Consider the following 57,671-nt stretch of genomic DNA (forward strand, 5'->3'; position numbering starts at 1 on the left):
GGACGCGCTCACCCCAAGCTTCCGCTGCCGAGAATGGCACAGCATCGGCCATGCCTTCTTTGCTGTAGACTTGGCTCAGTGCAATGGAGCGAATGCCTGCCAGTGCCCCTTCCATCGCGGCGGAGACTGTGCCTGAATAGGTAACATCATCGCCCAAATTCGCACCACGGTTGACGCCGGATAGGATCAGGTCAGGCTTTGCCTCCTTCATGATCACACCAATGCCAAGCATAACAGAATCTGTGGGCGTGCCTGAAACCGAATAATGCTTATCCCCATGCTGGTAAATGCGCACAGGCTTCGTCAGGGTAAGTGAATGGCCAGCGCCCGAGTTTTCCTCCGCAGGCGCAACGATCCAGATATCATCACTGATCGTGCGGGCGATTGCCTCCAATACCTTAAGACCTGGGGCGTTTACGCCGTCATCATTGGTCAATAATATACGCATTAGGTTGCAAGCTCCAATTTTGTGAGGCCGCCCATATAGCCCAATAAAGCAGCGGGAATAATGACACTGCCATCGGCTTGCTGATGATTTTCGAGGACAGCGACAAGTGTGCGGCCAACCGCGAGGCCGGAGCCATTCAGCGTATGGACGAATATATTGCCTTTGCCTTCGGCGGGGCGGTAGCGGGTGTTCATGCGCCGTGCCTGCCAGTCGCCGCAGTTCGAACAGCTTGAAATTTCACGATATAGCCCTTGGCCTGGCAACCAGACCTCAAGATCATAAGTACGTTGCGCGCTGGCACTCATATCGCCTGTGCATAGCAACATCTTGCGATACGGTAATTCAAGCGCTTGCAATATACCTTCGGCGCTTTCCACCATGCGTTCATGCTCTGCCGCGCTGTCTTCGGGCCGGACGATGGATACCAACTCCACCTTTTCAAACTGGTGTTGGCGAATAAGGCCCTTGGTATCGCGCCCTGCTGCGCCAGCTTCGGAACGGAAGCATGGGGTCAACGCGGTCAACCGGATCGGCAGTGCGCTTTCGTCTAAAATTTGTTCCCGTACGCTGTTGGTCAATGACACTTCCGCAGTGGGAATAAGCCAGCGGCCATCGGTTGTCTGAAAATTGTCTTCGGCAAATTTGGGAAGCTGCCCTGTTCCAAACAGAGATTCCTGTCGCACCAAATAAGGCGTAGCGCACTCGGTATAGCCGCGCTGTGCCGTTTGATGGTCGAGCATGAATTGACCAAGCGCGCGGTTCAAGCGCGCCATCTGTCCGCGCATGAAGGTAAACCGCGCACCCGAAATGGCAACACCGGTTTCAAAGTCGAGGCCAAGGGCGGGACCGATATCCGCATGGTCGCGGGGTTCGAAATCAAAATCGCGTGGTTTGCCCCAGCGGGCAATTTCGACATTCTCGGTCTCATCTGCGCCATCGGGTGTATCAGCCGCTGGCAAATTCGGTAAGCCCGCAAGCAAGGCGTCGAGCTCCGTCCCCGCCGCACGTTCGCGTTCTTCCAACTGCGGTAAAATGTCTTTCAACTGCGCAACTTCGGCCTTTAAGACCTCGGCCGTTGCGGTATCGCCCTTGCCCATGGCTGCGCCAATAGATTTTGACGCTTCGTTGCGGCGGGCCTGCGCATTTTGCATCTCAGTCAAGATAGCGCGCCGGTTTTCGTCTAAAGCAAGGATGGTCGCGGCAACGGGTTCAGAGCCCCGGCGCGTTAATGCAGCATCAAAGTCGTTGGGATTTTCACGGATATATTTTAGGTCATGCATGACGGCAGGCTATGCCCCGCGAGTGGCGGTTTCGCAATGAAAAAGGGTGACGAAAAGTTGGCGGCGTTTGCACGGCACTTACACAATGTGGCTTGCCATAGCTTTCTTGGCGGGACGACTGCCAGCATGTGGAAACAACGCTATTTTCCCTAGCTAACTCCGCCAGTGAGCGCAAAATTGTCCATGCCTAAAACGCGAACTGCCCCGCGCTTGAACCTCTTCCACAGCCTTTGCGCAATTGAAGACACCACGTAACATTTGGCTTGTGCCGCATTTGGCCCGAGTCTATAGCGCCGCCAAGAGTGGATTGGACGCAGACTACTTCGTTCTGGAGGGCCTGCCCCGGGGGTGGAGAATTACGATGGGCGTAAGCGCCAAGCCTCAAGATACGACCAGCGAAACAAGCGCCGCTGACTTCGGCCTCGACGATTCATACGTACCTGGCGACGACGAGCCATTTATGAACGATCGGCAGTTACGATATTTTGAAAAGCAGCTCGTTGACTGGAAAAATAGCATCTTGGTGGAGGCCCAAGGAACGCTGAACCAGCTTCAAGACGGTCCCATGCGTGAGCCAGATCTGAACGACCGCGCTTCAAGCGAGACCGATTGGGGTATCGAACTTCGTACCCGCGACCGCCAACGTAAGCTTATCGGCAAAATCGAGTCCGCATTGCGTCGCATCACCGAGGGCGAATATGGTTACTGCCAAGTGACCGGCGAGCCCATTTCGCTCGCACGCCTCCGCGCCCGACCGATTGCAACAATGACACTCGAAGCGCAAGAACGCCACGAACGTCAGGAACGGGTGTCGCGCGACGACTGATGCTTCTGCTGAGAGACGTAAGAGCAAATCCCCAGCAAAATGCGCGCGCCTAATCAGTCATCAAGGCAGTAAATGTCGACAGGCACAACAATCTTGTCAAGCACGCGGCCAATCGGATAGGTTGATTTTCCGCCCTGTTCGATGGCTGCTGCAAGTACCTTGCGCTTTTCTGCACCATTGATCACCAAAATCGCCGTCCGCGCCGCGCCGATGGCGACACCTGTTAAGGTCACCCGATTAAAGGGCGCTTCGGGCGGTAACGGATCGGGCGCAACGCCCACGGCCCGCACATCTTTGCCGCTGTCCATCGCCGAATCAAAATCAGGGCCGGGGAAGATCGATGCTGTATGGCCATCTGTGCCCATGCCGAGCCAAACCAAATCCGGCGGCCAATGAAGGTCCGCCAACCGGGCATTTGCCGCGCCACCCGCCAGCTTATAGTCGGCGGCATCGCTTGCGATTGGCAGCACCCGCGCACCCTTTGGAATGAAGATTTTGGCAATCATCGCCACATTGGACAAGGGGTTGTCGACGGGTACCAATCGGTCATCGGTTGGAATAATCGTAACATTTTTCCAACGAATATTGGCTTGCGCAAGCTTTTCCAAAATCGGTTTGGGCGTTGCGCCACCAGGAAATGCTACCAGCGCCTGACCACGCGCATCCAACGCGCTTTCGATGATGAAGCTGACATCGCCTACGACTGCGTCGATTAAATCTTCCGCAGCATCAAAATCCCACCATTCGATTTCTTCGGCCATACGCCTTGTGTCTCCATTATTTCCGTAATGCCGATGCGGCACGCGCTGCCGATTCAATCGCGGCAACATCGGGAACGCCTTTACCAACAAGCCAGCTACCGCCAACACATAAAATTTCCGGTGCGGCCAACCAATCTGCTGCTGTATCCTGTTTTATGCCACCCGTTGGGCAAAATTGGCACTGGCCGAATGGGCCAATGAGGGCCTTGAGCGCAGGAAGGCCACCATTAGCCTCCGCCGGGAAAAATTTGAAATGCCTCAGTCCCAAATCCAGCCCGCGCATGATGTCGCTTGCGCTGGCGATGCCGGGCAAGAATGCTATGCCTTTGGCGATGGCTGCCTTACCCAAATTGTCGGTAAGGCCGGGCGAGACAATAAACTCAGCGCCAGCGGCGATCGCGCATTCGAGACCCGGAATGTCGACGATAGTACCAGCGCCAACAATCGCGCCGGGGACCTTTCTCATCTCGGCAATCGCGTCCAAGGCCGCTGCTGTGCGCAACGTGACCTCAAGCACGGGAAGTCCGCCCGCAACTAATGCCTCCGCTATACCACGCGCATGGGTGGCATCTTCGATAACCAGCACCGGAATAACGGGCGCGGTGCGCATGATTTTTTCGATTGCTACCATATACTATGCATCCTCAAATATGTTGCTGAGCATACGCTGCCGCCGCGCCAAAAAGGCCTGGCTGCGGATGCGTAATCAGTTTTACGGGGATGGCAGACATCAGCCCTTCAAAGCGGCCCTTTGCGCGAAACCGTTCGGCAAATCCCGAACGAATGAGGCTATCTTTGATCCGTAAACCAAGCCCACCGGCAATCACTACGCCGGCAAACCCTCCCTGCGCCAGCGTAATGTCGCCCGCCACACTGCCAAGCGATAGACAGAAGCGGTCCACCGCTGCCGCGGCAAGACTGTCCTCGCCTGACATGCCCATTTGCCACAAAGTCTTGTCGTCATATTGCGGGGCCGCACGCCCCTCAATCGCGGCAAGCGTTTCGTAGAGGTCGATAAGGCCTGGCCCAGACACGACCCGTTCCACAGACACCCGACGGTAACGTTTACGCAACCGCGCCAACACGGCGTCCTCAATCGCGTCGAGCGGCGCAAAATCCATATGCCCGCCTTCGGTCGATTGCACATGATAGGCAGCGCCCTTGCGCCACACATGCGCCACGCCAAGGCCTGTTCCCGGCCCGATAATGCTCAACGTGCCATCCGTAGCAAAGTCCTGATCCGGCCCTGTCAGATGCTGAAAATACTCTGGCCCCGCTTGCGCTACGGCATGCCCAACGGCGCCAAAGTCATTCACGATGACAAAATCATCCACCTGCAATGCATGGCACATCATGGAACGACGGATGATCCAAGGATTGTTGGTTAGCTGGATGATATCGGCGCCCACGGGTCCCGCAATGGCAATCGCCGCCGCGCGCGGGAGGGGCGCACCATTGAGCCGTTCAAATTCCTGCCACGCCGTCTGGAAACTTGCATGCTCAGCCGTCTTGAGCGTTATCGCCTCGCCAAGCGCCAGCACGCGACCGTCCTGAACCTCGGCTATGGCAAAGCGGGCATGGGTTCCGCCAATATCGACAGCGACAATAGCCGTCATAGTCCCGCAACCGCCAACATCGCCGACCCGCCTTTCTCCGCCTCATCCGCGCCTGCCTGCATCAATGCAAACAACTCGCGCCCCGTGCCTATATGCCGTGCGGGCGTCGGCGCTGGCACGCGCGCCGCCCAGATATCTGCATCGACCAACACCGACAATGTTCCAGTGTTCGCGCAGAGCCGGACGATGTCACCATCCTGAAGCTTGGCGATAGCCCCGCCACGTGCCCCTTCCGGACTTAAGTGGATAGCAGCAGGCACTTTGCCCGACGCACCGGACATGCGGCCATCGGTCACGAGCGCTACATGAAAGCCCTTATCCTGCAACACACCCAAAGGCGGGGTCAGCTTGTGCAATTCGGGCATGCCATTGGCTACCGGCCCTTGGAAACGGATAACGACGATGACATCGCGGTCCAATTCGCCCGCTTTGAATGCCGCCAATGCGTCATTCTGGTCATGAAACACGCGGACGGGCGCTTCTATGGTCCAGCGGGCAGGATCGACGGCGCTGGTCTTAAATGTTGCACGACCCAAATTGCCCGTCACCAGACGCATTCCGCCATCGGGGCTGAACGGCGCAGATGGGGGACGCAGCATAGTATCGTCGGCAGTGACGGCTGGTGCATCCCGCCAGACAAGCTGGTCATCCTGCAAAATTGGTTCACGCCCATAATCGGCCAAGTCATCGCCCGCGACCGTCAGGATATCGCAGTGCAGCAGGCCCGCATGGATCAGTTCGCGAATAACATAACCCATGCCGCCCGCCGCGTGGAAATGGTTCACATCGCCCGACCCATTTGGATAGACCCGCGCAATGAGCGGTACAGCCGAGGACAGTTGGTCCAAATCTTCCCAATCGATTATGATCCCCGCTGCCCGCGCAATGGCCGGAATATGCAGCGCATGGTTGGTTGAACCACCCGTTGCGAGCAAGCCAACACAGGCGTTCACAATCGCCTTTTCATCAACACAAAGGCCCAAGGGCCGATAATCATGGCCATCCCAGCCAATTTTGCTCAGGCGGTGGACGGCGGCACGGGTCAATTCGGTCCGCAATTTCGTGCCGGGGTTAATGAAGGCGGAACCGGGTATATGCAGCCCCATGACCTCCATCATCATCTGGTTTGAATTTGCGGTGCCATAAAAGGTGCAGGTGCCCGCGCTATGATAAGACGCGGCCTCCGCCTCTAACAATTCGGCACGGCCCACTTTACCCTCAGCATACAGTTGCCGAACGCGTTGTTTTTCTGTGTTGGCAAGACCAGATGGCATGGGCCCGGCGGGCACAAATATGGTCGGCAAATGGCCGAAGCGCAAAGCGCCGATCAACAGGCCGGGAACAATCTTGTCGCAAATGCCAAGCATCGCAACACTTTCGAACATACCATGGCTCAGCCCCACCGCCGTTGCCATCGCGATCACGTCGCGGCTGAACAAGGACAGTTCCATCGAATCCTGCCCCTGTGTCACGCCATCGCACATGGCAGGTGTGGAACCGGCCACTTGCGCGGTTGCGCCAACCTCCCGTGCAAAAATCTTCATCTGCTCTGGGTAACGGCCATAAGGCTGATGCGCGGACAGCATGTCGTTATAGGCGCTGACGATGCCAATATTCATAGCCTTGCCATCCCGGATCGCCGCCTTGTCCGAACCACTGGCGGCAAAGCCATGCGCCAAGTTACCGCAGCTTAAAGTCGGGCGGTTAACGCCGGCGTCGCGTTGCTTGGCAATCAGGTCGAGATAGGCCTGACGCTGCGGCTTGGAACGTTCAATAATCCGTGCGGTGACGGCTTCGATTGTCACGTGCAATTTACGCATGCCAGCTCACTCCATCGCGTTCCGTCAGGGCAATCGCCACATTCGGCCCCCAGCTTCCCGCGCCATAGGTTTTTGGCTTTAGCGCCATGACTTTCCACAAGGCCCGTATGGCATCAATCCATACCCACTGCGCCTCAACCTCATCCCGGCGGACGAATAGCGTCTGGTCGCCTTCTATGAGGTCAAGAAGCAGTCTTTCATAGGCAATCCTGCGGCGCGACCCCGCGAACGCGGCAGTGAGCGACAAATCCAGCGGTACTTCACGCAAGATAACTCCGCCCCGGTCCAGCCCCGGCTCCTTTGCCATCACCAGCAACCGCACATATTCCTCAGGTTGCAAACGGATGATTAGCGTGTTTGCCTCAAGTTTACCGCCACGGTCGCGGAACACATTGTGCGGGACTGGTTTGAATTGAATGACAATTTCGCTGCGCCGTTCGGGCAGGCGTTTACCCGTGCGCAGGAAAAATGGCACCCCCTGCCAGCGCCAATTGTCGACATAGGCCTTTATCGCAACAAATGTTTCGGTGTCGGACGCTTTGCCCAAGGCGCCTTCATAGCTTTTTACCGCATCGCCATGGACCGCGCCTTCGGTATATTTACCCGTCACAACGTCGCCTTCAGCCACAGGACGGAGCGCGCGCAGAACCTTTACCTTTTCGTCGCGAATGGCGGTGGCATCAAGGCTGGCGGGCGGCTCCATCGCGATTAACGCAAGCAATTGCAGCATATGGTTCTGCACCATATCGCGCAGCGCGCCTGTATCATCGTAAAAACCTGCGCGCCCCTCAAGCCCGACTGTCTCGCTGACGGTGATCTGCACATGCGCGATGGCATTGGCGTTCCACAGCGGTTCGAACAACATATTGGCAAAGCGCAATGCCATGAGGTTCTGGACCGTTTCCTTGCCCAGATAATGGTCAATGCGAAAGGTGCGTTTTTCGGGGAATACGGCGTTGACGGCGTCGTTGATATGTCGCGAGGAAGCCAGGTCATTGCCCAAGGGTTTTTCGAGACCAATACGCACATTGTCCCCCGATAGTCCGGCACCATGCAGGCCCTTGATCGTCGCTTCGAACAAAGACGGCGCCGTAGACAGGAAAATCGACAAGCCCCCCGATATATCCCCAATCGTCGCCGCCAGTTCGGTAAAGCCATCTGGATTGGACGCATCAAGCGCGACATAATGCAAATGTTGCAGAAAAGCGTCGATCAACCCTTCGGCCTTACGATCATCGGGCAAAAATTCGCACAATGCGGCGCGCGCCATGTCACGGAAAGCGTCGTCGGTTAGCGCGCTGCGGGCGGTGCCGAAAATGCGTAAATTGGGGTCGATCAACCCATCAGCATGCAATGCATATAAGGACGGCAGCAGCATCCGGCGCGCAAGGTCACCCGTCGCCCCGAACAGCAGCAAGGTTGAGCTATGGTCGCGCATTCCGTCAATCTCCTGGCAAGGCAGCAGACAATTACCCCGCAATTCGACCTCCCTTTATCCGGAAGCGAGGGGGCGTCTAGCGTTTATTCGTATGCAGTGATTAGCTTAACACCCAAGCGCGCTGTTCGGCCATGCCCATGGAAATGAGCATCGGCTCATCCTGCTGCCGCGCCTGAAAGTCCGCCTTGCCTGAGAGACCGCGCCAGCCTGAGGCAATCAACGCCTGAACCGTAGGCGCGCCCAAGGTCGTGCCGGGGCCCAAGACAATGATTGTTTCGGGCGCAAATTCTGCCGCCGCAACCTGAACCGCACGCGTGAAATTATAGCTTTCGGTCAGTTGCGCGCCGAATGTGTAGTCATAAATAGCCTCACGGCTGAACGCGCGGGGGGACCAAATCCGGCCCTGCCCGTCAATCGCCGGAATTTCACCAGTCCCGAAATCGCCAACAGGATTGCCCGCCCGCGCCATCGGAATGACATGGTTCAGCAAAGGACTATGGAATGCAGCATGGTGCATAAGTTTTAACGGAAAACGGTCATCTTTAGGCAGCCGTTCCGTCAACCATTTGAGCCCCGCCTCGTCTGCCGCAAAAACAATCATGCCGCCAAGCCGGATGGAAATATCTACGTATATTGCAGAATTTATACGCGCCTCGGCCAATAGATTCTGAACAAATAATATTTTATCTGGCCGCATATTCCAATTGTCATCAACGACTGACCAGACAATTTGTCCGCCGGTTCCGTCCTGATGCATTATTCCGCCCATATTGTTAACAAGCCGCGCACCGTCCGCGAGATCGACTATGCCTGCGCAAGCCAATGCGAGATACCAGCCCATGGAATTGCCAGTCACGGCAACAATCTCATATCGTTCGCGGTCAATCGCGGCGAAGTCGGCCATGGCGCAGGCATAGATCAACGCCGATGCATTATCGCCCGTCATATGAACCGATGGCGCATATTTGGCGGCATTATCAAGTTGCGAGACAGTCACCTGCCCCAACTCGGTCCGGATGGCATCAACCGTGGCGATAACGTCCTGACGCGCCGCATGATGCGTTTTCACATAGCCAAGCTCTGCCGCATTATAAGTGCCGCGCCCCGGGCAAATGACTAAAGCCCGTTTTTTCATGCTACCGCCGCCCGTGCCGCTTCGATGATTGAGGCTTTGCTCGGCAAAACCAGTTCCGCCGCAGGGCCCAACGGAATGAAGCAATCCTCAGCTGTAATCCGGCTGACAGCATCGCCGCGTCCTGCTTCGGTCAAAATGGTCATCAACTTCTCGCTAAGGCTTCCCGATTTTCGGCATTCATCAACAATCAAAATTTTCCCGCAATCGGCCACAGCCGCAACAATTGCCTCAGCATTTAACGGGTGCAGCCAGCGGAGATCGATAATCCGCAGATCAATTCCCCCCGCCTTCAATTCATCAGCCGCTTGCCGCGAAAGAAAATAACCATTTCCATATGTTATAATTGCAAGTTCAGTGCCCTTACCAAATTGACCGAGCGCACCAAGGGCAACAACCTTGTCCTGATCTGGCGCAACATAAGGCGCGGTCCAACCGCCGTCGTCCGCCTGTTGCAGGTCGGTCATATGATATAAAGCGATTGGTTCAATAAAGACCACCACCCGCCCGTCCTCATGCGCCAGACGAACACATTCCCGCAACATCGCTGGCGCATCAGCGGCGCTGGACGGACAAGCAACGATAATGCCGGGAATATCGGTAAGAACGGCCAGGCTATTGTCATTATGGAAATGTCCGCCAAAGCCCTTTTGATAAGGTAGGCCAGCAATGCGGATCACCATCGGGTTGCGATATTGCTGGTTCGAAAAGAAGGATAAGGTCGCCGCTTCGCCGCGGATCTGATCCTCAGCATTATGCAGATAGGCCAGAAACTGAATTTCCGGGATCGGCACAAAGCCGTTATGCGCCATGCCAATGGCAAGGCCCAAGATCGTTTGTTCGTCCAGCAATGTGTCGAACACACGCACGGGGCCGAATTTCTCTTGCAACCCCTGTGTCACGCCATAAACGCCACCCTTGCGCGCGACATCTTCGCCAAACACCGCGACATTGGGATATTGCAGCATGATATCCGCCAAAGCAAAATTGATGCTTTTGGCTAAAGTCGCTGGTTTGGCAAGGTTACGCACGTCTTTGATGAACAAGGCATCACGCGCCGCCGCATTGGGCAAGGGCCGCCGGGGCTTTGCCGATTTTGCAGGTTCAATCGACGCCATCACCTCTGTCGCCGTCAATAGTCTTGGCTTCGATAGCGCCTCGCGCGCCACCCAGTCGACCCGCGCACGCATATCTTCATAACGCGCAACAATCTCTGCGCCTGACATGCCTGCGTGTTCATGCAATATCCGCGCGCTGTGCAGCAATGGGTCCTGCGCCTCTGCTGCCTCAATCTGCGCGATGGAGGCGTAACTTAATTCAACATCCGCACCGGCATGCCCCATCAGTCGGATCGTCTGCATGTGCAGGAAAACTGGTTTACGCCGAGCGCGGGCATAGGTCACCGCCTCTGCGCATCCGCGCAGCGCGTCATGCATGTCCGCACCGTCGCAGCTAATATAATGCAGCGCCGGCCTATGCGCGAAATTGGCGGCGATCCACCCGCCCGGCGTGCGCACGGAAATCCCGATGCCATTATCCTCACACAGAAAGACAATAGGCATCGGTAAATGCTGATACGCGGCCCAGCACGCGGCGTTGAACGCCCCTTGAGAGGTTGAATGGTTTGCAGACGCATCACCGAAGGAACATAGGATTACCGCATCATGCGGCAGCACAGCATCGGCAAGCTGCAAGCGTTGCGCCATACCCAATGAATGCGCCGCACCAACGGCCTTAGGCAGATGGGACGCAATCGTGCTCGTCTGCGGCGGGACAAAAGTGTGCGCGCATCCCAATACCTTGTGCCGCCCGCCCGAGATCGGGTCATCAGCTGACGCAGCGAAGGACAAGGCCATGTCATGCAAAGGCGTCAGGCCGCCCGCTTGCTTCTTACGCTGGATCAGGAACGCAGCATCGCGGTAATGCAGGAATGACATATCCGTCGCGCGCGTTGCCGCCGCCATTGCGGCTGTGCCCTCATGCCCCGAACTGCCAATGGAATAGAAAGTTTTGCCCTTGGAACGCCGCGCCCACAGGTCGAGATGGCGGCTCATAATCTGACTATCGAACAGATCCACAAGCACGTGCGGCGCAACCATTTCGACAATGTGGCTGGTACGCGAATGTGGAAAGTCATGCGCAGCGACGCGGCGGGAAAATGCCTCGTCCAAGATCGTGGGGCGGTCAAACATAGCCCAGCATGATTACTGCCAAAAGGCACAAAAGCCACAGTAAAATCATATTTTCAATCGCGTGATTAAATTGCTGGATTTGTGAAAATTCGGCGATAGGATGATGAGTGCATAGAGTTTCTTCCCGGAATTTTCCCATCCGGGAAGCGTTAAGAATGCCGCCAACCATATATGAGCAGCAAATGCCAATGGGTTGTCGGTTACATGGAGGAGAGAGAGAAATGCGTCGATTTAATCGTGTGATTACCGCTGCTTTGTGCAGCACCATCTGCAGCGCGATGTTAGTGCCTGCAGCTTACGCCCAAACAGCCCAAGCCGAAGAAGATAGTGGTGATGAACCCATTATCGTGACCGCGACATTGCGTGCGATGGATGTGCAGGACATTCCGTTGGCCGTGACCGCTGTCGCGCCAGAGGCGCTGGAGCGCGAAGGCGTATCGGATATCAAGACGCTGTCATCGATTTCGCCAAGCTTCAACATTCAGTCATCGCAAACTGAAACGCAAGGCACGTCGATAAAAATTCGTGGCGTCGGCACCACCGGTAACAACACTGGTCTCGAAAGCTCGGTTGGCGTCTTCATTGACGGCGTATATCAGTCACGTCCCGGCGTTGCGTTGGGCGACCTTGTCGACCTGGAGCGTCTCGAAATCTTGCGTGGCCCGCAAGGTACGTTGTTCGGCCGCAACACTTCGGCTGGTGCGTTGAATATCACGACAAAACGTCCTAACCTGGCTCAGGTCGAAGGCTTTGCCAACGCATCTTACGGCAATTACAACTTCATGAATGCGCAGGGCGGCGTGAGCGTTCCTGTGGTACAAGATGTAGCCGCTTTTCGCCTGTCGGGCACATGGCGCAAGCGTGACGGTTACTTGAAAAGCTCAACCGGCGCTGAAAGCAACAACCGCGACCGTTACCTCATTCGTGGCCAATTATATGTAGAGCCCAATGCCGATGTTAGCATCCGCATTGTCGGCGACTATTCCAAGGTAGACGAAAATTGCTGTGACGCGGTTATCGTGCGTGAAACCGAACTCGCGCCTTTCTCGGCATTCCATGGATTGGCCAATGACGGCGTTGTCGAATCTGGCACGTCAGCGCTTAAAAATCTGGCCGTCAACAGCCAGACGTTTTTCAATGGCGCTGAACAATGGGGCATTTCCGGTGAACTCAAATGGGACTTTGGCGGCGCAAAGCTGACGTACATTGGGTCCTATCGTGACTTTAAATCCAGTTCGACGGCTGAGTCCGATTTCACGAGCTTGAAAATTTTCACCACAGGTGTCGGCGGCTCGATTCAGGCTCCGGGTGTTCTGCCCAATGGTGACCGGATTAAAACGTTCACGCAGGAACTCCGGTTACAAGGGACCGCGCTGAACGATTCTCTAGATTGGTTGATCGGTGGTTTTTACTCGCAGGAAGATATTGCTGCACAGCAAACTATGTCCTTCGGTGCCGACTATCAAGCCGCGAACAGCGCATTTAACTTTGCAAATGCGGCAGGCGTAAATCCATTGTTTGCGCTCACTGCTTTGGGTTCTGGCGGAACAGCGGCGGCTCCTACGATCGGTGCGCCAGTCAATTCGAACAATTCTTTTGGGAACAACCTGTTTTCGCAAGACGCCGAAAGCTATTCAATTTTTACGCACAATGTCTTCAACGTAACGGATAAATTGAGCCTAACAGTTGGCGCGCGCTATGTCTCTGAAACGAAGGATGCATCCTTCGGTCAAATCAGCGCAAGCAACGCAGCATGCCAAGCAAGCGTCAACGGTGTACTGACAGGTCGCGTTCCCGGTGCGCTTGCCTCCGGTTTGGTAGGCCTCAACTGCTTTCCCTTTGCCGTTCCGGTCAACCTGACTGCACCGGCTGCTGCCGGAGGTGGTTTGGCCAGCTCGAAATTGCCTTTGCCGCGCGCATGGTCAAACCAATTTGAAGATGACGAAATCACCTACACGGGTCAGATTGGTTATAAGGCAAATGAAGATTTGCTGCTCTATGCCAGCTATAGCCACGGGTTTAAGTCTGGCGGGTTCAACCTCGACCCGACCGCAGCCAACCTAACGAACTCTACTGCAGTTCTGACGACTGGCGCAGCGCCGGTTTATGCCGACCCACGGTTCAAATCGGAAAAGGTCGACCAGATTGAACTCGGCGTGAAAGCTACCTTTGGTCCGATCAAGGCCAACCTTGCCTTGTTCGACATGAAGATGAGCGATTTCCAAGTTCTGGAATTCACTGGCATCCAGTTCCTCACCTTCAACGTTAATTCAGCACGTTCGACAGGGGCAGAACTTGAGCTGTTCGGAGACTTTGGCAATTATATGCGGGGCAATCTTGCGGTGACATATGCAAATGCCCGCTATCCAAGTGATTGCGCCGACGGTGTTGCCGCAAGCGCTCTTGGCTCTGTAGTGCGACTCTGTGGACAAGACCTCACCAATGCGCCGAAGCTAACGGGTGTGGCGGGCCTGACCTATGACGGTCCGCTCAACAGCTCTGGCTGGGGTCTGCTCGTCAATGGCAGCATGAACTATTCCGATAGCCGCACGACCCGTACGATTAATCTTGATACCAACAAGCTGCCGATCCCACTGGCGCTGCAGGAAAATTATTTCAAGATGAACGCACGCATCGGTCTTACCACGCCGGATGAGCGTTACACCTTTGAAATATGGGGTACAAACCTGACCAACGAAATCACGCGAGGAGTTACGGCCAATACGCCGCTGCGTGGCGCAGCTGGCACCCGCTCGTTGATTGGTTTCGTGGAAGAGCCACGCATGTACGGCATGACCGTCCGCGCGAAGTTCTAAACCAACATTACACACAAAAAGGGCGGCCTCCGCGTGGAGGTCGCCCTTTTTTGTGTCTGTCGTTCTGGTTTTACGCAGCGGCTTTGTACAAAGTCTCGCCTTTGTCCGCCATTTCGCGGAAGCTTATCGGTGGCGCAAAACGGTTCCCGAAACGCTGGGCCAGATTGTCAGCGGTACGGACGAAGTTCTCAAGGCCAACGGTATCGATATAGCTCATAGGACCGCCCGTATAAGGTGCAAAACCCCAACCAAAAATCGCGCCCAAATCCGCGCTTTGCGGGTCTTTGACGACATCTTCTTCAAAGCACTGCGCCGTCGCAATCAGCTGAATATACAATAAACGCTGCTTCACCTCTTCGACCGACGGCTGTTCCTCGGCGAGCGGATAATGCTCGGCCATGCCCTGCCATAGGCTCAGGCGCTCGCCCTTGGCGTCATAGTCATAAAAGCCAGAGCCAAAACGGCGCCCCTTGCGGTCAAGCGTGACCACCATCAACTCCATAAAGTCTTCAGTGCCGCTGGGTTGATAGGCGTCGCCCAATTCCTTCTTGGTCGATTGCATAACGTCATAGCCCAGTTGCAACGTGGTCTCGTCCAGCAACGCCAGCGGGCCGATGGGCATGCCAAGTGCCTTGGCTGCATTTTCGATCAAAGCGGGCTTCACGCCCTCCGTCACCAGCTTCATCGCCTCCCCCATATAAGGCGGGAACACGCGGTTGGTGAAAAATCCGCGTACATCCTTAACCACAATCGGCGTCTTCTTAATCTTGGCGTTATAATCAAACGCCGCTGCCAAGGCACGATCACCCGTTAACGCGCCCGGAATAATCTCCAACAACGGCATCTTTTCAACAGGCGAGAAGAAGTGCAGCCCGACAAACAATTCGGGACGTGACGAATTTTTCGCCAAACCGGAAATCGGCAGCGTCGACGTATTGGATGCGAAAACGACATCCGGACGAATGACCGCTTCTGCCTTTTTGATAACATCGGCCTTTACATCGGGGCGTTCAAAAACAGCTTCGATGATGAGGTCTACGTCTTTCAGATCATCATAATTGTCCGTTGGCGTAATCCGCGCCATGAAGGCGTCACCGGCTTCTTTGGTCATCTTGCCACGGCTGACGGCCTTGTCGATGATCTTGCGGCTGTAATCGACTGCCTTGTTGGCGTCTTCTAGGCTACGGTCCAGAACAACGACATCCATGCCACCCTTCACGGTAACATGCGTGATGCCCGACCCCATAAGGCCGCCGCCCAAAACGCCAACCTTCTTGATCTCAACCGGCGGCACGCCTGCGGGACGGCCAGCGCCCTTTTCGGCGGCCTGCTTGTTAATGAACAAGGTACGGATCATGTTTTTGGCTTGGCTGCCCGAAAGCAACTTCGTGAAATATTTCGATTCCACACGCAGCGCGGTGTCGAATGGCAGGATCGAGCCTTCATACAGACAGGACAATATCGCCTTTATGGCATCGAAATTGCCTTTGCTTTCCTTGTGCGCCATGGCGTTGAGGCCAACGAATAACTGCACGGCGCGAGGGTCCATTGCCCCTGCCCCACCCGGGAATTTGAAATCCTTCTTATCCCACGGTGCCGTAACCTTCGGATTGGCCTTCACCCATGCCTTGGCATTGGCAACCAAGTCAGCCGCAGGCGCGACGTCGTGCACCAACCCTTGTGCCTTAGCCGTGGCGGGGTCGAGCGCCTTGCCTTGAATGATCATCATCGCGGCATTCTGCAGGCCGATCAGGCGCGGCGTGCGCTGCGTACCGCCGCCACCGGGCAGCAAGCCCACCATGACTTCTGGCATGCCCAGCTGGATCTTCGGATGATCAGCAACGACGCGATAATGGCATGCCAAAGCCAGCTCAAGCCCGCCGCCCAAGGCAAGGCCATTCAGTGCGCAAGCCACTGGCTTGGCCGAAGCTTTGCCGCTGCTCAGGTCCTTGGCAGACTGCCCGCCCGTTTCCATTTTGCGCAGCAATACGTTCAGGGCAAACGCCTGATCGAAAGCTTCTTTGGTGCTGTTCGCCTTCGCGCCGCCCAGCATGGTCAAGTCAGCGCCGGCCAAGAAACTGGATTTTTTGCCGGATGTAATCACAGCGCCCTTAACGGCTTCGTTGGTGGTGAAATCATCAACCCATTTGCCGAATTCTTCAATCAACGCGCCGTTCCACACATTCATAGAGGCGTCGGGCAGATCGATTGTCAAAAGTGCGATGCCATCGGCGTCGATATCGACGGAGAAAGTTTTGTAAGTCATATCTTCGTTCCTTGTTCGCGCGTTTTCGCACCAATCTAAAACTTTGTCACCCCCGGCTTGATCGGAGGTCCATGGCCATATCCGTCGGTTTACGCTGACGTGCCGGACCATGGATCCCCGCGTTCGCGCGGATGACAAAACTAGGTTAATTCACGCGTTCGATGATGGTTGCGGTGCCCATGCCTGCGCCGATGCACAAGGTGGTGAGCGCAGTCGACTTGCCGGACCGCTCCAGCTCATCCAATACCGTCCCGAGGATCATCGCACCCGTTGCACCCAAAGGATGGCCCATGGCGATTGCGCCGCCGTTCACGTTGATGTTGGAATGATCGATGTGCATCGCTTCCATGAAACGCAGGACAACCGAAGCAAACGCTTCGTTCAATTCCCACACGTCAATGTCGTTTTTGTCCATCCCTGCACACGCCAGCGCCTTCTGCGCCGCAAATTCGGGGCCAGTGAGCATGATGGCAGGTTCCGAACCGACAGAAGCCATCGACACGATCCGCGCCCGCGCCTTCAGGCCGTATTTTTCGCCAGCTTCCTTCGTACCGATCAGCACGGCGGCAGAACCATCGACGATACCCGAACTGTTGCCAGCATGGTGGACATGATTGATCTTTTCGACGTCGGGATAGCGCATGATGGCAATGTCATCAAAGCCAGGCATCATCGTGCCCATCATCTGGAATGCAGGTGCCAATGCGCCCAAGGACTGCATATCGGTTTGGGGGCGCATCAATTCATCATGGTCAAGCACAACCTCCCCAATGACATCCTTGATCGGCAGGATCGAGCGCGCAAAGCGCTTCTCGGCCCATGCGCGGCCAGCGCGCTTCTGGCTTTCAACGGCATAAGCGTCGACATCGTCGCGGCTGTACCCATATTTGGTGGCGATAAGGTCAGCCGAGATACCTTGCGGAATGAAATAATTGGCAATCGCCGAACGGGGGTCGATCGGCCATGCGCCGCCGTCTGAACCCATGGGCACGCGGCTCATCGATTCAATGCCGCCGCCAACCGCCAGATCGCACTCGCCGGATTTCACCTTAGCAGCAGCGATGTTCGACGCTTCAAGGCCAGAACCACAAAAACGGTTCACTTGAATACCCGAAGTCGTGTGCGGATAGCCAGCGGCGAGGATCGCGGTACGCGTAATGACTGCGCCTTGTTCCCCCACGGGCGAAACGCAACCAAAGGCCACATCCTCAATCTCTTCGCCCGACAGGCCGTTACGATCGCGAATTGCGGCCAAGACCTGCGCTGCCAGATCGATGGGCGTAATTTCATGTAGCGCGCCATCAGGGCGGCCCTTGCCACGCGGGCTGCGCACAGCGTCATAAATATAGGCTTCAGTCATATTTAATCCTTATTTGTGACCACGGCGCCCGCCGCGATCAATTGGGAGATTTCCTGTTCACCAAGGCCAGCCTCGGTCAATATATCGGCATAATCGCCGCCTTTTGTTGCAATATCGAAATGGGTAGCCAATGGCTGCGTTGCAAGTCGCGGCGCAACTTGCGGATGCAACCAATGACCATCCTGCACAAAGGCCTGCCGCGCGGCGTTTGCGGGATGGGATGCGGCCTCAACATAATCCAGCACGGGCGTAACGCAGGCGTCGGTTCCGGCAAAAATCGCTTCCCATTCGTCGCGGGTTTTGGTCGCGAACACATCTTCCAGCAGTTCATGCTGCTTAGCCCACGCCGAGCGGTCATGCTGATCGCCATATACATCCTTGTCGACAGGCAAACGCTCCATCATCGCGGCAAAAAACTGCGGTTCAATGCAGCCAACGGCCGTAAACTTACCGTCGGACGTCATATAACAACGGTAGAACGGCATCGCCCCATCGAGCAAATTTGCCTCACGCTGCGTGCGCCATTGGCCAAGCCCTGTCATGCCATGCACAAAGCTCATCAGGCTGTTGGTGCCATCGACAATCGCCGCATCCACTATATTGCCCTTACCTGTGCGTGCGCGCTCGACCAAAGCGGCAAGGATACCGTTGACGAGAAACATTGACCCGCCGCCAAAATCGCCGATCATGTTGAGCGGCGGAACCGGCGGCTGCCCATGCTTGCCAATCGCGTTCAAAACACCCGTCATGCCGATATAATTAATGTCATGCCCGGCCATTTGGTTCCACGGACCCTTCTGGCCCCAGCCAGTCATCCGGCCATAAATAAGACGAGGGTTAATCGCGTGGCAAACATCGGGGGCAACCCCCATCCGTTCCGTCACACCCGGCCGCAGTCCTTCGATCAAGACATCCGCAGATTCAACCAGCTTCAACAATGCGGCAACCGCCTCGGGTTTCTTCAAATCAAGAATTATTGATTTTTTACCGCGCGCATCAATGGCCTTGGGCACGATTGAGCCACCTGGCCTGTCGATGACAATCACATCCGCACCCATGTCCGCCAGCAACTGTCCCGCATAAGGCCCGGGGCCAATGCCAGCAAGTTCGACAATCTTTATGCCGCTTAACGGACCGGATTTGGCGGGAGAATCGGTCATGAAGTGGTTTCCGTTACGGTAGGCGTTTAATCGCCTGATTAAGCCGCCTCTTTTAAGGTGCCCACGCACTTGACGCAAGCGTCAACTAAGTTTTTTAGCGTGGAGCAATTGCCGCGCGGAGCTTATTGAAACAAATGCCGCCTGACGGCCAAAAGACGGAAATCAATCCACGTCGTCAACGGCAACCGCTTCACCTGTAACCCGCTGGGCCAATGCGGCCGCGATAAAATTGTCTAGGTCGCCGTCAAGTACGTCGCCGGGTGTTGGCGACGTAACGCCCGTGCGTAGGTCTTTGACCATTTGATAGGGTTGCAGCACGTAAGAACGGATCTGGTGGCCCCAACCGATTTCGGTCTTGGCCGCATATTCGCCGCTCGCGACCTCTTCGCGCTTGCGCAGTTCGGCTTCGTAAAGACGCGCTTTCAACATACCCATCGCGGTGGCGCGGTTTTTATGTTGGCTGCGGTCGTTCTGGCTGGCGACGACAATGCCCGAAGGTTTGTGCGTGATGCGGACGGCTGAGTCCGTGGTGTTAACGTGCTGCCCACCAGCGCCAGACGCGCGGTAGGTGTCGATCTTCAAATCGCCTTCGTTGATTTCAATGTCGATATTGTCGTCAATGACCGGATACACCCAGACGCTTGAAAAGCTCGTATGCCGCTTTGCCGCGCTGTCATAAGGCGAAATGCGGACCAGACGGTGGACGCCGCTTTCGGTCTTGGCATAGCCGTACGCATTCTCGCCCTTCACCAGCAGAGTGGCGGATTTTATACCTGCCTGATCACCCGCCTGATAATCGACCATCTCCACCTTATACCCGCGTTGTTCGGCCCAGCGATAATACATGCGCTGCAACATTTCGGCCCAGTCTTGGCTCTCGGTGCCGCCCGCGCCCGCATGAATTTCAATGAAAGTGTCATTGCCGTCTGCTTCGCCCGACAACAATGCAGAGACCTTGTCGCGGTCGGCACGGTCAGCCAATGCTTTCAGTGCAGCGGCGCCTTCATCGCCCAACTCGGCGTCGCCTTCCATCTCGGCAAGTTCGATTAATTCAACCGTGCCCGCCTTGTCGGCGTCGATTTCGCGCACAGTCCCAATGGCCGCATCCAAGCGGCGGCGTTCGCGCATAACTTCTTCGGCAGCTTTCGGATTATCCCACAAGGTAGGGTCCTCAACCTTGGCGTTTAGTTCATCCAAGCGGCGCAAAGCACGGTCCCAGTCAAGCGACATCTTGACGAGGTTGAGGGCGGCATCAATGCGGGCAACATAGCCTTCTGCGTCGGCGCGCATAAGAAACTCCAAGGGATTGAAAAGGTCAGCCGCGGCCTTTAGCGGATTGGACGCTCAAGTCAAAGGCAGCGATGACCAGAGTTACCCGCCGCAAGCCGAAATCTATTAGGGTCAGGACCTAATAAATTCCGCCCTCTTGCTGGATAAACTCCTGGTCGCGCTTTGTCCCGACGCTTGCGCTTGGGGCATTGGCCGCGCCGGCAGCACCAGCAGACTCCGTTTCAGCCGCTTTCTTTGGCGTGTCATCCCGCGTGGCCATTTCTTCTTGACGGATAGATCGCTTTGGCTCCGTCTCGGCCTTGAATGCCTCCCAAATCACGGCGCTTAGCGGGTCATCAATCGGCCAAGCACCATATACGCGCTTGCCACTCCTGCGATCTACGCGGACAAGCCGTGTTCCGGCAGGGGCGATGAACGGCGTCTTTGGCATATCGGCCATCGCGGTGCGTGCGAACTGTTTAAAAATGGGCGCAGCCAGTGAGCTTCCCTGCGCATAGCCACCCATATTGCGCGGTTGGTCAAAGCCCAAATAGAGGCCCGCCAACAAATGCGGCGATCCGCCAATGAACCAGACATTGGTGGGACCGGTGGTTGTCCCGGTTTTGCCGAACAATGGCCGGTCAAGTTCACGCAATGTGACAGCGGTGCCACGTTGTATCACGCCTTCCAACATATGCACGACTTGATACGCCGTGATGGGGTCCATGACTTGCTTGCCCGTAGGTGTGAAGCGCGGCATTGGCCTGCCATTCCAATCGGGCGCGCGGCACCCCATGCAAGGCTTCCATTTGGCTGGCCAAATAACCTTGCCTTTGCGATTTTGCGCAAAATCAATGAATGTCGGTTTCAATTCACGGCCTTGATTGACCAGCATCGAATAGGCATTGACCATCTTCAACACTGTCGTGTCCCCTGCACCAAGGGCATAAGAGAGATAATCAGGATAATCCCCAATCGACATGTCACGCAAAGTGTCCGTCACATTGTCCATACCCGATTCAGCCGCCGCCCGCACCGTCATCAGGTTGCGGGATTGTTCAAGACCCCAACGCATGGTTTGCGGGCCTGCCCCGCCACCTGTGAAATTACGAAAGCATTTTTGGCCTAAGTTTGCACCTTGCCAGACGCAATAAGGCCCATCGACGATAATCGAAGTGGGCGTCATTCCATTGTCGAGCGCAGTTGCGTAAACAAAGGGTTTGATGGTTGAACCGGGTTGCCTTTGTGCCTGCGTCGCGCGGTTGAAACTGGAGATACGATTGTCGAAGCCACCTTGCACCGCGAGCACACGGCCATTGAAAGGATCTTGGACGACCATGCCACCGCCGACCTCTGGCACGCTGCGGACAACGAAGCTGTTCGTGCCATTGGGCGCAACGGCGATCACGTCACCTGCCTTCATCGCGGCTGGACCGCCGTCAAGGCGCGCGGTCGAACCATCCGCAAATCCAACGCGCCCATTGCCCAGCGCAACGCCGGCACGCCAATTGGCATAATCGATACCAATATTGGTCGACGCAAAGCGGGATGGCCATTTGTCATCGGTAACGTCAATTGTACCCAAATTGGCTTTCCAAGCCTTGCCCGCATTGTAGCGAAGCAAGCCGTCACGCAACGCCTTGGTCGCCGCAAGTTGATGCTCGGGATGCATGGATGACCGGACCCACAGACCACCCGAATATACGCTATAGGGCCCTGCTTCGTCGGTTTCGCCAAATTTTTCGATAAGCTGGCGGCGCACTTCTTCTGCAAAATAACCGCCCACATTTTTATAACCGGTTCCACGTTGCGTCACCAGGCCAAGCGGTTGGACCCGCGCAGTCGCAAGCTGCGCATCGGTGATCCATCCGTTCGCCCGCATTTCGCCAAGCACCCAATTACGACGGGACATGGCGAGATCCGCATTTTTGGCGCGCCCATAACGTTCCGGGGCCTTTGGTAGGATGGCCAGAAAGGCCATTTCATGCAGTAAAAGCTGATCAACGCTTTTCGCGAAATACGCCTGCGCCGCGGCCTCAACCCCAAAGGATTGGCGCCCAAGCGCGATTTCATTAAGGTAGAGCGACAAAATCTGAGGCTTAGTCAGCGCGCTTTCGATACGCTTGGCTAAGATCGCCTCTTTAACCTTGCGGGTGTAACTATATTCGTTGGTCAACAGCAGGTTTTTCGCAACCTGTTGTGTGATGGTCGATGCCCCCCGCGCGCGCTTGTCGCTAAAAATATTGTCAAAAATGGCTGACGCGATACCGGGATAATCAATCCCGCCATGGCTGAAAAACGTTTTATCCTCGGCCGCGAGATAGGCATGTACCAACGTTTTCGGAAAGTCGGCATATTCCAACTGAACGCGCCGTTCTCGGGCGTAACTGTGAAACGGCTCTCCGTTGATGTCGCGCACCACCGTTGGCAGCGGTGATTCATATTCGATCAGCGCCTCTGCATCAGGAAGATTACGTGCAAACAACGCCCAGAATATCAAAAGCAGAACGAATAGCGCACCCGCAGCGTAAGTCGCCAAACGAAAACGCTTGTTTTGCCAATATCCATGCCAGCGAGTCACAAAATTTTCGGCGTCGCGTTTCAGCCGGTAACTGATAGTTGTCGGCACTTCGGCAGGTGGTGGCTGGGTATCCATTGCGCCCCCTATCTAGCCGATTTGCCGGACAGGTCCAGAATCTAAATCAGCAAAGGGACGCGAATTTGGCCATATGCCCATTTAACGTGCCGCAATCCACCGTGCGGAATTGACTTGAATGGCATTGAACAGCGCCTGCGCGACCTCGCGCTGTCCTTTGGAGAGGCCAAGAAACGAAGAACGGCTGCATTGCTGAGGGTCAGGACCTATTTCAAGCGGCCAGTCATTTTTTACAAGCACCGGCCCCTGCCAAGCGATATTTTAATAAAAACGGTTCATGAGCCGTAATTGCAAGCTAAATCACGGGATGCTCTTGCCGATAACATGCGGGAGTGCTAGCGATTACCTACAGGGAGTTCTGATGAATGCCCCGATAGTCCGCCGTTCGTTGTTTACGTTCGGCAATTTAACAGGTTGACGCTTCATGAGGCATGATATTTCCAACAACGCCGCCCAGTCAGGGTATGGCGCATGGGTTGGAAATCAAGCGCGCGAGATACACGCCCGCCATGCACAAGCAGCAGACGCATTTTTAACTTTTCCACCACATCACTTTGCCGACAGGAACGCTATGCGTTCGGTCCGGCAACGTATCAACAATGAAGCGAGCGGCCATCGGCTCATAACCGGCTGCCGGCCTCGCTGGAGTAAATTACATGACAACGCGTATGCTTATCGACGCGCGTCACCGGGAAGAAACCCGGGTCGCAGTCGTAACAGGAAACCAGATTGAGGAATTCGATTTTGAGTCGGCTGAGCACAAGCAGCTCAAAGGCAATATCTACCTTGCAAAAGTAACCAGGGTAGAACCATCGCTTCAGGCGGCTTTTGTTGATTATGGCGGCAACCGCCACGGATTTTTGGCGTTTGCCGAAATTCACCCCGATTATTATCAAATTCCTCGGGAAGACCGCGACCGGTTGTTGGCCGAAGAAGCTGAGGCTGCTGCTGAAGAGGCTGCGCTGCGTGAGCAGGAAGAAGAAGAAGAAAGCGATGAGCCTTCCGACATCATGCAGGGTTCGGCGGAACGTGATGACGACCTAACCGACCTTATTGAGGTCGATAGCGACGACAGCGTCGACACCATCGACATGACCGAGGGTGAAGAACCCGACCTTGGAGGCAATGGCGACGATTCCGACGAAAACGGAAACGGCGATAACGGCGGCGAAAATGGCGGCGAAAATGGCCGCAACAACCGTCGCCGTCGTGGTCGCGGTGGCCGAAATGGTGAAGGCCGGGCACCTAAGGCCAGCGACGAAGTGCGCGCAAAGCGTATGAACTTGCGTCGCCGGTACAAGATTCAGGACGTCATTCATCGTCGTCAGGTTTTGCTCGTTCAAGTCGTCAAGGAAGAACGCGGCAACAAGGGTGCGGCGCTCACCACATATTTGAGCCTAGCGGGCCGTTATTGCGTCCTCATGCCGAATACGTCGCATGGCGGCGGTATCAGCCGTAAAATTCATAGCGCAGCCGACCGTAAGCGTTTGAAAACGATTATTTCCGACCTTACCTTGCCATCCACCATGGGTTGCATAATCCGGACCGCTGGGCTTGCCCGGACGAAGCCTGAAATCAAGCGTGATTTTGATTATCTGGCGCGCCTGTGGGACGAAATCCGTGAACGCACGCTGCGCGGCGCAGCGCCAATGCTGATCCATACTGACAGCGACCTTATTAAACGCGCCATCCGTGATATCTATAATAAGGATATTGACGAGGTGTTCGTTGAAGGGCCCGACGGGTATAAGGCGGCAAAGGACTTCATGAAGTTGCTTATGCCAAGCCATGCCAAGCGTGTGCAGCATTATGCCGACCCAGTGCCATTGTTCCAGCGCTATCATGTCGAAGATCAGTTGAACGCGATGTATCAACCGGTCGTCCAGTTGAAGTCGGGTGGCTATATTGTCATCAACCCGACCGAAGCATTGGTCTCGATCGACATCAACTCAGGCCGTTCGACCAAAGAACATGGCATTGAGCAAACCGCGCTTTCAACCAATTTGGAAGCTGCGCGCGAGATTGCCCGTCAGTTGCGCTTGCGCGATATGGCTGGCCTTGTTGTCATCGACTTTATCGATATGGAGCATCATTCGAACGCCCGCAAAGTCGAGCGTGCAATGAAAGAAGCATTGAAACACGACCGCGCCCGCATTCAGGTCGGTCGTATTTCCAGCTTTGGCTTGATGGAAATGAGCCGTCAGCGTCTGCGCACCGGCGTGCTTGAAGCGTCCACACGCGAATGTCCGCATTGTGAAGGCACTGGCCTTGTTCGCACAGCATCATCTGCTGCTTTGTCAGCCCTGCGCCTTATCGAAGACGAAGCGGCAAAGGGTCAAGGCAACCAGATCGTGTTGCAAGCAAGCCAAGAGGCGACCATTTATTGCCTCAACAACAAGCGTGCCGAATTGGCGGCGATCGAAGATCGCTATCATGTCCGCGTGCTGATCGTGCCCAATGGAGAGACAGAAGGCGCAAAGCTTGCAGTTTCCAGTTCCGGTCCGCGTCCAGAACGCCCGGTCGAACTGCCGCCGATTATCGATCTCGACGATGATGACATTGAAGACGACATCGAAGATTTCGACGACGAAGTTGAAGAAGCCGAGGAAACCGCGCGCGAGCCGCGTCGTGCCCGAGAAGAGCGTCCACGCGAAGAAGGCGAAGGCGGCGAAGGTCGTAAACGCAAGCGTCGCCGTGGCCGCCGAGGTGGCAAGGGTCGCGACCGTGACGGTCGGCCTGAGGGTGAGGATGCGGTTGCTGGCGAAAATGCGGGTGCTGCGGAACGCGCCGAAGGCAATGACATTGCTCAAGCTCCTGAAGCTGATGCAGAAGCCAAGCCAAAAGCACGTCGCGGACGTCGTGGTGGCAGGGGCCGTGACCGTCAGGAAACGGACGTTGATGCCATTGTCGAAACGTCAGCGCCTGCCGAAGCCGAAGCGTCTGCAGTCCCAGAAGTTACGCAAGAAGCCGATGCCAAGCCAAAGCGTCGCAGCCGCGCCAAGCCAAAGGCTGACGCGGTTGAGGTTGAAGCCGTAGCCGACGGGCCAGCCGTAAAAGCCCCTGTAGCGGCTGACGACGCCCCTGTTGCGAAAGCCAAGGCCCCAGCTAAGCCACGTGCACGGGCAAAGGCGCCCGTTGCGCCTGAGGCTGTTGTCGATGACGTTGTCGAGGCACCAAAGGCCAAAGCCAGGGCCCCACGCAAGAAAGCCGCCGCTAAGGATGCAACACAAGACGTCGCATCCACCGGCGCTGAAGGCAGCGAAGATGACGGCACGCCACGCACTGGCTGGTGGCAACGCACCTTCGGTTAAGCAGCCAGCGGGTAAAAAATAACTTAGCCCCGTTGGTCCGTGACTAGCGGGGCTTAGTTTTGTCCAACTTCTTCATTGCGCGTTCATCCAGTTCGGGCCATTCAACGGAAATGGGCAATTTCACATTTCGCGCTGTCCGGATGGCGTTTATCCTGTTTCTTGCGGTATTGGTATCCGCGCGCCCCGCAATGGCGCAATCGATCTTGCGTGATGCCGAGACCGAAGCCTTTCTGGACGAAATTTCCGCACCATTGATTGAAGCGGCGGGGCTTGACCCCAAAAATGTCGACATCATACTTATAAACGACAAGTCCGTTAACGCGTTCGTCGCAGGTGGTCAGGCGGTATATCTTCACAGCGGTCTTATCGATGCCGCCACGACCGCAAACGAAGTACAAGGCGTGATTGCGCATGAGCTTGGCCATGTCGTTGGCGGCCATGCCGTGCGGTTTGACGAAGGCATCGCTGTGGCGAGCGGTATCAGCATCGCTAGCCTCATTCTCGCAGCGGCGGCCATCGCTGCGGGTGCAGGCGAAGCGGGCATGGGCATATTGTCGGCGGGACAACAGGCGGCAATGGGCAAATTCTTGGCTTATAGCCGGGGGCAAGAGGGCACAGCCGATGCATCAGGTGCACAATATCTGTCCAAGTCAGGAATATCAGGACGCGGTTCAATCAGCTTTTTCAAAAAGCTGCAGAATTTTGAATTCCGCCTCGGTATCCCGCAAGAGGACAGCTATGGCCGTACGCACCCGTTATCCGGTGAGCGTATTTCGGTGCTGGAGGACACATATGCCGCCGACCCTGCGTGGAAAGCGCCTTTAAACCCCAAATGGGAAAGTGATTTCAAACGCGTTAAGGCAAAATTGACCGGCTATCTTGCCGACCCCACCGCCACGATGCGGGATTATCCTGAGTCCGACACATCGGTGCCTGCCCGCTATGCGCGCGCTTATGCTTGGCACAAGTCCGCTTATCCGCAAAAGGCACTGGGTGAATCATCCGCCCTTGTTGCCTCGGCACCCGATGATCCCTATTTCCTAGAGTTACATGGGCAAATCTTGCTGGAATCCGGGCGGCCTGCCGATGCGCTTGCGCCGTTGCGCAAAGCAGTGAACCTGACCGGCAACCAACCATTAATCGCCGCCATATTCGGACATGCGTTGATCGCGACAGAAGATAAAACACAGCTTGATGAAGCCGCGCAGGTGTTGAAAGCTGCAGTGACCCAAGACAACCAAAACCCGTTTGCATGGTATCAGCTTGGTGTTGTTTATGCGCAGAAAGGTGACACCGCCCGCGCCGCATTGGCCAGCGCAGAACGCTATATGATGGAGGGCGCCCCGCAATTTGCTTTGTCCAATGCGCAAACCGCCATGGCTGGGTTGCAGGAATATTCGCCTGATTGGATCCGCGCGCAAGATATCAATATGGTGGCCGAAGCAAAGCTTGCGCAGTTAAAGAAACGCCGCCGCTAGGGTCAGGACCACTCAAATCACTGGCACAATGAATGCGCTGCGACTAAATCAGCGTCTATGACCCAACAAACGCCAAATCGCCGGATTATCATCGCCACCATTGTTACGGGATTAGCCATCTTGCTTGCTTTGGCGGCCTATATTTTCTGGCCAAGCGCCGCCACTATTGGCCCTTCTGATGCGGCACCTGTCGCCGAAGACGCAGCTAAATCTGCCGATGATGCCGTTGCTGCTGCTGGTATGTCGCCCGCTGACCGCAAGGCGACGGAGGCTTTGGTGAGAGCCTATATCCTCGAAAATCCGGAAATCATCACCGACGCCGTCGCCATTTTACAGCAACGCGAAGCCGCACAACGCCTATCCGCCGCTGGAAATGACATCGCCAAACCCTTCCCCGGGGCCGAGGCTGGTAACCCGAAAGGCGACGTCACGATTGTCGAATTTACTGACTATAATTGCGGATTTTGCCGCTTAAGTGCGCCTGATGTCCAGCGCCTGTTAAAAAGCGATAGCAATCTTCGTTTGGTTTATCGCGAATTGCCGATCCTCAGCCAATCCAGCCGGGACGCAGCCTTATGGGCGCTTGCAGCCGCGCGCCAAGGCAAACATAAGGCATTTCATGATGCGTTGTTCGCAGCTGGCCCCGCTGATGAAGCCAATATAGCTGCCGCAGCGCGCCAAGCAGGGCTTGATATCGCCGCGGCCCGCACCTTTGCGGCTTCCCCGCAAGCAAACCAAGAGATCGAACGCAACTTGGCCCTTATGCAGCAAATCGGCTTCAACGGCACGCCCACATTCATCATCGGTGACCAGATATTGGAAGGTGCCTTGGGCTATGATGCCCTGAAACGCGCCGTTGAAAAGGCGCGCCAAAAAGGCTGATTAGGGTCAGGACCTATTAAATCCACCTTCGCGGTTTGAGGCCATTTTGTTCAGTGCAAGGCGGCAAAGCGCAGGCTTAGTGGTTCTAAGTCCAAGCTTGCCAACGTGGCAATGGACAGTATGGGTCAAATCCGAAGGACGTCAAAATGGCTTCGATCTCGAAACAAAATGCCCTTGCAGGCAGAATGACTGCCTGCGGCGGCCATTTTCCTTCGATATCTTTGCCATTTTGACGCCGCGATGGTGGATTTAATAGGTCCTGACCCTAACCCTTTTTACCTTGCGCAATCACATACCATTCTACCGAGCCCTTGCGGCTTGCGGGTGGCTTTGCATGTTTCACCGTAGTGAAGTTCGTTTTCAGAATGCTCAGCATCGCTGGGTCGGTACCGCCTGCAAACACCTTCGCAACAAAATCACCACCAGGCAACAGTACCTTGATCGCAAAATCCACGGCTGCCTCAACTAAGCCCATGGTGCGCAAATGGTCGGTCTGCTTATGCCCGACGGTGTTGGCCGCCATGTCTGACAAGATCAGGTCCGGCGCACTCCCAAGTTCGGCGATCAACCGATCTGGCGCGCTGTCATGCATGAAGTCCATCTCCAGCAGAATAACCCCCTCAAGAGGGTCGACTGGCAATAGGTCAATCCCAACAATTGCTGCCTTTGGTTGCTGCCGACGCACCACCTGCGCCCATCCGCCGGGTGCAACGCCCAGATCGACAACTGCCTTTTTACCGCGCAGGATATGGAATTTTTCGTCGAGCTCAACGAGCTTATAGGCCGCACGGCTGCGATAACCTTCGCCATGCGCGCGCTTCACATACGGGTCATTCAACTGCCGCTCAAGCCAACGGGTCGACCCGGCCGTCCGCCGTTTTGCCGTTTTGACTTTCTGCTTGCCGGCCAGTGTCCGGCCCGAATTTTTGCCACCGAAAAGATTATCTGCCATGTCTCAATTCCGCCGATTACGGCGCTTGGCGTCGCTCGCCATCAGCGCACGCAATATACCTTCGCGAATGCCGCGATCTGCCACGCCTAGCCGTTCGCCGGGCCATATGTCGAAAATGGATTCCAGTATCGCACAACCAGCCACCACCAAATCGGCCCGCTCATGGCCAATGGTCGGAAACTCTGCGCGTCCGGCAATGTTGCGATGCGCCAGCTCGCGGCTGATATCACGCATAGCAGAAGTCTGCAGACGCAAGCCGTCCACGGCGCGCCGGTCATAGCTGTTCAGCTTCAGATAGACGCTGGCAAGCGTTGTGACAGTCCCAGATGTCCCCAACAGCCGCCGATCGCCTCCGTCTTCGGGCAAACGGGCCGCAAAGTCGGCAAAACTGGCCATGACTTTGTCGCGCATGGATTGATAGCTTGCCTTCAACTGCTCCGGACTGTCGCCCTCCGCGCGTTCGCTTTCCGTAAGCGAAACGACGCCCCAAGGCACGCTCACCCAATCAAGAATTTCCGGAATGACATTGCGCGTCGACACAAGAACCAGCTCGGTCGACCCCCCGCCAATATCAAAAATAAGCGCTGGCCCGTCGCCATCTTCCAAAAGAGCGTGACAGCCCATAACCGCCAGCCGTGCCTCTTCCTTTGGACTGATGATGTCGAGGTGGATGCCGGTCTCCCGTTTTACCCGCTCAATAAACTGAGCCCCGTTCACTGCCTGACGGCAGGCCTCAGTCGCAACAGATCGGGCAAGCACCACATTACGTTTTTTTAGCTTTTCCGCACACACAGTCAGCGCTTCAACCGCACGGTCCATGGCCGCCTCGCTCATGCGGCCAGTGGCGGTCATCCCCTCACCTAACCGAACCACGCGCGAAAACGCGTCCACAACCGTGAAATCATCGCCACCTGCCCGCGCGATCAGTAACCGGCAATTGTTGGTGCCAAGGTCAAGCGCCGCATAAGCGGTTCGCTCAAGCCAATTTCGACGCAACGCAACTATGTCACCCTGCGGCCTGCCGTTGCTAGCCGAAGTCGGGGCGTTCGCAGTGTCGGGACGCGCTGCGCCCTTGGCCGTAGCCTGCTGCAGCGTTGCAGCCTTGGGCGCCGCATTTTTGTGACGGGACGGCTTTTTACGTTTTCGTCCGCGTCCTTTTTGCGGCGATGGCGCGACATTTTCGCCCATGACCGATAACTCACTTCTTATTTTCTATCCGGTCGAATGTGCCGCCGGTACCTGAAACCGATGCTACGCGCAGAGAGACAAAGTTTCAACATTTTTGAACGTTCCTATGCAACGGCCCGATTCAGCGGGTTGACCGAACATAGCCGCGGGCATATACGCCCACCCCTTGCTCCCCGGTCGTCTAACGGTAAGACTACGGACTCTGACTCCGTCTATTGAGGTTCGAATCCTTACCGGGGAACCAATGTAACACACGTATTTAAATGTGTTTTTTCCAGCAGTCATTAAATCGTTGCGTGATTGTAGCACCGATGAACGGAACGATATCGGGCGAACACTGTTCGCCGCACCATCGGGCGACAAGGCGCAATTTAACATTAGCTAGAAAACAGGGCGTTTATGGATTCCAGCTCGAGTGAACGCATTTGGTGACGCATGCCGCCGCCCGCCGTGGTAATTTCTTCGGACTGCGCTCTCATGGAACATTTGTGACAAAGAGGTTAATTGTTTATTCATAAATATGACACGGTTCTGACACTACACTTTGGTTAATCAATGCAATGGCCTTCTAGGCTATTGGGATTCTCTTGTGCGTTGGTCTATTGTCATACCTGTTTATAATGAGGCAAATTTTTTGCCACAGACTTTGCGGTCGATTATTGCGCAAACAACAGCGTTTGATTTGATCATTGTCGACAATGGTTCGACCGACGGCTGCATCGATAACGCACGCGTCCAGCTCGCTGATTATCAAGGCAACGTGACCTTCTTACAAGAACCCCGGCCGGGTCAGGTCTATGCTTTGCAGACCGGAATCGCCGCAGTTGAGACAGAATTTACGGCGATTTGTGACGCCGATACTTACTATCCACCGCATTATCTATCTGCCGCGACGCTGCTATTTGACACAAAGGGCGCGGAATATGTCGCCGCATGTGCCTATCTTCGCCGTGAACCATTTTTTGCGGGCTTGGGGAGCATGATGCACCGCTTGCTCGTGGCGCGCATCTTGCCACATCAAAACCATACCAGCGGGGCTGCGCAGACCTTCCGAACATCAGCATTACGGGCGGTAGGGGGTTATGATCCTTCCTTGTGGCCGTATGTTTTAAAAGATCATGAGCTGATGCACCGCGTGCTGAAACTGGGCCGTCAAATCTATCATTCGAAATTTTGGTGCACGACATCAGATCGTCGCGCTGATCGCAGCAATGTGCGTTGGACGCTGGCTGAACGTTTGATGTACCATTTGACACCGCGGTCACGGCAGCATGACTTCTTCTACAGGTTTTTGGCCAACAGGTTCGATGCACGTGGGCAGCGCGATACCGTTCTGCGTGAACGCCACTGGGTTGTCGCGTGACATTGACCGCTACACCCTTTGCGCATCTCGATTTGCCAGCGTTAAAGACTGAGCCAAAGCTTTGGTCGATCTGGTTGACGCGTATCCTGTCCGGTGCTGTGCTGATCGCCCTCGTGCTCCAACTTGGCCAGATCGACGCCAAGCAGTTGCACAACGCATTACCGCATAATTTATGGTTTCTGCCGGTTTTGCTCGCATTATATTGTGCTCTTCCCGTTGCTGATTGGATCATATTTCGACGTCTCTGGGCCCTGCCAGCGTCGGGATTTTTTATCCTTCTTGCCAAACGTATCGGTAATGAAGTGCTCATATCCTATGCAGGCGAAGTCTATTTTTATCTATGGGCTCGTAAACGCACGGATTTAAGCGCAGCGCCCTTTGGGGCCATTAAGGACGTAAACATTCTCTCTGCCTTGGCAGCGAATCTCGTCGCGTTGCTGTTGTTGGTTCTGACTTATCCATTTTTGTCGCAACTACGTCTTGGCGCCTATACTGACGCATCAGTCCTATGCGCCGCTGCCATGTTGTTGACGTCATTCCTGATATTGTTCTTTTCGCGCCGTGTATTCACGCTTGAGCGTCCGCAATTATGGTGGATTTTTGGAGTCCACATTCTTCGTTTATCGGCAGGCGTGCTTTTGTGTGCCTTATTATGGTTCATAATTTTACCAGGACCGCATTTTGCCTTTTGGCTGGTCTTGTCGATGATCCGGCTACTGGTCGGACGGTTACCATTTTTGCCCAACAAGGAAGCCCTTTTTGCTGTCATCGCGGTATTCTTAGTCGGCCAAGACAGCGCGGTTTCAACGCTGATAACGCTTACAGCGACCACAATCTTGGCACTGCATATATTGGTTGCCGCAATGTTGGGAGCATCGGCGCTGCTTTTCCGAAATCGAGACATATTTCCCGAAATGGGCAAATCGTTATGAAGTATATATCGGCCCTCGCAATCATCGGCGTGTCTATTTCTGCACATGCTAGCGTGCCACCTAAGGCTGAACGCGGACGACAAGGCGCCGATTGCCGGTTGGCAGAAACAGGGCCTGCGGTTAATGTCAGCGTTATCGGTTTAAAGGACCGCAAAGGTAAGCTCATCTTGGAGCTTTACCCCGACAATGATGCTGATTTGCTTCAAAGCGACAAGCTATTGATTGCGGCTGGCAAACCCTTTCGGCGCGTGCCGATGGCTGTCCCGAGCGCCGGACCTGTATCGATATGCATGCGCGCGCCAGCCCCAGGACGATACGCGTTGGTTATCCTGCATGACCGCGATGACAACGGAAAATTTGGTCTATCGGGTGATGGCGTCGGGTTTGCCAACAACCCCAAGCTGGGCTTGCGTAAGCCTAAAGCAACGGCCGTTGCACTTGCGCTTGGACCGGGTGTGCGGTCCATCTCGATTGTCATGAATTATCGGCAGGGTATTGGCGTTGGGCCAATCAAAAGCCAAACGGCGGAGGGCCAGCCGTGAAAATCGTCGATGTCTGCGAATTTTACGCGCCTGAAGGTGGCGGCGTTCGGACCTATATCCATGCAAAGCTCGCATTTGGTGCGCGCCTTGGACATGCCATAACCGTGATTGCCCCTGGCAATAGAGACGAAGTGGTTGAATATGGAAACGGGTGCCGGATCATCTACATAAAAGCGCCGCCCCTGCCTTTTGACAAAAAATATGGCATGTTCTGGGACGCGGCCCCGGTTCACGCCATTTTGGACGCAGAACAACCCGATGTGCTGGAGGCATCGTCCCCATGGCGCGGGGCATGGATTGCCCGCAGTTGGCAGGGCAAGGCGCTGCGATCAATATTCATGCATCATGATCCGTTGTCGGCATGGGCCTATCGCTGGTTCGATGGCGTTGCCTCACGCGATGCCATTGATAGGCAGTTTGAATGGTTCTGGCGTTATCTCCGGCGCATGTGCAACAGCTTCGATTACACCATATGTGCGTCGCCCAGCCTTCAGCATAGGCTGGCCAAGGGCGGCATCTATGGTGCCGTCAACATCCCCATGGGCGTGGATGCAGGTGTTTTCTCGCCCGCTAGAAGACATATGTCCGTGCGGCGCGACCTGTTGGCCCGTTGCAACTTACCCGACACGGCGACATTATTGTTAGGTATTGGTCGCCATACACCTGAAAAACGCTGGCCCTGTGTCATTGACGCGGTGGCCCGGGTGGCCGCTAAACGGCCAGTGGGCTTAGTGTTGATAGGCAATGGGCATCAACAGGCGTCAATCATTGAGCATGTAGATGGTAACCCGCATATCCAGTTGCTTGAACCTGTCCGCAATCGCACGGCGCTGGCAACCATAATGGCCAGTTGCGATGCGCTGGTGCATGGGTCATCTGCTGAGACATTCGGACTGGTCGCCTCGGAGGCGCTGGCTTCAGGGCTGCCTTTGCTACTCCCTAATGCGGGCGCAGTCGCAGATATTGCACATCCTGATTTCAGCGAAACTTATGTACCGGGGAACGCGCATGATGCTGCACTCGCGCTCATACGACTTTTGGATCGCGATCAACATCAGCTTCGGTCTGCTGCGCACCACGCCGCTTTAACCGCACGCACACTCGACGAGCACTTTACTGAACTATTCCTGACATACGCCAACGCCATTTCAGAAAAACGAGAGGCAGCATAATGACCGCAATCTTGCGCATGTACCACCAAGTAGCAGTAGTCCCGACGCGGGGCACAAGGCGACGGTTGAACCAGATCGTACGCTACCCAAAACCTTTATGGTATTACCTCTTGCGCTTTGCGTTCCGCAACAGTCAAAAATAAGCAAGAATGGATGTTAGCGTGACCGCGAAGGTCTAACCCGCAACCTGTCAGACCCGCGGACCGCATCGGGACGCCTCCGCCCGCTATTCGCTTCTCAACGCCTCAATCGGCGATAGCCGCGATGCCCTGATGGCGGGATAGCCGCCGAAAACCAGACCGATCACTGCAGAAAAAGCGACCGCCATTATCGCCGTATCAAGGCCGATTGGCGCGGGGAATTCGGCTACCCGCTCGAAAATCGAGGCGGCCAATATGGCCAGCGACAGCCCAATTGCCCCGCCGATCACGCACAATACGGCTGCCTCCACCAGAAACTGGTTGCGAATATCGCTGCGTTTTGCGCCCAACGCCATGCGCAGCCCGATTTCACGGGTGCGTTCTGTGACGCTGACGAGCATGATGTTCATGATACCAATCCCGCCGACCAGCAGCGAAATCGATGCAATGGCGACAAGTACGGCCTGAAATATTTGCGTTACTTCGCCCGTGGTTTCGGCAATTTCGGTTGTCGTGCGCACGGTGAAGGGGTTGATCTTGCCTTTCGCCACGCGGTACCGGTCGCGCAACAAACGCTCTATTTCCTTTTGCCCCGAAAGCAGCGAATCTTCATCCTCAAAACCGACAAAGATCAACGTCACATCGTCGGGGCCCTGTGTAGCGGTGGTCAATAAACGTTGGCGTAACGTCGTTATCGGCACGACAATTTGGTCGTCATTATCATTGCCCAAATTGCTGCCCTTGCTTTCCAGAAGACCGATGACAGTGAAGGGCACGCGGTTAATCCGAATGGTTTCACCAACCGGACTTGTTTCGGGGAACAGCTTATTAGCGACGGTTTCGCCAATAACGGCAACGCGCGCCGCCGAACCAATGTCGCTTTGCGTTAGAAACCGGCCTTCAGATGCTGTGATATTGGAGACTATGCCATATTCAGGGGTCGCGCCGGTTGCCTGCGTCGTTGCACTTCGTCCCGGCGTCACAATCTGGACACTACTGCGGATTTGCGGAGCGACCGCGCTGACGCCCGATACCTCACGCAGAATTGCCTGACCGTCGCGCTCGGTCAATCTGCCGCGATCACTTGGTCGTGGGGGACCACTGCCGCTATCGGGCTGCGGCACCACAATGGCCATGTTCGACCCCAAAGTCGCGATTTGCTGCGACACCGAAACCTGCGCGCCGTTCCCGACTGCAACGGCCAATATCACCGAGAATACCCCAATCATCACGCCCAAAGTGGTCAGGATTGAACGCATCAAATTGGTGCGCAGCGCCGTCAGCGCAATCGCGACATTCACGCCCCACCCGGCAAACGACGTGAGCACATCTTTCATGCCGCACTGGCCCTGCGGCGCGACTTAACCGCCGCATCTTCAATCACCTGCCCGTCGCGAAAGACAATCCGCCGCGCGGCATATTCGGCAATATCGGGTTCGTGGGTGACGAGCACAACGGTTATGCCGTCATCATTCAATTTCTGAAAAATGCCCATAATGTCCAAGGATGTTTGGGTGTCCAATGCGCCCGTTGGCTCGTCCGCCAGCAGCATCAGCGGGTCTGTGACCAAGGCCCGCGCGATGGCCACACGCTGTTGCTGCCCACCCGAAAGCTTGGCAGGGGTGTTCTGCAGGCGGTTGGCAAGGCCCATGGCCTCCAGCCTGTCCTGAGCGCGCCTGCGCCGCTCGGCATAGCCAATCCCAGCATAGATAAGCGGCACCGCGACATTATCGAGCGCGCTGGTCCGTGCGAGCAGATTGAACTGCTGAAACACGAAACCGATCTTGCGGTTGCGTATTTCGGCCAGCGCATCGCTATCCAGCGTTTTGGTATCGATCCCGTCCAACAACAATGTGCCTGATGTCGGAATGTCCAAGCAACCGATCATGTTCATGAAGGTCGATTTGCCCGACCCGCTTGCCCCCATGATCGCGACAAATTCGCCACGCGAAATAGACAGCGAGACATTGTTGACCGCATGAACAATTTCGCCGCCAATCGCATAATCCTTGACCAGATTATGCGTTTCAAGAAGCGGCGTTGTCATCTTCATCCGCGCTTTCGTCGGTTTCTTTCTTGGGCTTCAGCGATTTTGTCCGCACCAGTATCTTATCACCGGTCTTTAGGCCCGAAACGACCTCCGTATATTCCTCCCCCTGCAACCCCGTCCGAATAACTCTCCGCACAGGTCGGTATGCATCGTCGCCGACCAGATATACTTTGGGGCGGACGATTGCCTTTTTGTCCGAAGTCGAAGCCGCTTTTTCCGCCATAGCCTGTGGCCGGTCGGCCAGGCGCGGCCGAAACCGCATCGCGTTGGTTGGCACCCGCGTGACATTGGTTCGGACATCGGTGATGATTTCGACATTGGCTGTCATGCCTGGCAACAGCTTTCCATTCACATTATCGACGTCAATAATCACGAGGTAACTGACGACATTTTGGGCCTCTACGGGCGCTTGCCGCACTTGCCGGACCTTTGCCTTGAACACATCATCGGGATAGCTGTCGACGGTGAAGCTGACCATCTGCCCCGCTTGCACTTGCCCGATATCGGCTTCATCGACCGATGCCTCAACCTGCATCTTCGTTGTATCTGCGGCGATTTCGAACAGGTTCGGCGTCTGAAAACTTGCCGCAACGGTTGTGCCCGGTTCGACCAATTTGTTGATGATCACCCCGCTAGCCGGCGCGACGATAACGGTCCGGTTAAGGTCAAGCGTCGCCGACGACAGCTCGGCATTGCCCTGCCGGATCTGCGCACCGCCGCTTTGCGTTTGCGCCAAGGCGACCTGCAAGGCATTGCGCGCGCTATTCAACTTGCTCTGCGCGATATCAAGACCCGCCTTTGACACAAAGCCGCGTTCTGCCAGCGCCTTTTGCCTATCAAAATCGCGTTCTTGAATTTCCAACTCCGCCCGCGCCCGCGCCACATTGGCCGCCGTCTGTTGCAGATTGGCGCGCGCCACGGCCACCTGCGCCTCGGACTGTTCCACCCGAGCGCGCACCCGCGTCGGGTCGATTTCGGCCAATATTTGCCCTGCCCGCACGCGTGAGTTGAAATCGACATATACTTTGGTGATTTGCCCCGAAACTTCAGCTCCGACCTTAATCGTGTTCAAGGCGCGCACTTTACCGCTGGCCGAAACCTTGCGAACGACATCACCGCGCGTCACAGCCTCGCTGATATATGCATAATCAGGCGGCGTCGGACGAACGGTCCGGTACACGACAAAAAGCAACAGCAGCGCAATCAACACCGACCATATCGGATGGCGTTTCGTCCATGAAATGAAGGTAGTTAGCATATCACCCCGTCCGGTGCCCTTGGTTCGAACCCGCTGTATCTTGAGTTATGGAGGCTGGCTAGCGGTTATGTGGGGTATTTGTGCGGACGGGCGGGTCATATCCGCCATCCTCCAAAGCTATTTCGGGGATGACGCACTTGTCACCGGAATTCGCCGAAATTTCCATAGGAATCCAGTAAACCGAATCACGCATGCTAGACAAAGTTCCGATGGCCGCATAAACAAAAATAAATGGCGTCCGACGGCTTGCTGGCGGCCCAAAGGAGCATTGAGAATGTTTAGAAAGCGAAAGCCAATTGTTGGCAAATTCAAGGTACGCTCGCTGGAAAGCATCGGCACCGATGAGCGAGACTATGACATAGGCGTGGTCAGGATATGCGGAAGTTTGCTCGCGAAACTTGGAGGTCGTAATGTGCTGGTGAAGGTTTCGGTTGCTGGCCTATCCGGTCGGAAAAAATCTTTAATCAGAATTGTGCGGGCGTCCACTGGATCTAATGCCCTAAAAAATAATGAAATTGCTCTACAATACGACGACAGAGAGTTGCTCGGCATCAGATCATTCGAAAGCGAGTATGACATCGTGATCGAACGAGTTTTTCAATTGATAAGCCAGCCGAGTTTTTTGTGGAACCATACCTCCCCATTAGTAAGGATGAACGCTGCTTTTACAGTAGTCCTAACTCTCATGGGAACAGCTTTAGGGTTTTTCCTCGGGTGCCTCTCATCCATAAATGGAGTGATTAATTAGAATTACAGTAACAGGTGCGTCATCCCCTAAATAGCTTTCGCTTGAAATGTAGGATTTGTTCTGAGATTCTGTGAGCTACGCCCGCATTTGGTGCGCGACTGGCTCTTTGAATGTGTTGAACCCCAGCCCGGCTTTTGGACCCGGTAAGCAAACGTCGCAAAGTTGCGGTAAGTTTACAGAAATACCGCGTTTTGGGTATATGTTTGTAAACTTAGGCACGGCAAAGATACGGAATTACCGTGACCATTGCGTAACCCCCTTAACTAACCCGTTCAGCAAAAAATGCCGTCGCACCAGCGAAGGCTGGTGCCCATCACGTGTGTCTGGCTAGATCGACAGGCGCGATAGGCCCCAGCCTGCGCTGGGGCGACGGGTGCTGCATCAATTCTCGGGACAATTCCGGTAACTTGTGCCATCCCCAGAAAACTGGTCAGGCAAGCCCTCCCACATCATTTACCTGCCATTCCCCAAAAACAAGGCGGGCTTTTGACGATAAAAGAAATGACCCTATTGTAAATTGCTCCATTGCCGTGAAAGAGCGCCCTGAATTATGGAGTAAATAATGGCTTTTTCGACTGTTACGGTTTTAACCACGCATCATTGGAACAAGGGACTGTTTTCCTTTTCGGTGTCGCGGCCTGCCTCATTTCGCTTTGTCAGCGGTCAATTCGTCATGCTTGGCTTGATGGTCAATGATAAGCCGTTAATGCGTGCCTATTCCATGGCTTCGCCATTTTGGGATGAATCGCTGGAGTTTTTAAGCATCATTGTTCCAGATGGTCCGCTGACCAGCTTATTGTGTAAAATCCAACCCGGCGACGAAATCCTGTTGGGGGCCAAGCCAACCGGCACGCTGACGCTCGACGCGTTGTTGCCCGGTAAGCGGCTGCATTTGATCGGAACCGGAACGGGATTGGCCCCATGGATGTCGATCATTCGCGATCCTGAAGCCTATGAGCGTTACGAAAAGATTACCGTTCAGCACACCGTGCGGCAGGTCGAGGATCTGGCCTTTCACGATGCGCTGGTATCGCAACTCGCGGATGACCCGCTGGTTGCCGCCGAGGCAAAGCTGCAGCTATTCTATGACCCGTCCGTCACGAAAAGTCCGACTTGGACGGGGGAAAATCGTCGCATCACGCAGAGAATTGAAATCGGGGATTATAAACTTGATCCGGAATTCGACCGCGTCATGCTCTGCGGCAGCATGGCAATGATCAAGGAAACAGGGGCGTTGTTGGAAAGCCTTGGTTTCACCGAAGGCGCACAATCGCACCCCGGCACTTATGTTCTGGAACGCGCCTTTGTTGGCTGACGATAGGCAGGGATGCTTACGCGACCGCCGCTTCCGCCAAGGGCAGTTCAATTGTGAAACGCGCGCCGTTTCGGCTAGATCTCGCGCGGATGACGCCGCCCAGATCGGACACAATGCCATAGCTGATCGATAGACCAAGACCCGTTCCGTCTTTCGGCGCCTTTGTGGTGTAGAATGGATCAAATATTTTGCGAAGGACACCGGCAGGAATTCCTGCGCCATTATCGTCTACGGTAATGACGGCAAGCTGATTGCGGCGCGTGACTGTGATTTTGATTCTGCCTTCGGCAGCACTGCTGCTGCCATAGCGTGCCCTGATCGCGTCATTTGCATTCAGCAGCAGGTTCAACAACACTTGCTCCAACAAGACCGGCAGTGCTCGGACATGCACTTCGCCCTTGTCAGTGACCTCAACTTGCGTGCCATCAAGTTCAAGCTGGGGTGACGCCATCATAACGACCGCATCAACAGTTGCCTTAACATTTATGGGGTAAGGCGATTCTTTGGGTATGCGTCCAAATATCCGCATTTGCAGCAAAATCGCGGACGCCCGTTCAACCTGTGCCAATATATTTTCAAGCTTCGGCAGAAAACGGTCGGCATCCATACGGCCGCGCACCGCATTTTCGCGCAAGTTAGACACGGCCATTTTGATGAAGTTCAATGGTTGGTTCAATTCATGCGCTGTGCCGGAAATCATCCGTCCCAAGCTCGCCATTTTATCGGCCTGCAAAAGCTGCTCTGCAGCAGCTTTTCGCTCGGATATGTCAATGATGACCCCAACCGCTTCAATCGCGTCTGAATGTGGATTGGCCTCCACAGACAGGGTATCATAAATCCAGACATAATGTCCGTCCTTGTGCCGCAACCGATATTCCACACTTACGACTTTGCCAGCTTCAAGTCCCGCAAACGCCTCGGCGCAAGCTTGATAGTCCTCAGGATGGATCGCATGGCTCCACCATCCGGGATCTATTGCATCAGCGGGCGAATAACCCAGAATATCTTCCAACGACTCGCTGACATATACAAGCGATCCTCTCGTTCCATCTACAACGTCCAGCGCGTAAACGACGACGGGTGCATCCTGCGCGATGCTTTTTAAGCGACGCTGATATCTGGCGAGCGCACCGCGCTCTCGACCAAATGTTGTAATTGCGAAAGCAATCATTCCGGAAATATCTTGCACTTCCTCGATGAGCTGACCAACCTCACGATTCTGGGGCATGCCAGCATCGGCAAGATCGGCAGCGGATTGCAGGAGCTGCCTCATCGCCTGCGACATTTTTTGGCTGAGCACAGCGGCAACAAGGGTTATCAAAAATACGAAATATATCAGGGCAGTGAACAGTTGCAGTTGATCCATGCGCGCTTTGGAAACCGCCGGCGCCAATGGGGCGACCGCAAATATTTGCCATTCAGGTAACTCGGCTACCCTAGCTGACCGCAGGATATAGGCATTGCGCCAATTCGTCATAACGGGATCGCCATATCCAGTGCCAGGTAAAAGCACGGGCGATTGCAAAGAGATCACGCGTTGTTCCTGCGACAGCGATTTAACCTGATCGCCCAGCACTTCTGTGACCTGCGTTAGTGGGAATGTCCCCTGCAGTGGACTGACCAGAAAAACACCATAGCTCGATTGCTCCCCGCGACCAGCGATCAGCGTGTCCAATAGTTTGTCGCGCAATTGGGCAACAATAATCCCCGCTTTGCCATCGGCGCTGAATGGGACAATAATTGCGAAGTGCCGGCTGTTCCTTGTTCGTTGCGACGACGATGTTACAAGGCGCACTCCGTATCTACCCAATATGCTACTTTGGCTCGAACTCTCGGTAACCAAGCGCATTTTTTCGCCGCTGGATTGCGCAGACCATTGAATTTTGCGGCCATTACCAATGATCGTGATGTGATCGAATTCGGGCGAAAGCTCATCAAAAAATGCCTGCCTTGGAGCGGGACCCTTTTGAAATTGTTCTTCCGCATGCATCCGCAGAACCACGCTGCGCGACTGAACCCAGCTATTGAGTGCAACACCACTCACCAATAGCCGATTTTCGAGGGTACCGCCAACATCCTTACGCGCCGTCTGTTCGCTGTTGGGCGCGTCGAGTACCAGATAAAAAGCTGTAGGGATTAGAATGATGGCCATTAGCACAGTGATAACTGCGCTTTCCAACTTCACCCTTGGCCAATTTACGAATTTACGCATCGGATTAAATCCGATGAGAGCCGCGTAAATCAGTTCGCCGATGACAACATTTAATATGCCATTTGCGGCCTGTTTAATCACCACTAGCGAGAGCGATAGCTCGTCTATCTTGATTATGTCGCTGTAGGTCAGAAACAGCATTGGTGCAGCGAGAATGGCCCAGAAAATCACATCACTTTGAACCGGTGCGTTTCGCCGACAAATGACCGCGATAAAAATGGCCTCGAAGACCCAGAGCAGCCATGCCCACGGATGATTCCACAGAATTAAGGTCCACAGGCCCGAAATGGATATAGCCAGCACTATCGATTGCGGCGCAAGTACGCGTATAAAAGCAAAGATGATCGCGTTACCGAACACGAATTGCATGCCCCACCCGAGTGGCAACTCAAAGAAATTTAGAAGAAAACCCGCCAGCCCCAGCAGCATAGCCGCAAGCAGCTCATGCCGATGCATTTTGGGCCACGCCAGATTCTTGAGCGCCAATTTCACGGACGTACCAGTGCAAAACGGATAGCGGCAATAAGCGCGTCGGTATCGGCTGGCTTTAGGAACACGGGTACATCGGCGATATCGGAAACCATTTGTGTACTTGCATCACCCGTCAGGATGATAAACCCAACATGGCGTTCCGCAGGAAGCGCCGCGCGCAATTTCCGTATCAGGCTAGCGCCATCAATCTTTGCCATGCGCAGATCGGTAACAACGACCCCGATCTCCGGCGTGTTTAAAACGCGTTCATACGCTTCGACCGGGTCAGCCGATGTGAAGGCTGCAAAGCCGGCAAACTCAAGAAATTCTTGATACTCGGGGAGAACATCCTGTTCATCATCAATTAAAAGCACATGTGACTGAGGTATCTCAGAAGAGGCCCCTGCATTGTCACTCGATACATTCATGCGTTAAACTTTACGGTATTTCTGTTATAATTTACGGTCACATAGCCGATTTCATACGCCTTTACACTACAAACCTTTGCACCCCATTTTTGTCATTCCTCACAAGCGCTCCGGGCAGCGAACCGTTGCTTCCAGCAATCTCTGCTCCCCACTGTATTAGGGTCAGGACCACATACGCCCATCGGTGATATGGCGGTTACCGTCTCATATTCGCGCTATTGGGGCAGATGTTCATCTGCATTAGGCGCGGTCGCACCGAACTGCCAAATGATCATGTTTTCATACATCATGTAAGGATGCAGCGCGACCGACGCAAAAGAAGCTTGGTTAGGTGCATCCGGAAACATCTGCGGCTCCAAGGCGATAGCGTCGCCCCTATAATAGCTTTTGCCAGCCTTGCCGATGGTGGAACCATCGAAAAAATTTCCGGAATAGAATTGCAAGCCAGGTTGATTGGACAGCAACCGCGTTGCCCCCATCATTGGCAGGAACCAGATATTCTTTGCCGTCCAACGTGAAGCGCGCGTCGGCGATGCCATTGGCGACGCGCCCGATCGTAGAACCGAAATAATGCGGCTGCGCCACATAGGCGTCCCGCGTATCATAGCCAGTCGTAACATCCGCAAATCGGCCTTGCGCATCGGGCACGTAAACCGACTGTATGGCAGCACCATAGCCGATGATACGCACCCGCATGCCGTTTGCGTTTACGAATGTAATCGTTTCAACGCTTTCTCCGTTGGCGAGCGTCCCGAAAAATTCTCTGCTAAGCTTCGGCCGCGTCAGAATGCATCCTTTTCATCCAAGCGCTTTTCCGCGGCACGAAAGCCCCTGATTTTGTCAGGCAACCCGCGTCGGTGGTCCTTTGAACCCAGTTAAGGCGCCCTACCCCGGTACTTCGCTGTTATCGTAGCGCATTTCAAGATAACGCCCACGCACCGCGAGCTTATCCAGCTCTCCGCGCGAAATTTGCCCGGTCATAGTCTCTATTTCGCGATCTATGGTTTTCAGCCCGTCCACAAGCTGCTGCGCTGGTGTCTTCCCCGCATGCTCTTTGTGTTTCAGGCTGTCGGGGATTTTCGTATAGCCGTTAATGAGTTCGGGCAGATGTTCGCCCACAAGCTTCCGCACTTCACGCGCCGCCGGATCGTTTTCATCCAATGTCTGCAATACTGGCGCAAGCTGGTCCAACCGTAAGCCGATATCTTGCATCAACGTTACTGCGGGTGCTGGGAGAGCCGGACGCTGCGCCTCCAACCAGATTTCCGTCTTGCCAGCCAAAGTTGCGAGATCCGTAACACGCAGGCTTTCCGCCGTGGGCATGGGCATTTCGGGATAGCGCATCAGCACATATACCGCCGCCGCGCCAAGTATGCCGGTGATCATCACGCCCCAAAAACCGATGCCATCGATAATCGCACCAAATATACCTGCGCCGATCAACACCACCCCTACTGCGATCACAGCCTTGCTCAGCTTGCCCCAAAAATGCGCACGGCGCAGCGCCTGCGATTTGGAGCCAATTGGTTTCATCCGCACATTGCGCAACGACCGCGCAGCCGCGTTCAGGGTCTCGTTTGAGTTGGATGCGGGGCTATTCACGGGCTTCCCTAAACTGTTTCAAACCAAGCATCACCCCTCCAAAGCCGCAAGCAAACCGCTGTCCTGCGTATCCTTTACCGCCTGCGCCTGACCTTCGGCGCGGGCGATATAGCCCTTGGACTTTTCGACTTCTTTCTCAAGCGCGTCCGATGTCTGCTTCATGCTGTCTAGCGCCTTCAGCTTGAACGTATCGATAGCGTCCATCGTGTCATAGATATTCTGGAATGCGCGGCTTAATGTTTCCAGCGGAATAGTTGCACCTGCCGCTTGTTCATGAATGCGCCCCGTATTGTCGCGCAGTAATTTGCCAGTGCTATCGATGATATTGGCGGTCGTTGTGTTCAATGAAGTGATTTGGTCCAATACCAGTTTTTGGTTGGTCATGGCCTGTGCCACCGTCACGGCGGTCCGTAATGCACCAACAGTCGTGGTCGATGCGCGGTCAACGCCCTTTACCAACTCGACATTGTTCTTTTTCACCAGATCAAGCGCAAGATACCCCTGCACCGTCACAGCCATTTGCGTCAGTAAATCCTGCGTCCGCTGGCGCACATAGAATAATGCACTTTCCTTGATCGCGCGCGACTTGGCTGGGTCGGATAGCTCAAGTTCAGCGGCCTTTTCCTCGAGCTTTGCATCAAGCTGCTTTGACATGATGATCATCTGTTCCAGCTTGCCCATGGCAACCCACAGATTTTGACGTTCCACATCAATGGCAGCATTGTCCATCAATAGCTCGTCTTTGCCGTTGCCGAGACGCCCGAGGATCGCGCTGATATGCGTTTGCGAACTTTGATAGCTGTCGAAATAATTGCGTAATTTATTGCCAAAGGGGATGATGCCAAACAGCTTCTGCTTGGTCATCAAATTGCCCTTTTTGGAAGGGTCCAAATCTTCAACAACGCGGCGCAACTCGGCCAAATCTGCCCCAACGCCAGACTCGGCATCCATGCGGCGGATGGGTTTATCCAGAAAGCGGTTCGACTGCGCCGATGCCTCCATGATTTCCTTGCGTCCCATGTTCGTCAGTTGGTCAACCCGCTTGCCGAATTCAGGGCTGTTAACGTCCTGCGCAATCAGGTCAGCGACATAGACATCAACCCGCTGGGCCAGCTTAGTTTGCTGCTCATCCGTTACGGGAACCAGCCCCATAGCCTGTTGCGGGGTCACGGTCGGCACAGGGTCCGGCGGTGTCAGCTTCAGCTCTTGCAAGGTCTGGGTTGCGGTTTCAGTCGACATGGCCAAAAATCCCTCTGTCATTGGATATCACAACAAATGGAACGAGTGCCCGACCATTTCAAGCATTTCCGTCCCCAGCTGTATTATTTTTCTAATACAGCTTCCCCTTGCTGCTTCAAAGCGGCTTCGACCAGCGGGGATAATCCTTCGACAACCCGAGACACGCCCTTGGCATTGGGATGGATGTTATCCGGTAGCATTAAGGTCGCATCCGTCACCACGCCATTGAAGAAAAAAGGATATAGCGCGGCACCATAACTGTTGGCCAGATCCGGGAAAATCCCATTAAAAGAATTTACATAATCTGCACCTAAATTTGGCGCGGCTAACATACCCGTCAGCACCACCGGAATGTCGCGGCGTTTCAATTCGTCCATCATCGCGGTCATATTCGCTTTGGTCTCTTCAGGCTTGATGCCGCGCAACATGTCATTGCCGCCAAGGCCAAGCACGACCAGATCAGGTTTTCGGTCCAGATTATCGAGCACGAAGGACAACCGCGTTTTTCCGGCCGCTGTGGTGTCCCCCGACACACCCGCATTGTGCACCCGGGCGTTCATCCCTGCCGCTTGCAATGCTGCCTGCAATTGCGGGGCAAGCCCTTCATTCGGCGCAAGGCGATACCCCGCATACAGGCTGTCACCGAACGCAACAACCAATTGGTCATATTGTGCGACCTTTGCCGTTTGCTGAACTTCGGTCTTATTTTCCGCTACAGGATTAGACCCGCATCCCGACAACCCTTGGATTGCGACACATAACGCCCCATATAGCCAAAAACTTCTCATAAGGATTTTTCCTTGCACGCTCCGATCACTCATAAAGCGGATATGGCAATCCGCGCGGCAAATGTCACCCTTAGCCTTGGCAGCAACGACGCATCCGTGTCGATTTTACGCGGCGTAGACCTAGAGGTCCCCTATGACAGCAGCGTCGCGTTGCTTGGGCCGTCGGGATCAGGCAAATCTTCTTTGATGGCCGTGCTGGCGGGGTTGGAGCAAGCCAGCGGCGGCACTGTCCTTGTCGATGGTCTGGATTTCACTAAATTGGATGAAGACGAACTCGCCCGGGCACGGCGTGGTCGGATTGGTATTGTGTTACAGGCATTTCACTTGTTGCCCACCATGACCGCACTTGAGAATGTCGCTATCCCTTTAGAACTTGCCGGTCTGCACGACCCGTTCGGCCGCGCGCAAAGCGAGCTTGAAGCCGTTGGCCTTGGGCATCGGCTGACGCATTATCCATCGCAGTTGTCGGGCGGCGAACAACAACGCGTCGCTATTGCCCGCGCCATGGCCGCAGGGCCAAAGATAATCTTTGCCGATGAACCAACGGGCAATTTGGATGGGTCCACAGGCACGGCGATTATCGACCTCTTGTTCGACCGCCGCGCCGCATTGGGCGCCACCTTGTTGATCATCACCCACGACCCCGAACTCGCCCGCAAATGCGACCGGGTAATTTCCATGCAAGACGGGCATGTCGTGGAGAGCGCGGCTTGATTGGCGAACAACATATCCTCCCCGTTTCGGGGAGGTGGCAGTGCGAAGCACTGACGGAGGGGGGCCTGCGCCGCGCGCTGAGCCAATTGCCCCCTCCACCCCGCTTCGCGCGGTCCCCCTCCCCGTTCCGGGGAGGATTTAGATGACCCTCCCTTTCGCCGCCATTTGGCGCATTTCGCGCCGTGACCTGTCCGCGCGTATCCGTGGGCTCCGGTTGCTAGCAATCTGTCTATTCCTCGGCGTTGCGACGCTCGCGGCTATTGGCAGTCTGACCGCTGGCATCGCTGATGAATTGTCAAAGCGTGGCCAGACCATCCTTGGCGGCGATGTCGAAATAGGCATTGCCCAGCGCGAAGCGACGCCAGCCGAAATGGTGGCTATGCGCAACGCTGGCTTAGTCTCAGAGACTGTCCGCTTGCGCGCAATGGCCATTGGTCCAGCCGCTGATAGTGACAGCCTGCTCGCCGAGTTGAAGGCTATTGATGTCGCGTACCCGCATTATGGCGCGTTGACCCTGCGCGATGGCGCTACGGTAAAGGCTCCAGCAAAAGGCGATATTTACATCGGGCAAAGCTTGTCCGAACGGCTCGATATCGACACCAGCGGTTTTGTGCGCTTTGGTGAAGCATCATTTAAGGTCGCGGGCATTATCGCCGAAGAACCTGACCGTTTGGGCGAAGGCTTCACGCTTGGCCCCGTGGCTATCATTAACATGACATCGTTGCCGGACACCAAACTGATCCAGCCGGGCAGCATGTATGAGGCAAAATACCGCATCAAGCTGGCCGCGAACGAAGACGCCGCCGCCGTCGCAAAGTCGCTTGAAGCGCAGTTCCCGTCGGCGGGTTGGGACATCACGGATCGCTCCAACGGCGCACCCGGCACACGGCGCTTCATTGAACGCATGGGGCAATTCCTGACTTTGGTCGGCCTTGCCGCCTTGGTCATCGCGGGCATTGGCGTTGGCAATGGCGTGAGCAGCTACCTCGCCAGCAAGCGCGCCAGCATCGCGACATTGAAGGTTACGGGCGCGGACAGCGGAACGATATTCCGCATCTATATGCTGCAAATCCTGACTGTTGCCGCAGGCGCGATTATCGCTGGCCTTGCGATGGGCAGCGTCATGCCTATGGTCATTGGCGGGGTGGCTGGCGACATATTGCCGGTTGCACCTGGCTTTAATCTGCATCCTTTGCCCTTGCTTGTCAGTGCAATCTACGGCCTGTTGATCGCCATTGCCTTTGCCCTGCCGCCTCTCGCCCGTGCACGCACGGTGCCCGCCGCTGGCCTGTTTCGCGCGATTGTGGAAGGCAACGCCCGCATCGACCGGCGCAGCGCCGTGTGGGTAATTTCGGCGATCCTCGCAGTTATCGCACTTGCGGTGGTGACAGCAAGAGAGCCTCTATTCTCACTCGCCTTTATCGGCGCGGCCTTTGGCTTGCTGCTGCTGCTCACGGGCATTGCATGGCTGCTGCGCTTTATCGCGTTGCGCGTGCCGCGGCCAAAGGCACCCTTGCCGCGCCTCGCGCTCGCCAACCTGCACCGCCCGGGTGCGCAGACGCAGGCTTTGGTCGTGGCACTTGGCCTTGGCCTCACCTTATTTGTGACGCTCGCGGCCATTCAAACCAGCATCAACAATGAAATCAGGAATAGCGTACCCGACCGAGCGCCAAGCTTCTTCGCCTTGGATATCCCGCGTGGGGGCGAAGCCCAATTCAGACAAATGGTCACAGAAGCCGACCCCAAAGCTACCATCAACATGATCCCTGCCTTGCGCGGGACTATTGTTGAATTTGGCGGCCAGCGTGTGGATCAGTTGGAAGAACTGCCCGAAGGCGCTTGGATCCTCAACGGCGACCGCGGGCTCACCTATAGCGGCGTCATGCCCAATGGCAGCGAGATTGTCGCGGGCGCTTGGTGGCCAAAGGAATATAAAGGCCCTGCCTTGGTCAGCCTTGAGGCAGAAGCCGCAGAAAGCTTGGGCGTGGGCGTTGGCGATAGCTTGACCATCAGCCTGCTTGGTGTGGAAATTCCCGCCAAAATTGCATCCTTACGTACCGTCAAATGGGATAATTTTGGCCTAAATTATGTGATGGTGTTTTCGCCGGGAAGCTTGGACGCGGCGCCGCATAACATGGTGGCAACGTTGACGGTGTCGAAGCAAGCCGAGCGCATATTGGCAAAATCGATCCCGCCCACATTCCCGTCCTCTTCGCTGATTGAGGTGGGCGAAGTGACCGCACAGATCACCATATTGCTCACGCAAATGGCGCAAGCCATTGCTGCTGCGGCATCCATCGCCATCTTGGCTGGAATCGCCGTGCTCGTCGGCGCTATCGCCGCTGCGCGCCAATCGCGCATCTACGACAGCGTCATCATGAAAATGTTGGGCAGCACGAGGCGGCAAATCTTGGGCGCGCAGGCGTTGGAATATGGCATATTGGCGGTGGTGCTCGGTTTGGTGTCGCTGCTGCTTGGCATGTCGGCGGCATATTATGTCGTGGTCGAGATATTCGACTTCAGCTTTGCGCCTGATTATTCGATCCTGGCGTTGACGCTCATTGGCGGGGCAGGATTGACCTTTGTATTGGGCATCGTCGGATCGCTTCCGATTTTGGCGGCACGGCCTTCGGAAGCGTTGCGCTCGTTATAAAACTGAATTTGTCATTCCCGCGAAACCGGGAACCCATGGCCTGAGCGTTCGGCAAAAGCTGTCAGGGCGGACCATGGATCCCCGATCAAGTCGGGGATGACAATTCTGATCATTTTTCTGTTCCGGCCAAATGCGTGGCCAATGGCGCAGACAATATCAACTGCGCCATATGATATATCAGCGTTGGCAGCAGGACCATGCCGGCAATCGCAGGCGGGAATATCGTTGCAGCGAGCGGCGCACCAATGGCGATGCTTTTCTGCCCACCCGAAAATAGCATCGTAATCCGGTCGCCGCGCGGTAGCTTCATGGCCCCGCTTAAGGCCCAAGCCCCGCCAAAGCCAACCAGCAGCATGACCGACAAAGCCAAGGCCAACCATGCAAGCTCATCACCGCGCACCACGCTCCATATCCCCGCCACAACCGCGCCCGAGAACGCCACATAAACCGCAATCGCAATCGAGATGCGGTCCATCCAAGTCGCCAGTTCCTTGTTGCGGTCTACCCATGGCTTGCACCAACGCTGCGCCATTTGGCCAAGCGTGAAGGGCAGAAGCAAGATAAGCGCAATGCGCCCAACGGCTTCGCCTGAAATATTCGCCTCCCCCACATGCGCCAAAACCGCCAAGAGCAAAGGCGATAGCACCACGCCGATCAGATTGACCAAGGCCGCCGCGACAACAGATGCGGCCACATTGCCTTTGGCCAAAGCGCAATAAGCCGCAGCCGACTGCACGGTGGATGGTAAAATGCCGGTGAATAACAAACCTAAGGCAAGTGTCGGCGGCAAGATATTGTCGAAAATATATGACAGCGCCAATCCGGTGGCTGACATTACGCCAAATACGAAGAGGAAAATCGCCCCCTGCAACCGCCAATTGCGCGCGCCATTTATCACTTCATGTCGCGGCAAGCGCACGCCATTAAGGAAAAACAACAGGAATATAGCCGCCAAGGATATGAACGACGCGACCTCCGCTGCTGGACCGCGCACGGGAAGTACGCACGCCAACAATATCGTGGCAAGCAGGAGCATAACGAAGCGATCAGCGAAGATACGAGCGAACATCCAAGCGCTTTGACCGTTGCAATCGCGTATTGCAACACCAGCGATGTTGCACCGCAGCGCATATTGCGTTAATGGCGCGCGAGAATCTGGTGGCATGTGGCTGCTATGAAGACCTTCCAAAAGGCCCATTTCCAAATGTCATTGCGTAACATCGCTATCATCGCGCACGTCGATCACGGCAAAACTACTCTTGTTGACCAACTGTTTCGGCAGTCGGGCACCTTCCGCGACAACCAGCGCATCGAAGAGCGCGCAATGGATTCGAACGATCTTGAAAAAGAACGGGGCATCACCATTCTTGCCAAATGCACTTCGGTTGAGTGGGACGATCATAAGGGCGAAAAAACGCGCATCAACATCGTCGATACACCGGGCCACGCTGACTTTGGCGGCGAGGTTGAGCGCATCTTGTCGATGGTCGATGGGGTTATCCTGCTGGTGGACTCATCCGAAGGCGCGATGCCGCAAACTAAGTTCGTTACCGGCAAGGCCTTGGCCCTTGGCCTGAAGCCCATAGTCGTCGTCAACAAGGTCGACCGTCCTGACGAGCGTATTCAGGAAGTGCTGGACGAGGTGTTCGATCTGTTCGTGTCGCTTGATGCAACGGACGAGCAGCTTGATTTCCCTGTGCTGTATGCCTCAGGTCGTAATGGCTATGCCTCGATTGACCCAAGCGCGCGTGAAGGCACGCTCACGCCGATGTTTGAAACGATCGTCAGCCATGTGCCGGAACCAAAGGCAGATGTTGACGGCGAATTCAAAATGCTCGTCACCCTGCTGGACCGCGACAACTTTTTGGGCCGTATTCTGACTGGCCTTGTGCTCTCGGGCACAGTCAAGGTGAACCAGCAAATCCACGCGCTGAACCCCGACGGCAAGGTCGTTGAAAGCGGCCGTGCGTCCAAAATCATGTCGTTCCGCGGCCTTGAGCGCGTTCCTGTCGAAGAAGCCAAGGCTGGCGACATCATCTCTATTGCGGGCATGACTACCGCAACCGTGGCCGACACCATTGCCGAGCCATCGGTCACTGAGCCGCTTCAGGCGCAGCCAATCGATCCGCCCACCTTGTCGATGCGCTTTTCGGTGAATGACAGCCCCATGGCTGGCCGTGAAGGCACCAAGGTTACCAGCCGCATGATCCGCGACCGCCTGATGCGCGAAGCGGAGAGCAACGTTGCTGTTCGTATCACCGAGGCGGAAGACAAGGATAGCTTTGAAGTCGCTGGCCGTGGTGAGCTTCAATTGGGCGTCCTCATCGAAACCATGCGCCGCGAAGGCTTTGAGCTTGGCATCAGCCGCCCACGCGTGCTGTTCCGCGAAGACGAAAAAGGCCAGAAGACTGAGCCTTATGAGACCGTCGTTATCGATGTGGATGATGAATATTCAGGCACAGTCGTTGAGAAAATGGCGGTGCGGAAGGGCGACATGACCGACATGCGTCCATCGGGTGGTGGCAAGACGCGTATCACCTTCAGCGCGCCATCACGCGGGTTGATTGGCTATCATGGAGAATTCCTGTCCGACACGCGCGGCACGGGCATCATGAACCGTCTGTTCGAAAAATATGGCCCGCATCGTGGTATGATTGAAGGCCGCAAGAACGGCGTGCTGATTTCCAACGGCGCGGGCGAAGCCGTTGCTTATGCCCTTGGCCCATTGGAAGAACGCGGAATTCTGATGGTTTCGCCTGGGGAAGCCTTGTATGAAGGCATGATCATCGGCGAAAATGCGAAGCCAGATGACCTTGAAGTCAACCCAATGAAGTCGAAGCAGCTGACGAACTTTCGTTCGACCGGCAAGGACGACGCCATCCGCCTCACCCCGCCTAAGCGCCTGACGCTTGAGCAAGCCATTGCCTATATTGATGATGATGAAATGGTTGAGGTAACGCCAAAGAATATCCGCTTGCGCAAGCGCTTGCTTGACCCCAATGAGCGGAAAAAAGCATCGCGCGCCAAACAGGCCGCATAATGAAAAGGGCGTCGATTTCGGCGCCCTTTTTCTTTGGGCGACGGCCCTAAGGTCGGCAGCCTAAATGGCTTCGCCGGCCGCGACGCCGCTGGCCCACGCCCATTGAAAATTGTATCCGCCGAGCCAACCCGTGACATCCACCGCCTCGCCGACGCAATACAGACCTGGCATTTTCTTCGCCTCCATCGTCTTTTGCGACAGGCCATCTGTGCTGATCCCGCCCAATGTCACCTCTGCCTTGGCATAGCCCTCACTGCCATTGGGCACGAATGGCCAGTTGCCGAGTAGCGTACCCGCACCCACCAATTTCCGGTCGTTTTGGTCGGCAAGGTTGCCGAGTAGACCAATTTTGGCGGCGAGCGCTTCGGCCAAGCGCGCAGGTAAGACACGGTCCAATGTTGACCGCAAAGTCGCACGTGGCCGTGCGCGTTTTTCCGATAGCAATAATTCGGTGGCATCCAATGATGGCAGGAAATCAATCTCCACTTGGTCCCCAGGACGCCAATAGCTGCTGATTTGCAGTACTGCGGGGCCACTAAGCCCCCGATGGGTGAACAATGCGGCCTCTCGGAATGCAGCCGTTCCATGCTTTGCAACCACGTCTGACGATACGCCCGATAGTTCGCGAAACAACACATCATCACCGCCAAGCGTGAGCGGGACCAAAGCAGGCCGTGGCTCCACAATCTTCAACCCGAACTGTCGCGCAAGGTGATAGGCAAAGGCAGTCGCACCCATTTTTGGAATGCTGGGGCCGCCGGTCGCAATCGCCAACGCCGCACCTTGCGCGCGCACATTGTTATAGGTGACAACATAGTCGCTGCCATCATGCATCACTTCACCCACAGGCGCATCGAACACGAAATCGACCCGACCACCAAAAGCCGCCGATTTATCACATTCGGCCATCAGCATGGCGACGATCTGCCGCGCGGAACCGTCGCAGAATAATTGCCCCAGCGTTTTTTCATGAAAGGCGATGCCATGTGCATGCACCAGATCGATAAAATCCTGCGGCGTATATCGGCCAAGTGCTGACTTTGCGAAATGCGGGTTGGCCGACAAATAGCGTTCTTGTGCATGCGTGGTGGTTGCATTCACATTGGTAAAGTTACAGCGTCCCCCGCCGGAAATGAGGATTTTCTTACCCGGCCCCGTGGCGTGGTCGATAACCAGAACGCGCTTTCCACGTTGCCCGGCAGTCAAAGCGCACATCAGGCCTGCGCCACCGGCACCAAGGATAATCGCGTCATAGATGTTTGAACTTGCCATTTCGTCCCCCTGCACTGCCCGCGCTATATTGCCAAGTGCTATGCTTTGCGGCAAAGCGCGCGTCATGACTGAAGAAACGAAATCCGCGGGTCCCAACACCCCGCCCGATCACCTGTCGATTAACCCGATGAGCCCGCATTTTGACGGCGACCTGCTGTCGCGTGGCATTGGCATTCGCTTCAAAGGCGAAGTGCGCACCACAGTTGAGGAATATTGCATTTCTGAAGGCTGGATCAAGGTTCAGGCTGGCAAAGCGCGTGATCGCAAAGGCAACCCGTTACTGATCAAGCTGAGCGGTCCGGTCGAGGCATGGTTTGAAGACCTTGGCGACGACGCGCCCGTGGCGAAGCTTTAACCGCGCTGCGCTTTACCGCTTCGGAAAAACGGAAATCAGCTTGGCCAGTTGGTCGTTGACGGGATCAAGCTGATCATCCGGCGTGTTGCCGAGCCTTACAATCGTGAGCCGATGCTGCGGTGACACCACCACAAATTGTCCCAAATGTCCTAATGCGGCAAAGACGTCCGCTGGGGCCTTGCCGGGAAACAGGACTCCATCGCGGCCGTCATTGCGTATCCGATTAAGCCACAGATGCCCGCCATAGCTGGTATCGGTTTGGCTTGGCGTCTTCATAAAGCGCATCCAGCTTGTCGGCATCATTTGCGCAGAGCGCACCGACCCATTGTTCCGCAAAAATTCGCCAAATTTTGCCCAATCACGCGCGGTGGCGTGGATAAGGCTTCCGCCGAGCATTGTGCCGTTGCGGTCAAATTCAGGCACGGCGCTTGTCATGCCCAGCGGCTCAAACAAACGACCCCGCGCATATTCCAACATCGCATCCCGCCGCACAACGGGGTCTTTGCTATCCGTCAATGACCGCGTCATGATGTCGACGAGTATGTGGCTGGTGGCGGTGCTATATTCATATTTCTTGCCGGGGATTGCTTCCAAAGGCCGCGTTTCGGCATAGCGCGCAACATGTTCACGGCCATCGAGAAACAGCATGCGCGGCGTGTCTGCATCAAAAATCTCGACACTGCCTTCCGCCATTTCGGTGTGGTCCAACCCTGATGACATATGGAGCAAATGGCGCAGCGTGATTGCCGCACGGCCATCGCGGGGGGTTTGCCATTCGGGCACAATTGCTGGTTCATCCAAGGCCAGCCGCCCGTCCGCCACCATCATACCCACCAAAACGCCAGTCACGCTTTTGGCCATGGACCAGCTAATCAGCTTGGTGTCCGGCCCATATCCCGGCGCATAGCGTTCGGCAACAACACGTCCACCATGCATGATGACCAAGGCGCGGGTTTCACCGACCGCTGGATCTTCAAAAAAAGGGGCTATGGCAGCGGCCAGCTTTGCTTCGCTGATCACCGCGTCATCGATAACCATGCTAAAGCCTGGAGCAGGAGGCTTGGCAGGCTGTTCTGCAGCGCACCCAGAGAGGCTGAGGGCAGCGATTGCACAAAAAGCGGTTGCGGCAAGGTGAATTTTGTTTCTAGGCATAAGATGCTTCGATGCACCAAATGGAGGGCCCATGGCAACCGCAACTTCGACCCAAAGACCAAAAGCACCGCAACCGCGATTCAAGAGATTGAAAATTGCCGGTTTGGTCATCGTCTTGTTCGCGGCCTTGTGGCTGTTTTGGAACTGGAACAGCATCAAGGGTCAGGCGCGCGTGGGGGCCGCTTATGGCGCGCATGTCACTTGCTCTTGCCGCTATATTCAGGGTCGCGACATGGCGTCATGCGAAACTGACAAGGAAAAAGGCATGGAGATTGTGCGCTTAAGCGACGATCCCGAAAATAAACGCGTCTACGCATCCGTGCCGTTTATGGCCGAAGCTGTGGCGGAACGGCGCGGTGCTTTTGGTTGCATCCAATTGAACGCAGCGGAAATCGAGGCGCTTTGATTGAGCTATGGGCCGCTAACGTTTTGCCGGCACAAGAATGAACGCAGAGATTAACAATTCTGTCGCGCCCCCAGCTAAGGCGACAAATGCCGGCGCGATACCGAGCCATAAAGCGACCGCGGCGATAGCAATGAGGACCAGGCCGAGCATAACATAAAGATGCATGCCGTAGACCGTCTGAAACACGAGGTAACGCGCCCCGACCACCGACAAGGCAATGGCGAAGAACCAATCGCCATACGTCCCGCTGACCAGATAGGCGATGGCAAGGCCAATGATGAGGAACGCCGTGGATTGCAGCGCGAGCATCTCCATCGGGTTCGGCGCGCGCGAGCTGCCACGATAGTAGACCCGCCGCGCAAGCAACAACGACACCGGATGGATCAGCATCCCGCCGAAAAACAATGTGGCCATGCCGGAAAACAGGTCGGCATATAAAGTTACCGCCCCGGCAATCACCCATAATAGTCCAGAAACGAAAATACCAACCCCGCCATTGACATAGGCCCGGCGCATGTCGCGTTGTGCGTCCTTCAAATGCATCCTGAACTCCCCCCTCAGTAAGCGTATGATCTTAGGCGGCGGAAGCCATCTCCACCGCAAGTGTTTCTTCGATCCAGCCACCGCCAAGCACGTGGTCACCATCATATAATACCGCGGCCTGCCCCGGCGCGACGCCATATTCAGGCGCGTCAAAACGAAGCCATTCGCCATCCAGACGGGCAGGCACAGGGCGGGACATAGACCGCACCTTCGCCATTACCGGCCTGTTGCCGATATCGGATAGCCAGTTGGCATCAATGATCCGCGCGGCGGGAACGGCAAGCGCCGCACGCGGCCCGACAATCACACGCTGCGTCGCGGCATCCAAGCGGATGACATATAAAGGCACTGGCTGTCCGCCAACCTCAAGCCCTTTGCGCTGCCCAACGGTGTAATGAATGAGGCCCTTATGCTGGCCAAGAATG

General features: G+C 55.5%; 47 protein-coding genes and 1 tRNA gene (2 of these 48 only partly in view). 17 read left to right on the plus strand and 31 right to left on the minus strand.

From position 1 onward, the window contains the following. On the minus strand, nt 1-448 hold the 5' portion of the coding sequence (surE, locus tag Q0O07_RS03580) for a 5'/3'-nucleotidase SurE (RefSeq protein WP_295490445.1). The gene continues 320 nt to the left of window position 1, outside the view; 448 of the gene's 768 nt are visible here — the first part of the coding sequence; its start codon is at nt 446-448; the stop codon falls past the left edge of the window. Continuing rightward, nucleotides 448-1,728 carry a serine--tRNA ligase gene (gene serS / locus Q0O07_RS03585; RefSeq protein ID WP_295490447.1) on the minus strand — a complete coding sequence of 427 codons (1,281 nt, stop codon included), beginning with the start codon at nt 1,726-1,728 and terminating at the stop codon, nt 448-450. The genes surE and serS overlap by 1 nt, the downstream gene beginning before the upstream one ends. A 460-nt stretch (nt 1,729-2,188) precedes the next feature. On the opposite strand from serS, the gene dksA reads away from it, so the two are divergent. Beyond that, complete coding sequence (gene dksA, locus Q0O07_RS03590; protein WP_295490599.1) at nt 2,189-2,554, plus strand: RNA polymerase-binding protein DksA; 366 nt, start codon at nt 2,189-2,191, stop codon at nt 2,552-2,554. A 53-nt stretch (nt 2,555-2,607) separates the two neighbouring features. Here dksA and pgl read toward each other — a convergent pair whose 3' ends face one another. From pgl to Q0O07_RS03625, 7 genes are all read right to left on the minus strand, one after another. Further along, entirely contained in the window at nt 2,608-3,315 is a 708-nt protein-coding gene (gene pgl / locus Q0O07_RS03595; protein ID WP_295490449.1) for a 6-phosphogluconolactonase, read from the minus strand. A 16-nt stretch (nt 3,316-3,331) separates the two neighbouring features. Next, on the minus strand, nt 3,332-3,946 hold the full coding sequence (gene eda / locus Q0O07_RS03600; protein ID WP_295490451.1) for a bifunctional 4-hydroxy-2-oxoglutarate aldolase/2-dehydro-3-deoxy-phosphogluconate aldolase: 615 nt from the start codon (nt 3,944-3,946) through the stop codon (nt 3,332-3,334). 13 nt (nt 3,947-3,959) lie between these two features. Beyond that, nucleotides 3,960-4,931: a glucokinase gene (locus Q0O07_RS03605; RefSeq protein WP_295490454.1), complete on the minus strand. Its 972-nt coding sequence runs from the start codon at nt 4,929-4,931 to the stop codon at nt 3,960-3,962. Continuing rightward, entirely contained in the window at nt 4,928-6,751 is a 1,824-nt protein-coding gene (gene edd / locus Q0O07_RS03610) for a phosphogluconate dehydratase (RefSeq protein WP_295490456.1), read from the minus strand. The genes Q0O07_RS03605 and edd overlap by 4 nt, the downstream gene beginning before the upstream one ends. Continuing rightward, nucleotides 6,744-8,189: a glucose-6-phosphate dehydrogenase gene (gene zwf, locus Q0O07_RS03615; RefSeq protein WP_295490459.1), complete on the minus strand. Its 1,446-nt coding sequence runs from the start codon at nt 8,187-8,189 to the stop codon at nt 6,744-6,746. Before zwf ends, edd begins: the two co-directional genes overlap by 8 nt. Before the next feature lie 100 nt (nt 8,190-8,289). Beyond that, nucleotides 8,290-9,324 carry an ACP S-malonyltransferase gene (locus Q0O07_RS03620; RefSeq protein WP_295490462.1) on the minus strand — a complete coding sequence of 345 codons (1,035 nt, stop codon included), beginning with the start codon at nt 9,322-9,324 and terminating at the stop codon, nt 8,290-8,292. Beyond that, nucleotides 9,321-11,513, minus strand: coding sequence for a thiamine pyrophosphate-dependent enzyme (locus Q0O07_RS03625; RefSeq protein ID WP_295490464.1), 2,193 nt, complete (start codon nt 11,511-11,513; stop codon nt 9,321-9,323). Before Q0O07_RS03625 ends, Q0O07_RS03620 begins: the two co-directional genes overlap by 4 nt. A 221-nt stretch (nt 11,514-11,734) precedes the next feature. Here Q0O07_RS03625 and Q0O07_RS03630 point away from each other — a divergent pair, with 221 nt between their 5' ends. After that, a complete protein-coding gene (locus tag Q0O07_RS03630) occupies nt 11,735-14,329 on the plus strand; it encodes a TonB-dependent receptor (RefSeq protein ID WP_295490466.1) in 2,595 nt (864 codons plus the stop codon). A 70-nt stretch (nt 14,330-14,399) separates the two neighbouring features. On the opposite strand, the gene Q0O07_RS03635 is transcribed toward Q0O07_RS03630, so the two are convergent. The 5 genes from Q0O07_RS03635 to Q0O07_RS03655 form a co-directional block, all read right to left on the minus strand. Continuing rightward, a complete protein-coding gene (locus Q0O07_RS03635; RefSeq protein ID WP_295490468.1) occupies nt 14,400-16,595 on the minus strand; it encodes a 3-hydroxyacyl-CoA dehydrogenase NAD-binding domain-containing protein in 2,196 nt (731 codons plus the stop codon). 145 nt (nt 16,596-16,740) lie between these two features. After that, nucleotides 16,741-17,955: an acetyl-CoA C-acetyltransferase gene (locus tag Q0O07_RS03640; protein WP_295490471.1), complete on the minus strand. Its 1,215-nt coding sequence runs from the start codon at nt 17,953-17,955 to the stop codon at nt 16,741-16,743. Nucleotides 17,956-17,957: 2 nt separating this feature from the next. Then, nucleotides 17,958-19,115 (minus strand): CaiB/BaiF CoA-transferase family protein, encoded by a 1,158-nt coding sequence (locus Q0O07_RS03645; protein ID WP_295490474.1) that lies wholly within the window; start codon nt 19,113-19,115, stop codon nt 17,958-17,960. A 162-nt stretch (nt 19,116-19,277) separates the two neighbouring features. After that, nucleotides 19,278-20,405 (minus strand): peptide chain release factor 2, encoded by a 1,128-nt coding sequence (gene prfB / locus Q0O07_RS03650; protein ID WP_295490476.1) that lies wholly within the window; start codon nt 20,403-20,405, stop codon nt 19,278-19,280. Between the two features lie 118 nt (nt 20,406-20,523). After that, nucleotides 20,524-23,040 (minus strand): transglycosylase domain-containing protein, encoded by a 2,517-nt coding sequence (locus tag Q0O07_RS03655; protein WP_295490480.1) that lies wholly within the window; start codon nt 23,038-23,040, stop codon nt 20,524-20,526. A gap of 656 nt (nt 23,041-23,696) precedes the next feature. Between Q0O07_RS03655 and Q0O07_RS03660 the strand changes: the two genes are divergently transcribed. The 3 genes from Q0O07_RS03660 to Q0O07_RS03670 all read left to right on the plus strand — a co-directional run bounded on the left by Q0O07_RS03660 (nt 23,697) and on the right by Q0O07_RS03670 (nt 28,711). Then, the gene (locus tag Q0O07_RS03660) at nt 23,697-26,351 is read left to right on the plus strand and encodes a ribonuclease E/G (protein WP_295490483.1); all 2,655 of its coding nucleotides are present in this window, start codon (nt 23,697-23,699) and stop codon (nt 26,349-26,351) included. 110 nt (nt 26,352-26,461) lie between these two features. After that, nucleotides 26,462-27,829, plus strand: coding sequence for a M48 family metalloprotease (locus tag Q0O07_RS03665; protein ID WP_295490600.1), 1,368 nt, complete (start codon nt 26,462-26,464; stop codon nt 27,827-27,829). A 57-nt stretch (nt 27,830-27,886) separates the two neighbouring features. After that, nucleotides 27,887-28,711 (plus strand): DsbA family protein, encoded by an 825-nt coding sequence (locus tag Q0O07_RS03670; RefSeq protein WP_295490486.1) that lies wholly within the window; start codon nt 27,887-27,889, stop codon nt 28,709-28,711. A gap of 265 nt (nt 28,712-28,976) precedes the next feature. Here Q0O07_RS03670 and Q0O07_RS03675 read toward each other — a convergent pair whose 3' ends face one another. Then, nucleotides 28,977-29,663 (minus strand): RlmE family RNA methyltransferase, encoded by a 687-nt coding sequence (locus tag Q0O07_RS03675; protein WP_295490489.1) that lies wholly within the window; start codon nt 29,661-29,663, stop codon nt 28,977-28,979. 3 nt (nt 29,664-29,666) lie between these two features. Then, complete coding sequence (locus Q0O07_RS03680; RefSeq protein ID WP_295490492.1) at nt 29,667-30,851, minus strand: Ppx/GppA phosphatase family protein; 1,185 nt, start codon at nt 30,849-30,851, stop codon at nt 29,667-29,669. Nucleotides 30,852-31,021: 170 nt separating this feature from the next. Between Q0O07_RS03680 and Q0O07_RS03685 the strand changes: the two genes are divergently transcribed. The 5 genes from Q0O07_RS03685 to Q0O07_RS03705 all read left to right on the plus strand — a co-directional run bounded on the left by Q0O07_RS03685 (nt 31,022) and on the right by Q0O07_RS03705 (nt 34,860). Next, nucleotides 31,022-31,095 (plus strand) — tRNA-Gln (locus tag Q0O07_RS03685). 345 nt (nt 31,096-31,440) lie between these two features. Beyond that, nucleotides 31,441-32,214: a glycosyltransferase family A protein gene (locus Q0O07_RS03690; protein WP_295490494.1), complete on the plus strand. Its 774-nt coding sequence runs from the start codon at nt 31,441-31,443 to the stop codon at nt 32,212-32,214. Next, nucleotides 32,211-33,146 (plus strand): hypothetical protein, encoded by a 936-nt coding sequence (locus Q0O07_RS03695; RefSeq protein WP_295490497.1) that lies wholly within the window; start codon nt 32,211-32,213, stop codon nt 33,144-33,146. The genes Q0O07_RS03690 and Q0O07_RS03695 overlap by 4 nt, the downstream gene beginning before the upstream one ends. After that, nucleotides 33,143-33,688, plus strand: coding sequence for a DUF2141 domain-containing protein (locus Q0O07_RS03700; protein WP_295490499.1), 546 nt, complete (start codon nt 33,143-33,145; stop codon nt 33,686-33,688). The genes Q0O07_RS03695 and Q0O07_RS03700 overlap by 4 nt, the downstream gene beginning before the upstream one ends. After that, complete coding sequence (locus tag Q0O07_RS03705) at nt 33,685-34,860, plus strand: glycosyltransferase (RefSeq protein WP_295490502.1); 1,176 nt, start codon at nt 33,685-33,687, stop codon at nt 34,858-34,860. Before Q0O07_RS03700 ends, Q0O07_RS03705 begins: the two co-directional genes overlap by 4 nt. Nucleotides 34,861-35,086: 226 nt before the next feature. Here Q0O07_RS03705 and Q0O07_RS03710 read toward each other — a convergent pair whose 3' ends face one another. The 3 genes from Q0O07_RS03710 to Q0O07_RS03720 are packed head-to-tail and all read right to left on the minus strand — an operon-like array spanning nt 35,087 to nt 38,308. Next, nucleotides 35,087-36,337 carry an ABC transporter permease gene (locus tag Q0O07_RS03710; RefSeq protein WP_295490505.1) on the minus strand — a complete coding sequence of 417 codons (1,251 nt, stop codon included), beginning with the start codon at nt 36,335-36,337 and terminating at the stop codon, nt 35,087-35,089. After that, nucleotides 36,334-37,047 carry an ABC transporter ATP-binding protein gene (locus tag Q0O07_RS03715; RefSeq protein WP_295490508.1) on the minus strand — a complete coding sequence of 238 codons (714 nt, stop codon included), beginning with the start codon at nt 37,045-37,047 and terminating at the stop codon, nt 36,334-36,336. Before Q0O07_RS03715 ends, Q0O07_RS03710 begins: the two co-directional genes overlap by 4 nt. After that, entirely contained in the window at nt 37,028-38,308 is a 1,281-nt protein-coding gene (locus Q0O07_RS03720; protein ID WP_295490511.1) for an efflux RND transporter periplasmic adaptor subunit, read from the minus strand. The genes Q0O07_RS03715 and Q0O07_RS03720 overlap by 20 nt, the downstream gene beginning before the upstream one ends. Before the next feature lie 274 nt (nt 38,309-38,582). Between Q0O07_RS03720 and Q0O07_RS03725 the strand changes: the two genes are divergently transcribed. Both Q0O07_RS03725 and Q0O07_RS03730 read left to right on the plus strand, forming a co-directional pair. Continuing rightward, nucleotides 38,583-39,056 (plus strand): hypothetical protein, encoded by a 474-nt coding sequence (locus Q0O07_RS03725; protein ID WP_295490514.1) that lies wholly within the window; start codon nt 38,583-38,585, stop codon nt 39,054-39,056. Nucleotides 39,057-39,618: 562 nt separating this feature from the next. Beyond that, nucleotides 39,619-40,371: a ferredoxin--NADP reductase gene (locus tag Q0O07_RS03730; protein WP_295490517.1), complete on the plus strand. Its 753-nt coding sequence runs from the start codon at nt 39,619-39,621 to the stop codon at nt 40,369-40,371. A 16-nt stretch (nt 40,372-40,387) separates the two neighbouring features. Here Q0O07_RS03730 and Q0O07_RS03735 read toward each other — a convergent pair whose 3' ends face one another. The 7 genes from Q0O07_RS03735 to Q0O07_RS03765 form a co-directional block, all read right to left on the minus strand. Then, a complete protein-coding gene (locus Q0O07_RS03735; RefSeq protein WP_295490520.1) occupies nt 40,388-42,952 on the minus strand; it encodes an ATP-binding protein in 2,565 nt (854 codons plus the stop codon). 119 nt (nt 42,953-43,071) lie between these two features. Continuing rightward, nucleotides 43,072-43,482 carry a response regulator gene (locus tag Q0O07_RS03740; protein ID WP_295490523.1) on the minus strand — a complete coding sequence of 137 codons (411 nt, stop codon included), beginning with the start codon at nt 43,480-43,482 and terminating at the stop codon, nt 43,072-43,074. A 215-nt stretch (nt 43,483-43,697) separates the two neighbouring features. Next, complete coding sequence (locus Q0O07_RS03745) at nt 43,698-43,964, minus strand: hypothetical protein (protein ID WP_367271038.1); 267 nt, start codon at nt 43,962-43,964, stop codon at nt 43,698-43,700. Then, nucleotides 43,858-44,178, minus strand: a complete 321-nt coding sequence (locus tag Q0O07_RS03750; protein WP_295490525.1) for a hypothetical protein — start codon at nt 44,176-44,178, stop codon at nt 43,858-43,860. Before Q0O07_RS03750 ends, Q0O07_RS03745 begins: the two co-directional genes overlap by 107 nt. Nucleotides 44,179-44,367: 189 nt before the next feature. After that, nucleotides 44,368-45,084, minus strand: coding sequence for a hypothetical protein (locus Q0O07_RS03755; RefSeq protein WP_295490528.1), 717 nt, complete (start codon nt 45,082-45,084; stop codon nt 44,368-44,370). Nucleotides 45,085-45,114: 30 nt separating this feature from the next. Beyond that, entirely contained in the window at nt 45,115-46,323 is a 1,209-nt protein-coding gene (locus Q0O07_RS03760) for a toxic anion resistance protein (protein ID WP_295490529.1), read from the minus strand. Between the two features lie 83 nt (nt 46,324-46,406). After that, entirely contained in the window at nt 46,407-47,111 is a 705-nt protein-coding gene (locus Q0O07_RS03765) for an arylesterase (protein WP_295490532.1), read from the minus strand. A 42-nt stretch (nt 47,112-47,153) separates the two neighbouring features. Between Q0O07_RS03765 and Q0O07_RS03770 the strand changes: the two genes are divergently transcribed. Next, nucleotides 47,154-47,825, plus strand: coding sequence for an ABC transporter ATP-binding protein (locus Q0O07_RS03770; RefSeq protein WP_295490602.1), 672 nt, complete (start codon nt 47,154-47,156; stop codon nt 47,823-47,825). A 142-nt stretch (nt 47,826-47,967) separates the two neighbouring features. Beyond that, nucleotides 47,968-50,478, plus strand: coding sequence for an FtsX-like permease family protein (locus Q0O07_RS03775; protein ID WP_295490535.1), 2,511 nt, complete (start codon nt 47,968-47,970; stop codon nt 50,476-50,478). A 109-nt stretch (nt 50,479-50,587) separates the two neighbouring features. Here Q0O07_RS03775 and Q0O07_RS03780 read toward each other — a convergent pair whose 3' ends face one another. Next, nucleotides 50,588-51,547: a bile acid:sodium symporter family protein gene (locus Q0O07_RS03780; protein ID WP_295490537.1), complete on the minus strand. Its 960-nt coding sequence runs from the start codon at nt 51,545-51,547 to the stop codon at nt 50,588-50,590. Nucleotides 51,548-51,682: 135 nt separating this feature from the next. Between Q0O07_RS03780 and typA the strand changes: the two genes are divergently transcribed. After that, complete coding sequence (typA, locus tag Q0O07_RS03785; RefSeq protein ID WP_295490603.1) at nt 51,683-53,518, plus strand: translational GTPase TypA; 1,836 nt, start codon at nt 51,683-51,685, stop codon at nt 53,516-53,518. A gap of 60 nt (nt 53,519-53,578) precedes the next feature. On the opposite strand, the gene Q0O07_RS03790 is transcribed toward typA, so the two are convergent. Continuing rightward, on the minus strand, nt 53,579-54,790 hold the full coding sequence (locus Q0O07_RS03790; RefSeq protein ID WP_295490539.1) for an NAD(P)/FAD-dependent oxidoreductase: 1,212 nt from the start codon (nt 54,788-54,790) through the stop codon (nt 53,579-53,581). A 64-nt stretch (nt 54,791-54,854) separates the two neighbouring features. Between Q0O07_RS03790 and Q0O07_RS03795 the strand changes: the two genes are divergently transcribed. Beyond that, nucleotides 54,855-55,145 carry a DUF3297 family protein gene (locus Q0O07_RS03795; RefSeq protein WP_295490542.1) on the plus strand — a complete coding sequence of 97 codons (291 nt, stop codon included), beginning with the start codon at nt 54,855-54,857 and terminating at the stop codon, nt 55,143-55,145. A 12-nt stretch (nt 55,146-55,157) separates the two neighbouring features. On the opposite strand, the gene Q0O07_RS03800 is transcribed toward Q0O07_RS03795, so the two are convergent. After that, complete coding sequence (locus tag Q0O07_RS03800) at nt 55,158-56,183, minus strand: serine hydrolase domain-containing protein (protein WP_367271037.1); 1,026 nt, start codon at nt 56,181-56,183, stop codon at nt 55,158-55,160. Between the two features lie 145 nt (nt 56,184-56,328). On the opposite strand from Q0O07_RS03800, the gene Q0O07_RS03805 reads away from it, so the two are divergent. Further along, entirely contained in the window at nt 56,329-56,703 is a 375-nt protein-coding gene (locus tag Q0O07_RS03805; RefSeq protein WP_295490547.1) for a hypothetical protein, read from the plus strand. 15 nt (nt 56,704-56,718) lie between these two features. On the opposite strand, the gene Q0O07_RS03810 is transcribed toward Q0O07_RS03805, so the two are convergent. Together Q0O07_RS03810 and mnmA are read right to left on the minus strand one after the other, a co-directional pair. Then, entirely contained in the window at nt 56,719-57,246 is a 528-nt protein-coding gene (locus Q0O07_RS03810) for a hypothetical protein (RefSeq protein WP_295490550.1), read from the minus strand. Between the two features lie 31 nt (nt 57,247-57,277). Next, nucleotides 57,278-57,671 carry the final stretch of a tRNA 2-thiouridine(34) synthase MnmA gene (gene mnmA, locus Q0O07_RS03815; RefSeq protein WP_295490552.1) on the minus strand. Its footprint extends 731 nt past the window's final position, so 394 of the gene's 1,125 nt are visible here — the last part of the coding sequence; its start codon lies beyond the right edge, outside the window — the gene reads right to left on this strand; the stop codon is at nt 57,278-57,280.

Origin of the sequence: Sphingorhabdus sp. EL138 (assembly GCF_945890115.1) — a bacterium.
Taxonomy (GTDB): Bacteria; Pseudomonadota; Alphaproteobacteria; order Sphingomonadales; family Sphingomonadaceae; genus Sphingorhabdus_B.

Bases quoted from the DNA above. Each gene is read 5' to 3' on its own strand.
- serS (WP_295490447.1), bottom strand. From the start codon at position 1,728: ATGCATGACCTAAAATATATCCGTGAAAATCCCAACGACTTTGATGCT.
- dksA (WP_295490599.1), top strand. From the start codon at position 2,189: ATGAACGATCGGCAGTTACGATATTTTGAAAAGCAGCTCGTTGACTGG.
- pgl (WP_295490449.1), bottom strand. From the start codon at position 3,315: ATGGCCGAAGAAATCGAATGGTGGGATTTTGATGCTGCGGAAGATTTA.
- eda (WP_295490451.1), bottom strand. From the start codon at position 3,946: ATGGTAGCAATCGAAAAAATCATGCGCACCGCGCCCGTTATTCCGGTG.
- Q0O07_RS03605 (WP_295490454.1), bottom strand. From the start codon at position 4,931: ATGACGGCTATTGTCGCTGTCGATATTGGCGGAACCCATGCCCGCTTT.
- edd (WP_295490456.1), bottom strand. From the start codon at position 6,751: ATGCGTAAATTGCACGTGACAATCGAAGCCGTCACCGCACGGATTATT.
- zwf (WP_295490459.1), bottom strand. From the start codon at position 8,189: ATGCGCGACCATAGCTCAACCTTGCTGCTGTTCGGGGCGACGGGTGAC.
- Q0O07_RS03620 (WP_295490462.1), bottom strand. From the start codon at position 9,324: ATGAAAAAACGGGCTTTAGTCATTTGCCCGGGGCGCGGCACTTATAAT.
- Q0O07_RS03625 (WP_295490464.1), bottom strand. From the start codon at position 11,513: ATGTTTGACCGCCCCACGATCTTGGACGAGGCATTTTCCCGCCGCGTC.
- Q0O07_RS03630 (WP_295490466.1), top strand. From the start codon at position 11,735: ATGCGTCGATTTAATCGTGTGATTACCGCTGCTTTGTGCAGCACCATC.
- Q0O07_RS03635 (WP_295490468.1), bottom strand. From the start codon at position 16,595: ATGACTTACAAAACTTTCTCCGTCGATATCGACGCCGATGGCATCGCA.
- Q0O07_RS03640 (WP_295490471.1), bottom strand. From the start codon at position 17,955: ATGACTGAAGCCTATATTTATGACGCTGTGCGCAGCCCGCGTGGCAAG.
- Q0O07_RS03645 (WP_295490474.1), bottom strand. From the start codon at position 19,115: ATGACCGATTCTCCCGCCAAATCCGGTCCGTTAAGCGGCATAAAGATT.
- prfB (WP_295490476.1), bottom strand. From the start codon at position 20,405: ATGCGCGCCGACGCAGAAGGCTATGTTGCCCGCATTGATGCCGCCCTC.
- Q0O07_RS03655 (WP_295490480.1), bottom strand. From the start codon at position 23,040: ATGGATACCCAGCCACCACCTGCCGAAGTGCCGACAACTATCAGTTAC.
- Q0O07_RS03660 (WP_295490483.1), top strand. From the start codon at position 23,697: ATGACAACGCGTATGCTTATCGACGCGCGTCACCGGGAAGAAACCCGG.
- Q0O07_RS03665 (WP_295490600.1), top strand. From the start codon at position 26,462: ATGGGCAATTTCACATTTCGCGCTGTCCGGATGGCGTTTATCCTGTTT.
- Q0O07_RS03670 (WP_295490486.1), top strand. From the start codon at position 27,887: ATGACCCAACAAACGCCAAATCGCCGGATTATCATCGCCACCATTGTT.
- Q0O07_RS03675 (WP_295490489.1), bottom strand. From the start codon at position 29,663: ATGGCAGATAATCTTTTCGGTGGCAAAAATTCGGGCCGGACACTGGCC.
- Q0O07_RS03680 (WP_295490492.1), bottom strand. From the start codon at position 30,851: ATGGGCGAAAATGTCGCGCCATCGCCGCAAAAAGGACGCGGACGAAAA.
- Q0O07_RS03700 (WP_295490499.1), top strand. From the start codon at position 33,143: ATGAAGTATATATCGGCCCTCGCAATCATCGGCGTGTCTATTTCTGCA.
- Q0O07_RS03710 (WP_295490505.1), bottom strand. From the start codon at position 36,337: ATGAAAGATGTGCTCACGTCGTTTGCCGGGTGGGGCGTGAATGTCGCG.
- Q0O07_RS03715 (WP_295490508.1), bottom strand. From the start codon at position 37,047: ATGACAACGCCGCTTCTTGAAACGCATAATCTGGTCAAGGATTATGCG.
- Q0O07_RS03720 (WP_295490511.1), bottom strand. From the start codon at position 38,308: ATGCTAACTACCTTCATTTCATGGACGAAACGCCATCCGATATGGTCG.
- Q0O07_RS03725 (WP_295490514.1), top strand. From the start codon at position 38,583: ATGTTTAGAAAGCGAAAGCCAATTGTTGGCAAATTCAAGGTACGCTCG.
- Q0O07_RS03730 (WP_295490517.1), top strand. From the start codon at position 39,619: ATGGCTTTTTCGACTGTTACGGTTTTAACCACGCATCATTGGAACAAG.
- Q0O07_RS03735 (WP_295490520.1), bottom strand. From the start codon at position 42,952: ATGCAATTCGTGTTCGGTAACGCGATCATCTTTGCTTTTATACGCGTA.
- Q0O07_RS03740 (WP_295490523.1), bottom strand. From the start codon at position 43,482: ATGAATGTATCGAGTGACAATGCAGGGGCCTCTTCTGAGATACCTCAG.
- Q0O07_RS03745 (WP_367271038.1), bottom strand. From the start codon at position 43,964: ATGATGGGGGCAACGCGGTTGCTGTCCAATCAACCTGGCTTGCAATTC.
- Q0O07_RS03750 (WP_295490525.1), bottom strand. From the start codon at position 44,178: ATGCGGGTGCGTATCATCGGCTATGGTGCTGCCATACAGTCGGTTTAC.
- Q0O07_RS03760 (WP_295490529.1), bottom strand. From the start codon at position 46,323: ATGTCGACTGAAACCGCAACCCAGACCTTGCAAGAGCTGAAGCTGACA.
- Q0O07_RS03765 (WP_295490532.1), bottom strand. From the start codon at position 47,111: ATGAGAAGTTTTTGGCTATATGGGGCGTTATGTGTCGCAATCCAAGGG.
- Q0O07_RS03770 (WP_295490602.1), top strand. From the start codon at position 47,154: ATGGCAATCCGCGCGGCAAATGTCACCCTTAGCCTTGGCAGCAACGAC.
- Q0O07_RS03775 (WP_295490535.1), top strand. From the start codon at position 47,968: ATGACCCTCCCTTTCGCCGCCATTTGGCGCATTTCGCGCCGTGACCTG.
- Q0O07_RS03780 (WP_295490537.1), bottom strand. From the start codon at position 51,547: ATGTTCGCTCGTATCTTCGCTGATCGCTTCGTTATGCTCCTGCTTGCC.
- typA (WP_295490603.1), top strand. From the start codon at position 51,683: ATGTCATTGCGTAACATCGCTATCATCGCGCACGTCGATCACGGCAAA.
- Q0O07_RS03790 (WP_295490539.1), bottom strand. From the start codon at position 54,790: ATGGCAAGTTCAAACATCTATGACGCGATTATCCTTGGTGCCGGTGGC.
- Q0O07_RS03795 (WP_295490542.1), top strand. From the start codon at position 54,855: ATGACTGAAGAAACGAAATCCGCGGGTCCCAACACCCCGCCCGATCAC.
- Q0O07_RS03800 (WP_367271037.1), bottom strand. From the start codon at position 56,183: ATGGTTATCGATGACGCGGTGATCAGCGAAGCAAAGCTGGCCGCTGCC.
- Q0O07_RS03805 (WP_295490547.1), top strand. From the start codon at position 56,329: ATGGCAACCGCAACTTCGACCCAAAGACCAAAAGCACCGCAACCGCGA.
- Q0O07_RS03810 (WP_295490550.1), bottom strand. From the start codon at position 57,246: ATGCATTTGAAGGACGCACAACGCGACATGCGCCGGGCCTATGTCAAT.